The sequence below is a fragment of the Streptomyces sp. NPDC047515 genome (genome assembly GCF_040643055.1).
Classification (GTDB): domain Bacteria; phylum Actinomycetota; class Actinomycetes; order Streptomycetales; family Streptomycetaceae; genus Streptomyces.
In genome coordinates, this window is the sequence record NZ_JBEYTM010000026.1 from 56,988 (window position 1) to 104,403 (window position 47,416).

A 47,416-nucleotide genomic window follows, 5' to 3' on the forward strand; every position below is an offset into this window, starting at 1 on the left:
TGGGGGTGGTCTGGGCCGGGAGTTCCGTGTTCGGGGACGGTACGGCGAGGGGGATGCCCCGCCGTTTGTGGGCCTGGCGGGCGGCGTGGGCTGCCTACCGGTAGCCCACGGACGGCGCGGTGCTCTGCCACACGTTCACAGAATCCCGCCCCTGCGGGGGAGTTCGGTGACGGATTGCCGGGTCGGGCGGGGCAGGCCCAGTTGTTCCCGCGCGGCATGCACCGCGGCGACCTGATGGTCACCTTCCGGACCCCAGTCGAACAGCTCGCAGACCTGCTCCGGTGTGGCGAGGAGCCGAGCGTAGGTGTGTCCGGTCGCGGGGGCGGGCCGCCATGGCCCGAAGCCGGCCAGACGGCCGGCCATGCGCACGCGAGCGCACGGGCCGGGCTGCTGGGCGGCGTTGTCGTCGTACAGGTATCCGAGGTGGAGCAGCTGTTCACCGATGCGGGCGTTGGCTTCTTCCGCGGTTTCGCGGCGCAGGGTCGCAGACGGGCCCCCGTGGTCGCCCGGATCGACAGTGCCGCCGGGCAGGCACGCCGATCCGGTGTCGGTGCCGATCAGGACCAGGACGCGGCCATCGGGTGCGAAGAGCCAGCCCCAGCTCTGCTGGAGAGGCAGGCCGCTTGGGACCGTTGCGCTGTGCCAGGACCAGTGTTGGGGTTTCCGGGCGGTGGCCAGGACTCTGTGCCGGTCCAGTGGTGTCGGGTCCAGGGGGCGGCCGTCTTCGAGGAGGGTGGTGGTGCCGTTGATGCGTGCTCGGAGCGCGGAGAGGGTACGGCGTGCGTCTCCTGGTTCCATGATGTCCGGGAGCCTGGCGGGTTCGGCGAAGTCGATCGCGAGGATCTCGCGGTCGGGCAGGCGGACTGCGGCGATCTGCTCGGCATTCCAGGTGCCGCCGTCGTACACGAACAGGATTTCGCCGGGGAAGCGGGTCTCGGCCGGGTAGCCGGGGGTGTTGGAGGGGATCCAGTCGACGGCGAGGCCGCGGGTGTAGTGAGCTGTGACACCGAGTTCTTCCAGGGCTTCGCGCGCGGCGGCCCGGGAAGGCGATTCGTGGGCGTCGACGGCGCCGCCGGGCAGCAGGTGGACATCGCGGTAGTCGACCCTCTGGACGAGAACTCGTCCAGAGGTGTCTGTGATCAGTGCGGAAGCGCCCGTCCACAGGGTCGATCTGGAAGCGCCATACTCCGCGTCGGTCATGGCGGTTCCTGCGCGGGTGGTGTCGTCCGGGGGTACGAGCGTCATCGTTTCTCCAAGGGGAAGGCGGAGATCGGGTGGCTGGCAGATGCCCGTAGGCCACAGGCAGGGGGTGGTGCGCCGGCAGATGGGTGCAGGTGCGGCCTGACCGGCCGCACCGGGCAGTTCAAGCAGTCAGTTCCGTGTGGGCGGCTTCCTGGGGGACGAGGTCGTGGCGGATGTACCACTCGGTGCTCACGATCTCGCGCTGAACGGATACGGGGAGAGCGGCGATCCGGCCAGGTGCGACGCCTCGTTCCACCTCGCTCTGGTGAGCCAGGACCGCGGCCAAAGCGCCAACTGAGCTTCTCAAGTGCCAACTGCGCAGCGGCTCCGTCCCGTTCACGGGCCCCGGCAGCAGCCTGCGGGACTGAACACCGCGGACGACCGCAGTTCACGGCACGGCCCTCCTGCCAGCGGCCGGTCATGGGCGTTCCACCGGCCCGTACAGGGCTGCCTTCTGTCCCTTCATCGGCGCCCAGTACCTGTCGCCGAAGCTGAAATGCCGCCGTTCTGTGCCATGGTGCGGCTCGGTATGCCGCTGCGATCCGCTCACGTTGCGCCTTCGGGGCGCCCGGCGAGCCGGACCGTGAACACGGCGTGCTCCACCAGGGATTGATCAGGCGCGTGAGCGTAGAGCAGCGCGCGGGCGTCGGCCTCAAATGCGGCGTGACTCTCCCGAAGAGATCCTGACCCGCGAAGGGGGTGCCCACGCCTGTTCTCCGGGCAACGGCGCGAGGAGCGCGTAGACGTCGGCCGCGGCGTGGACGAGGGTCAGAGTGCAGCTGTCGAGTGCGGGAGCGAGCGCGTCCCGGGCCTGGTCCAGCATCCATCGGCTGACGTCGACCGCCTCGACATGCGCCAGGCCGGGAACGCCGGCCAGGAGCGCGAGCGGCACCTGCCCAGTACCTGTGCCGGCCGATGGCCTTTGCGGTGAGGCAGCTGCGGCATCACTGGCGTCCGCGTGGCGAGTACCTCGTACTCGATCAAGGCTTGCGGGCGACGGCGCACCACATGGGCAGGGTGTCGTCCGAGGTGGAGGACGGTCCGGGACGCCAGCGGGTCAGGGTGACAACGCCCGGTTCCAGGATCTGCAGGCCATCGCAGAATCGTTGCACCTCTTCGTGGGTGCGGGGGGTGGCGGAGGCGTGGCTGGCGGCGCGTTCGTTGTAGATCCGCATGGATTCGGCGACCTCTGGGGCGGTGACGTCGACGGCCGGATGGGACAGGACGAGGTGGCTGCCCGGTGCGAGGCCCTCCAGCAGCCGGCGAGTGACGTCCCACGGGTCCTCGGTGTCCTTGATGTACTGCAGGATCGCCACCAGCATGAGGCCGACCGGCTGGTCCAGATCCAGGGTGCGGGAGGCCGCGTCGAGAATCGTGTCCACGTCCCGGGCATCGGCCTGCACGTAGTCGGTCTGTCCCTCAGGGCCGCTGACCAGCAGCGCCCGCGCGTGGGAAAGGACGATCGGGTCGTTGTCGACGTAGACGACACGCGACTTGGGGGCGGCCCGCTGAGCCACCTCGTGGGTGTTCTCCGCGGCCGGTATACCCGTACCGACGTCGAGGAACTGACGGACCCCGGCCGCCGCGAGGTGACGTACGGCGCGGCCGAGGAAGGCCCGGTTGGCCCGGACCGACGGCACGATCGTCGGGTTCGCCCGGGCGGCGAGTTCGGCTGCCTCCTGATCCACCGGACAGTGGTCCTTGCCGCCCAGCCAGACGTTGTAAACGCGGGCGGGGTGCGCGCTCGTCGGATGCGGTGCGGACAGCGCGTCGTCGTTCATCGTTCGTCACCTCGTGCGGCACGGCCAGTCGGACTCAGGTTCGGTCACGGTACCTCTGTGATCCGCCCTTCACTGGCGATCAGCGGAAAACCCCTGGCGGGCGCTCTGCACCGGCGCGTACTTCGAAAACATGGTGAGGGACGCGATCAGGCACGATCAGGCGGTTCACTGCACGGCCTTCCTCGCCCACGTCCGCGACGTGCGGAAACGAGAAATCCGTACCTTCTTCTCGGTCGGATACGCCATCACCGAGCCGGTCCGCCGCGCTGTCCGTGCCATGCCCGACCGCCTCTGGCATTCCGCCCTGGGCCGCTACCGGCAGCTGCACGTCACGCCCCGCCTCACCCGCGGCGGCCGACGCCTGCGCTTGCGGACCTCGGCAACCTGGCCCTGGAGATACGAGCCGGCCATGGCCTTCCACCGCCTCGCCGCACTGCCCCGTCCCGCCGGCTGACCGGTGAACCCCTGCCCGTCCACGTCCCGAATTCACCTGACCGCCGGTCCACTTTCCGCCAGGCTGACCCGCCATGACCACATACGAACTTCTGCTCATCGGTGGTGGTGCGGGCGTCGGGAAGACCACCGTCGCCTGGGAAGTGTCCTCAGCGTTGCAGAGGGCAGGGACGGCGCACTGTTCGCCGAAGCAACCGTGAAGCAGCGGCTCGTTCAACGGGAAATCCGGTCAGAGCTCGACGCCCACATAGAGCGAAGCCTGTGGATGGGGCGACGTTTGGACGAAGAGGCTCCGGCATGCACCGTCCGCATCCCGACGGACGGCCGGTCCGTCCTGGACATTGCTGCACAAGTGATCCAAGCAGCCGCTTGGTAGGCCAGGGCCGCGAACCTGTGAAGGGCTCTGGCACAGCCGGATAGGAGAAAGCCGTCCCCAGGTCTTGGCGCGAGACGTCCTCAGCTTCACCCTTGACGAGGGCGTGGTCACCCGAGCCAGGTCCGGAACTGCACGGCATATCGACCTGACGACCTTGCCTACTACGAGGCACCCCCTACGTCCTGCCCGGCGCAGGCTGAACCGTTCCTGGGCCTCTGGTCGCACGTGCCCGGCCGCCGATCACCTGACTGGGAACGGACCATCGCTACTGCCGAGCACCTGTGCGCCCAGGTCACCGTCCGTGCACTCACATCCGCCGCCTTCCCGCCGTCATGCGTGCAGGACATCCAAGGAAGCGGTCGGATGCACTGAAAGGATGTGATCACGGACCTTGAGGTACTGCGCTCGTTCCGGGCCGTCGCGGACGGCGAGACGGTCACCGACGTCGCGGCCGAAGCCCGGATCACCCAGCCCGCCCTCTCCCGCGCCCTGAACCGCCTTGAGGAGGAAGTCGGCGCGCAACTCCTGCAGCGGGTCGGCCGCGTACTGCACCCCACGCCGGCCGGCCGGGTGTTCAAGGAACACGTCGACAGCCTGCTCGACAGCTACGACCGCGGACGGCGGGCCGTGGCCGAAGTCATCGACCCCGAGGCGGGCGTGGTCTCCCTGGCCTTCCTGCACACGCTGGGCACTTGGCTCGTACCACGACTGGTCACGAGCTTCCGGCAGACCAACTTCAGTGCCAGGTTCGAGCTGTACCAGGCGGACGAGAACGGGCTCACCCGGCGCCTTCCCGACGCCACCGCGGACCTCATCGTCACCGGCAAGGATCCCGGCCATCCTCACATCACCTGGCGTCGCCTGCTGATCGAACCCCTCTGGCTCGCCGTGCCTGCCCGTCATCGTCTCGCCCAGCGCCGGCGCGTCCGCCTCAGCGAAGTGGGCGGCGAGCAGTCCATCGTGCTCAAACCCGATTTCGGCCTGCGCAGCATCACCGTGGGTTCCCAGGAGCGTGGGCCAGCAGCGGTGCCCGCTGAGCGATGGGCGGCTGGGTAGGCTTCCGGTCATGAATACGGCCATCACCGGCAGCGGGGCCGCTGAGCCGGTCATCCTGGACGTGATGGAGCTGATGTCCGATCCCGACCTGCAGCGAGGTTCGCGGAGTCGGCACACCGGATCCTGGCGGACCTGGTCCTCGGGGGTGCCGCGCTCGGCTGGGTCGAACCACCCCCGCGTAGTGAGGTGGTGGATCTCTTCGGTCGCGTCATCAGTGCGGTGCAGGCCGGGGACGGAGCCCTGCGTGCCGCTCACGTCGACCGTCGGCTGGTCGGGCTGGGGTACTGGCTGCGCCACCCCCGGCCGACCCACCGGCCGCACGCCGATCTGGAGAAGTTCGCGGTGGACGTCACCGTCCATGGGCGTGGCGAGGCGTGGCGTCGGTCGGGCGCTGACGGCTGCCTTGATCGCTGACGCCCGGCGGGCGCGCATCGAGGTCCTCACCCTGGATGCCCGCGGCGACAACAGCAATGCCCTGCACCTCTACCGGTCGCTGGGCTTCACCGAATACGGTCGCCTGCCCGACTTCGTCGCCGTCGGCGAACGCCGCTATGACAAGGTTTTCTACATGGTGGACTTCCGCCGACAAGCCTGACACCGCGCGTGGAGGTGGCCCGCGGTGCTTCGTGATCCTTGGTCAGGGATGATCGCGATATGCGCGAGGGGGGCGGCGTGCGGATTGGGCGGCGAGGACTGCTCGGTCCAGCGGCTCTCGGGGCGCGGCCGGCGCCCGGACGGAGGGCGGCGTCCGGGCGTCTCAGTCCCTTCGTGAAGGAGCGTCGGGCATGCGGCAGGCGCCGATCCAGATGGTCGTGACCGCGCTGACGTAGCGGGCGCCGCAGCGGTCGGACGGGACGACGAGCTGGGCGCCGGCCGCGTCGAGGTCCTCGTCGTCCATGCATGTCGCAAGGAGCATGGGGGCGTTGCCGAAGTCGGCGTCGATCTCCGCCCAGGACAGGACGGTGTGGTGGCCGTCGCCACCGCTCACGGCGAGCAGGAAGCGGGAGCGCTCCTTGCGCCGGACCGGGTCGAAGTGCGGACGCGTCCGGCTCACGACCTCGCGCAGCAGCGGTCCTTCGAAGGTGTGATGCTGCGGCCCGGCGGTCGCGCAGTCGAAGACGACGTCCGCACGGTGCTGGGTCCAGCCCTGTCGCAGGTCGGCGACGGTCAGTGTCGTCGGTAGGGCTACCTCCCCCCAGAGTGCGAAGGTGCCGTTCCTGGCGGTGGTCGAATGCGGTGGAGTGCTGAGCCGGCTCATCGTCAATCCCCTTCGGGCGGTGGGTGCCGCGACTGCGCCCAGTGATACCCGACCGCCCGGGGCGGGAATCGTGATTGCTACCCAAATCACGCTTTTTCGCGTGTGGTTGTGAGCTTGCTACGAGTGAACCGATCGCATTCTCCAGGTTCATGTGCCAAGAGGCAGGTCTTCGGCGTCGGCGTGTGCGTCCCGGCCGAGCGCGAGCCAGACGCGATCCCGGGTGAGGGGGAGTTCGGTGAAACGGATCCCGGTCGCGTCGCGCAGCACGTTGGCGAAGGCGGGTGCGACGGGATTGAAGGGGCTCTCACTCATCGACTTGGCGCCGAGCGGGCCGATCGCGTCGGTGGTCTCCGTGAAGTGGACCTCGGTCCGGGGGACGTCGGCGTACTGGGGGAGCCGGTAGCGGCGGAACGCGGCCGTGGTGACCTCGCCGCGCTCGTCGAGTCGTACGTTCTCGAAGAGGGTCGCCCCGCAGCCGCTCCGCGAGCGACTGCGCGGCCAGCAGCACGGCCTTGCCCGCGACCACGGTGCCGGCGGAGCTGAAGGCGCCGGTGTCGTGGCGTACGACGTCGGTGTCGGACTGCCGGATCGTGATCCGGCCCTCGGTGGTGTTCAGGGCGCCGGCGGTGATCTGCTTGTGGACGGTGGTGGTGCCGTTGCCGAACTCGGCCGTGCCGACGGCGATGTCGTACGTGCCGTCGGGCAGGAGGGAGACACGGGCGTCGGCGTAGTGGCCGCCGGGCGGGCCGGTGGCGATCATGGCCATGCCGGTGCCCTGGCCGGTGAGCCACCCCTCGGGCACGTCCTGGTCGCTGGTGTCCTCGGCGATGGCCCGGCGGACCACGGACAGGCACTGGTCGAGTCCGTAGGAGGCGATGTGCAGGTCCTCCTCCTCGCCGATCGGGCTGTGCATCGGCTCGCCCGGACCGATGATGTTCCGCTCGCGCAGGACCAGCGGATCCATGCCGAGGCGGCGGGCGAGTTCGTCCATCGCGGACTCGACGGCGAAGGTGACCTGGCCCAGGCCGCACCCCCGGAAGGCGCCCGCGGGGACGGCGTTGGTGTAGACCGAGCAGGCGTCCACCTTCTTGTGCGGGGCGCGGTAGACGGCGAAGGACTCACCCACGCTGTGGAACATGACGGCCGGCCCGTGGTTGCCGTACGCGCCCGTGTTGGAGACCACCCGCATCTGTACGGCGGTCAGGGTGCCGTCCGCTCGGGCCCCGAGCTTGATGCCGATGGTGAAGGGATGCCGGGTGGTCGCTCCGTAGAACTGCTCGGCGCGGGTGTACTCCAGCTTCACCGGCCGACGCAGCTTCAGCGCGGCGAGCACCACGATGTCCTCGGTGAGCATCTCCTGCTTGCCGCCGAACCCGCCGCCGACGCGGCCCGCGACCACACGGACCTCGTCCTCCGGCAGGCCGTACAGCGCGCACAGGGCGCGCCTGGTCAGGAACGGCGTCTGGGTGGAGGAGCGCACGGTCAGGCGCTCGCCCGTCCCGTCCTCCTTCGGCTCGAAGTACGCCACGCAGCCGTGGGTTTCCAGGCTGGCGTGCTGAACGCGCTGGGTGCGGAAGGTCTCCTCGTACACGACATCGGCCTCGGCGAAGCCCTGCTCGACGTCGCCGATCTCGCCGTGCACCTCGCCCGCCACGTTGTCCGCGGCGCGGGCGATCCGCGACCGGGGCCCCTTGTCGCCGTGCAACGCCGGTGCGCCGGGCAGCATCGCGGCCTCCGGGTCGGTGACGTACGGCAGTTCCTCGTACGTCACCTCGATCCGGCGGCAGCCCTCCTCGGCCGCCTGCTCGCTGTCGGCGACGACGGCGGCGACCCGCTGCCCGACGTACCGGACGACACTGTCCAGGACACGGGTGTCGTCGGGGTCCTCCGTGGGGTGCTCGTGGCGGGCGCTGGAATACAGCGTGGCAGGGGCGTCCTCATGGGTGAGCACGGCGTGTACGCCGAGGACCCGGAGGGCGGCGCAGGTGCCGACGGCGACGATCCGGGCGTGCGGGTGGGGGGACCGCAACAGCCTCATGTGCAGCAGGCCGGGCACCTCGATGTCGAAGGTGTAGCGGGCGGTGCCGGTGACGATCCGGGGGCCGGCCGGCGCGCCGACGTTCCTGCCCACAGCCTTTCCCGCACAGGGGCGTTCGGTGTGCTTCACGCCCCGTACGGCGTCCTCGATGGCGCGGTAGCCGGTACAGCGGCAGATATTGCCCTTGAACGCGCGGGGCAGATCGTCGAGTTTGCCGTCGTCGTGCGCGGAGCCCTGTTCGGCTTCGAGCGCGGCGGTGGTCATCAGGAAGCCGGCCGTGCAGAAGCCGCACTGGTATCCCTGCGCGTCCAGGAACTTCTGCTGTACGGGATGGAGTTCGCCCTCGGACGAGGCGAGACCCTCGACGGTGGTCACGCCGCGGCCCGAGGTGCGTACCGCCGGATACAGGCAGCTGTGGACCGGCTCGTCGTCCACGTGGACGGTGCAGGCGCCGCAGTCCCCGGCGTCGCAGCCCTTCTTCACGCCGAACCAGCCGCGTTCGCGCAGGTAGGTGCGCAGACACTGGCCGGCGCGCGGTGCGTCCTCGAACGTCTGCTCGTTGATCCGGATGTGGAAGCTCATCGGGCCCCCTCCTGAGCGGGTCGGGTCAGTTCACGGCGGAACTCTTCGGCGAGGCGGAATCCCATGTGCCGCCGCCACGCGGGCAGTCCGTGGATGTCGTCGAACCAGTCGTTCTCGCCGATGGCCGACGCGATCGCGTCCCGAAGCCCCTCGGCGTCCGGCGGCAGCGGAAACCAGAACCGGAACGGGCGTACGGTCGCCGCGCTGATCGTCACCATCAGTGAGCCGTCCACCGGATCGAGTGTCCCGATCACCAGCGCGCCCGAGCGCCCCAGCCCGTACAGCGACGCCTGCCGGAACGCCGTACGGCACTGCATCGCCCGGCCGGTCAGCGTGACGGAGCGCAGCAGTTCGCCCTCCGCGAGGTCCTTGCGTCCCGCGCCGGTGATGAAGTCGACGACCTGCACGCGCCGCAGCGAGCCGTCCTGTGCCTGCAGGAGGCACTCCCCCGTCGAGCGCGGCGGTCAGCGAGATCATCGGCCCGGCGGGCAGGCCGTTGCACAGGTTCCCGCCGACGGTCGCCATGTTCCAGATCTTGAACGAGGGCAGGAAGGCCCGGCAGCGCTGCTCGAACAGCGGTCCTGCCGCCGTGCCCGGCGTCCGCGCGAAACGGGAGAGCCGAGCGATCGTGCAGGTCGCGGCGATCTCCAGCGACCCGTCCTGGTGGAGTACCAGCGGCTCCCAGCCCATGCGGCTGAGGTCGATCAGGCGCCGCAGGTGCGGCTGGGGCTCGGAGAAGAGATATGTCCCTCCTCCCAGCCAGGCGTCGCCCGGCCGCCACGGCTCGCGCAGACACGCGTCCCGTACGTCTGTGACCGTGTTCAGACCCATCTCCCCGCACGCCTCCCGACCGGTGTTTTCACGCCAGTGAAGCCCGGAGAGGGCCCGGGAGACGACTGGTTCGAAGCCCGGAAGACCTCCAGTCGGCACAGTCGCGTGCTGGAGGATCAACCAGGAGGCATTTTGCGCCTGGCTTCGGGCATCTACGATGTCCCGACTCGTATTGCCTCGTAAATGTGAGGTGCGGGCTTGCCCCGCGACCGCGCAAGGAGCCCGCATGCACGTCGAACATCTCCTCCGGCTCGACCGCCTCGATCTCGCCCTGGTCTGGGGCGAGAGGGCGCTGCTCGGCCAAGAGATCAGCGGGGTGACGGCCACAGATCTGGAGGACCCGGCCCGGTTTCTCCAGCCGGGGGAGATCGTCCTCAGCGGCCTCGTGTGGTGGAGCCCGGACGGCGGCCGGGAGAAGACCGACCGTTTCGTCTCCGCCCTGCGCGCCGCCGGAGCCGTGGCACTCCTCGCGGGCGAGGAGACCCATGGCGAGGTCCCCGGCGAGCTGGTCGACACCTGCCGCAGGCACCGGATCGCGCTGCTGGCCGTTCCGGCGCACACCAGCTTCCGGGCGATCACCGAAGCGGTCTACCTCCGCCAGTGGGGCGAGCTCAGCCGCCGCCCCACGGACCACTTCGCGCTTCCCGAGAACGTACGCGGGGAACTGGGCCGCGAACTGGAGCGCGGCGCGTCGGCGGCCGATCTGCTGGAGCGCGCGTTCGCCCATCTCGGCCCGCCCCCGTGTTACCTCCTGACCGGCAGCGGCCGTACGGTCGCCCGCACCGCCGCAGCACCGGAACTGCCCGCCCGGCAGGCGGCGGAGTGCCTGCGCGAAGCGCGCGGCACGACGCTGCGGATCGAGGCCGACGACTCCGTCTTCGACGCCTGGCACCTCCATCTGCCGGAAGAGGGGCAGGCGCCACCGCGCGTTCTGCAGGAGATAGCCGAGCTTCTCGGGCGGCATCGGCGCCGCGGCGACCGGCGAGGGGCCGCGGGCAGGGAGGCCGGCGGGCAGCTGATGGGACTCGTCGGTGCGGCATACCCCGACGTGAACGCCCTGCAGAATGCGCTGAGTTCGTGCGGACTGGCGGAGAAGGGGCCCTACACCGTCGTGGTCGCCTCGTCGGGGCCGACGGATGACGGCCCGGGAAGCCGTGACGCGCTCACGGAGGCGCTGAACCATCTCCCTTCACTCTCCTTCGCCGTCGCCGGGCGTCCCGGCGGCGAGGCGGTCGCGGTTGTCGCCGCTCGGGCGAAGGACGGGGAACGCGATGTCCGGGCAGGGCTGGGGGAGGTGTGGCCACTGCTGCACGCCTGCCGGCCGGACATCGCCCTGCACGCCGGGGTCAGTCGGCCCGTCACCGGCCCGGAGGAACTGGGCACGGCTCTCGCCCAGGCCCGCCACGCACTCGCCGCGGCCCGCACGACGGCCCCGCACACCGCGCGAGTGGCCGGCATCGATAACCTCGTCAGCCTGGAGACGCTGGTGGCGGGTGTGCCCCACGACGTGCGGGCCGTCTACCGCGACACGGTGCTCGGCCCGCTCCTGCACGCCGATCGAGCCTCGAACGCCACGCTGCTCGCGACGCTCGAAGTCTTCCTGGCGCACAACTGCTCCTGGGCCAGGACCGCCGAGACCCTGCATCTCCATGTGAACACGGTCCACTACCGCATCCAGCGGATCGAAAGCCTCACGGGCCGGGATCTCTCCCGCCTCGACCACAAGCTGGATCTGCGCGCGGCGCTGCTGTGCCGCTGACGACCGCGGGGTCAGGGCAGGTCGATGTGGACGTTCGTCGACTTCACCCGCGCGGTGACGGTGACGCCGACGGCCAGCCCGAGCTCCTCGACGGCCTCGCGCGTCACGAGCGACACCAGCCGGTGCGGCCCCGACTGGACCTCCACCTGCGCCGCCACGTCGTCGACCCGTAGAGCGGTCACGATCCCCATGAAGGAATTGCGCACGGACGTGGGCAGTTCATCCGGCACGGCATGCAGGCCGGCCCCCCGCTCCTTGGCGAAGACCGCCAGACCGGCCCCGTCGATCACCCGGTTGCCCGAGCCGTCCCGGTCCATGCGCAGCCTGCCGCCGTCCGCCCACCGGCGGACGGTCTCCGAGCTGACTCCGAGCAGCCGCGCTGCCTGCCCAATGCTGTACGACGGCACCACCGCACTCTAAGGCACGAATCCTGGGCCCCTGCACGCCGAACACCGCGAACGGCGCGCAGGGGCTTCCCGCGGACCCCGCCGACCAGGGGCGTGAGAGCTGTACGGTCCCCGGTCGGTGGGCGCCGTACGCAGTGAATCAGCGAGCGGTGTCCCGGGTCGACCGGTCGCGCACACGAACACGGGTGCCGAGTGCCGCACCGGGCCCGGTGAATCGACCAAGGCGGCTCGGTCATGCGGTCGGCACGGCTCGCGGTGCATGCGGCGGCCGTGCCGGCCCCGCCCGCGAACGGGCAGGGCCGACACGGTCACTACCGGGCCGGTGCCCCGGCGGATGACACCGTGCTCGGCACCGGGGCGTAGCCGGTGGCCCGGGTGGTGAACGTTCCCCGGCCCTGGGTACGGCTGCGCAGCCGGGTGGCGTAGCCGAACAGCTCCGCCAGCGGCACGGCAGCCGTGATCACCGAGGTACCCGCCCGCGCGGTCGAGCCCGACACCCGGCCGCGCCGCGCCGCCAGGTCGCCGAGCACCCCGCCCACGGCGTCGTCGGGCACGGTGACCGTGACCTCGACCAGCGGTTCCAGCAGCACCATCGCGCTGTTGCGCAGCGCCTCCCGCAGCGCGAGCCGGCCGGCCGTCCGGAACGCCATCTCCGAGGAGTCCTTGGAGTGGGTCGCCCCGTCGGTCAGCGTGACCCGCAGCCCGGTCACCGGGTGCCCGCCCAGGGGGCCTTCGGCCAGGGCATCCCGGCAGCCGGCAGCCATCGCGCGGACGAACTCCTGCGGCACCCGGCCACCGACGACGGTCGACCGGAACACGAAGTCCGTCGTGCCGCCGTCGTCGTCACCCGTGGCCTCCCACGGCTCCACGTCGAGGACGACATGAGCGAACTGGCCCGCGCCTCCGTCCTGCTTGACATGCCGGTACACCAGCCCGGACACGCCCCGCACCACCGTCTCCCGGTGTGCCACCTGCGGCCGGCCGACGCCGACATCGAGCCCGTGAGCGCGCCGGATCTTCTCCACCGCGACCTCCAGATGCAGTTCTCCCATACCCGACAGCACGGTCTGACCGGTCTCGGGATCAGTCCGGACCGCCAGCGACGGATCCTCCTCGACCAGCCGTGCCAGCGCCGACACCAACCGGTCGGTGTCGATGTTCCTGCGGGCCTCGACCGCCACGGAGACGACCGGATCGGCCACGGAAGGCGGTTCGAGGACCAAGGGCGTCGCGGGCGCGGACAGGGTCGCCCCGGCGCGGGCCGCTTTCAGTCCGATCACCGCGACGATGTCCCCGGCGACCGCCCGGTCCACGTCCGAGTGCCGTCCGGCCTGAACCCGCAGGATCCGGCCGATCCGCTCGGTGCGCCGCGCGCCCACGTCCAGCACGGTGTCCCCCTTTCGGATCGTTCCCGAGTAGACGCGCAGGTAGGTCAGCCGCCCGGTGGCGGTCGAGTTCACCTTGAACACCAGCGCGGCGAACGGCGCCGCCGGGTCGGCGGGCCGCTCCTGCACCGTGCCGTCCAGCGTGCCGCGTACCGCGGGCACGTCCAGGGGCGAGGGCAGGTAGGCCACGACGGCCTCCAGCAGCGGCTCGATGCCTCGGTTCCGGTAGGCCGACCCGCATACCACCACGACCGCCTCATGGGTACGGGTCAGATCGCGCAGCGCGGCGGCCAGGGTCGGTGCGGAGACCGTCGACTCCACGCAGAACTCCTCCAGCGCGTCCGGGTGCAGTTCCGCCACGGTCTCTTCGAGCAGCCCGCGCCGCCGGTGCGCCTCCTCGCGCAGGTCGTCGGGCACCTGCCCCTCCTGGACATCGGTGCCGTCGTCGGCCCAGACCAGCGACCGCATGCGCAGCAGATCCACCACTCCGGTGAATCCGTCCTCCTTCCCGATGGGCAGCTGCACGACCAGCGGAACCGTGTGCAGCCGCTCGCGTATCGACGCGACCGCCGTGTCGAGGTCGGCACCGGCGCGGTCGAGTTTGTTGACGAAGGCGATCCGCGGCACCCCGTGCCGGTCGGCCTGCCGCCACACCGACTCGCTCTGCGGCTCGACCCCCGCGACGGCGTCGAACACCGCGACAGCGCCGTCGAGCACCCGCAGTGAGCGCTCCACCTCGTCGGAGAAGTCGACATGGCCAGGGGTGTCGATCAGATTGATCCGGTGGCCGTCCCAGGTACAACTCACCGCGGCGGCGAAGATGGTGATCCCGCGATCGCGCTCCTGGGGATCGAAGTCGGTGATGGTGGTCCCGTCGTGGACCTCGCCCCGTTTGTGAGTGGTGCCGGTGAGGTAGAGGATCCGTTCGGTGACGGTGGTCTTGCCGGCGTCGACGTGGGCGAGGATGCCCAGATTACGAACGCCGGTCAGCGCACTGGTGGGATGACGGTGCAGGTCGGTACGCACGGTCGAGGGCCTTTCGGGGTGATCCGGATGAGGCGGCGCGATCGCCGGACGAACCGGCCCGCGGACAGGCCGCGCGGATGTCCCCCTGATGCGGCGCAGCGCACCGGTGCGGAGCCGTCGGAACGGCCCGACACGCCTCAGGAGGAGGTCAGTTGATCGTCACGGACATCCGATGCCGGCCGCGCAGCGGGCACCGGGCGGACGAAGACACCAGGATCACCTCGTACCGGGACCGGGGGACGACCACGGCGGTGCGCTGACGCATGGCCGGTCTCCCCTCGTTCGTCACGGTGCGCGCCGCGATGCGACGTGCGATTCATGGCGAGTGTAGTGAGACCGGCGCGGGCGGGGCACCGGATTTTTTCTCCGAGCCGCCGGAAGCGCAATCGGCCGCGGGGTCGCTCGTCGCGCCGCTGCCCGGTTTGTCATCTGCCGTGCCAGGGTTGCGCGTTGAAGGGCTTCCTGAACGATGAAACGATCCCGGGAGCCGTCCCGGGCGACGGAAGGAACCACATCGATGGACGACGACCACGGCCTCGCCGCCGCCAGGGTGTTCGACGCTCTGGGCGCGGAGTACGAGCGGGCGTTCGCCGGATCCGCCACCCATCACGCCTCACTGCGTCGGCTGTTGGAGCAGCTCGCACCGCACAGCCGGGTCCTGGACGTGGGCAGCGGAACGGGGCGGCCGACCGCACAGGCCCTGGCCGGGGCCGGTCATGACGTGCTGGGTGTCGATGTCTCGCCGGTCATGGTGGAACTGGCGGCCGCGCAGGTGCCCGATGCGTCCTTCGAATGCGCGGACATTCGCGAACTCCCCCTGGAAGAGGGAAGTTTCGACGCGGTCTGCGTGTACTTCTCGTTGCTGCAGATGTCCCGCGACGACCAGCTGCGACTGCTGCGGAAACTGGGGCGGCTGCTGGTCCCCGGCGGGCACCTGGTCGTCGCGACGGTGCCGGTGGACGCCGAGGACGTCGGCGCGGTCTTCATGGGGCAGGAGGTGCGGGCGACCAGCTTCGGCGCCGAGGAGTTCACCGAGTTGGTCGCCGGGGCCGGATTCGCGGTCCTGTGGGAGCAGGCCGGCCTGTTCACCCCGGCCCATGAAGCGGCGGTGGCCGAGCCCCAGCTGTTCCTGCACTGCCGACGGGCCTGATACGTCGGTCTCACTCAGCTGTGCCGGGCGCGTCGTTCCCCCGGCGCTCGCGCGGCGGTGCCCCGGGGCACCGCCGCGCGAGCGTGCACGGGTGCTTGTACGCGATCAGCGGGCGCTTCCACCTGCGCAGCGCATGCCCGCCGCATCGGCGCAACTGCGCGGGCGACATGGGTACGGGCTGCCCACCCCTGGTGACCAGCGCGTTGACCGGTGTCATGGGGTCCGTCGCCATGGACTTGGCCAGCAGTACGCCGATCACCAGCGGGGCCAAGGTCACGGCCAGGGCCGTGCCTGCCGTGGTGACATGCTGCAGGCGGGGGCGGTGCGGTACGTCAGGAGCCATGGCTGTCATTCGACCAGCCGCGGGCCACCGGCGAATCGGACGACGTACTCAGCCGGTTGCTCCTTCGTACTCACACCGACTGCGCCCGCCCGCTCGGTGTGATGGCGGTCGGCGTTCCTACGCGCCGGTGCCGGGGCCCGAGCCCGTTCCCGTGGCGGCCTTGATGCCCTTGGTGATGTCGTCCATGACGGACAGCGCCGGCGCCTGGGCGTTGATGTCGAAGCCGGAGCGCACGACGATCAGCATCTCCTTGGAGCGGGGGGACGGGAAGGCCAGCGACTGCACGTACCCGTCGTCGCCGCTCTTCGTCACCACCTTCCAGCGCACCAGGTAGCCCTGCTGGCCGGCCACGGTGACCGGCTCGGACTTGAGCTCCTGATGAGAGGTGATGCCCCCGTAGATCTTCTCGCCGTAGGAATCCGTGGCGTTGGCGGAGATGTCCTTCGTCGCCGTGGCCTTCGCCGTGGTGGTGTCGAGCTTCAGGGCCGTCGCCGGCATGGAGGACACCCCGCCCCGCACACACTGCTGGGACGTGTCGCCGGGGCAGGCGTACTCACCGGTGGACACGTCCGCTCCGGCGATTCCCGACGTGCCGGTCCAGCCGTCGGGCACGGGGAGACTGATGCCCCCGGCCAGGTCGGTGGCGTAGCCGTCCTCGGTCTGCGGCAGCTGCCGCTCGGGTGCCCGGCTCTCGCCGCCGCCCCCGCGCCCGCCGCCTCCGGGAGCGCCGGAAGGCGCGGTGGACGGAGCCGTGGCCGCGTTCTCCTTCGGGCCGCCGGAATGATCGGACAGAAAAAAGACGCCGGCCCCGATCGCGGCGAGCACCACCACACCTGCGGTGACGCCGACGCGTATCCGTCGACGCCGGATCGTGGCGGGCGGCAGGCGGAGATGGTCGGTCCACCGGTTGCCGTCCCACCAGCGTTCCTGAACGGGGCCAATTCCTGTATACCCGGGGTCTGGATGCCAGCCGGGCGGGCTCGTCTGGGTCACACGGCTCACGGTAGAACGGTTGCGTGAGAATCAGATGAATCCGGCCGTACCCCGCCGGAAGGCCGTCACCGTCCGGGGTCTTCGTTCGGACCGGGCCGGATGAGGGAGCGGCGTGACCCCTGTGGAGGGCGACGATGAGCGAGACACCTGCGGTAAGGATCGAACGCGACGGCCCCGTCCTCACGGTGGTCCTCAGCCGGCCCGAGGTCCGCAACGCCGTGGACGGCCCGACGGCGGCCCGACTGGCCGCCGCCTTCCGCGAGTTCGACGCCGACCCGGATGCGGCCGTCGCCGTGCTGTGGGGCGAGGGCGGTACGTTCTGTGCCGGTGCCGATCTGAAAAGCATCGGTACGGAACGCGGCAACGCGGTCCGGGCCGAGGGTGACGGGCCGATGGGCCCGACCCGTATGAGCCTGAGCAAGCCCGTCATCGCGGCGGTCTCGGGGCATGCCGTGGCCGGGGGACTTGAGCTGGCCGTCTGGTGCGATCTGCGCGTGGCGGAGGACGACGCGGTGTTCGGGGTGTTCTGCCGCCGCTGGGGAGTGCCACTGGTGGACGGCGGAACCGTACGGCTGCCGCGCCTCATCGGTGAGAGCCGGGCCATGGACATGATTCTCACCGGGCGCCCCGTTCCGGCGTCCGAGGCCTACGCCATGGGGCTCGTCAACCGGATCGTGCCGCCCGGCGAGGCCAGGCGCGCGGCGGAGCGGCTCGCCAGGGAGATCGCCGCGTTCCCCCAGCTGTGCCTGCGTCACGACCGGCTCTCGGTCCGGGAGCAGCACGGTCTGAGCGAGCCTGACGCCCTGGCGGGGGAGCACCGGCACGGCCTGGTGCCGCTCACGGCGGGGGAGACGCAGACCGGTGCGGACCGGTTCGGCGGCGGCGCCGGTCGGCACGGTTCCTTCGACGACTGAACGGCAGGCCGCACCACACGACGACATGGGGAACCGCACGGGCGGCGAACCTCGTACGGGGGCCCAGCCCGGCGCCCGCCCCGACACCGTGGTGGCGATTCTCGTCGTCGGCGGACCGCGCCCGAGCGTGACCGCCGGCGGGTACGTTCTGCCGCCGCCCGTTCTTTGGTCCGACCATACGTGATGTGTGACATAGTTGAAGATCGGCGGCAGACGAGACGACAACCGGACGATTCCGGCCGAGGCAGGGGGTGACGGGATGCCCGTCGAGTGGCAACCCGTACGGCAGTCCCGTACGCATGAACTCGTGCTCCGGAGCATCGAGGGGCGGGTGTTCGCCGGGGAACTCAGGGCCGGCGACCGGCTGCCGCCGGAGCGGGAGCTCGCGCCGGTGCTCGGGGTGAGCCGGTCCGCGCTGCGTGAGGCGCTGCGCGTGCTGGAGACCATCGGTGTGCTGGTCGCCCAGCCCGGCCGGGGGCCGGATGCCGGGGCGCGGATCGTGCGGAACCCGGACGATGCCCTCGGGCGGCTGCTGCGTCTGCACTTCGCTCTGGGGAGCTACAGCCTCCAGGACGTCCTGGAGGCGCGGGTCGTGCTGGAGAGGTCCAGCTTCGAGGCGGCCGCACGGCACGCCTCGAAGGAAGACCTGGACGAGGCGGAGACGCTGGTCGTGCGGATGGGAGAGCCGGACGTCGAGGTGCCCGAGTTCAATGACCTGGACACCCGCTTCCATGTGCATGTCGCGCGCAGTTCCGGCAACGCGCTGACCTCCACGCTCACCTCCGCCGTACGCGAGTCGGTGCGCCCGCTGATCCTGCGCGCCCTGGAGCAGGCCGAGGACTGGCCGGCCACGGCCGCCGCGCTCAACGCGGAACATGCCGAACTCCTGCGGCTGGTGCGCGCGGGCAAGGGTGCGAGCGCCGCCGACCTGGTCGAGCGGCACATCCGCAGCCTCCACGGCACGCTGGTCGACGAGAACGCCGAGCGTCTTTGAGGGTGAGGGTGCGTGCCGCCGAGTCGTGTTCGTCATGGCAGTTGTCATGCATATGACTGATACATGTGCGCCGCCCCGTGCATCGCATCCTTCACGTTTCGGACCGAGGCTAGTATGGTCGGACCATACAAATGGGAGAAAAGATCGGAGAGACCCATGCGCATCGGACTCTTCGCCACCTGTCTGGGAGACACGCTCTTCCCCGAGGCGGTGAAATCGACCGCGGTCCTGCTCGCCCGACTCGGCCATGATGTGGTGTTCCCGCCGGGGCAGACCTGCTGCGGTCAGATGCACGTCAACACCGGGTACCAACGCGAACCCGTCCCCCTGGTACGGAATTTCGCCGAGCAGTTCGGTGACACGTCGATCGACGCCGTCGTCATGCCGTCCGGATCGTGCGCGGGCTCGGTCCGGCATCAGCACGAGATCGTCGCCGAGCGGTACGGGGACGCCGCGCTGCGCTCGGGCGTCGCCACCGTCAAGGCCAAGACGTACGAGTTGTCGGAGCTGCTCGTCGACGTCCTGGATGTCACCGACGTCGGCGCCTACTTCCCGCACCGGGTGACGTACCACCCCACCTGCCACTCCCTGCGCATGCTCCGGGTCGGCGACAAGCCGCTGAGGCTGCTCCGCGCCGTCGACTCCATCGACCTCGTCGAGCTCCCCGAAGCCGACTCCTGCTGCGGATTCGGCGGCACCTTCGCGGTCAAGAACGCCGAGACGTCGACGGCCATGCTCCAGGACAAGATGCGCAACATCGCCACCACCGGGGCCGATGTCTGCACCGCGGGGGACTCGTCCTGCCTGATGCACATCGGCGGCGGGCTCTCCCGCATCGCCTCGGGCACCCGCACTCTGCACCTCGCGCAGATCCTCTCCGCCACCCGCACCTCGCCGTACGTCCCGACGGAGGCCGTCCGATGAGCAGCACCTTCCTCGGCATGCCCGCGACTCCGCCCCGTTCCCCGTACGGAACGGGCAATCTGCGCGGCGACCGGAAGTTCCCCGCCGCCGCCCACGACGAACTGCGCAACGAACAACTGCGCCGCAACCTCGGCCGGGCCACCCGCACGATCCGCGCCAAACGCCTCGACGTCACCGGCGAACTGCCCGACTGGGAAGAGCTGCGCGACGCCGGCTCCGCCATCAAGACCGACACCATGAACCGGCTCCCCGAACTCCTGGAACAACTGGAGCGCCAGGTCACCGGGCGTGGCGGCACCGTCCACTGGGCGCGGGACGGAGTCGAGGCCAACGAGATCGTCACCCGGCTGGTCAGGGCGACGGGCAGCCGCGACGTCATCAAGGTCAAGTCGATGGCCACCCAGGAGATCGGTCTCAATGAGCACCTCGAATCGGTCGGCATCACCCCGTACGAGACGGACCTCGCCGAACTGATCGTCCAGCTCGCGCACGACAAGCCGTCGCACATCCTGGTCCCCGCCATCCACCGCAACCGCGACGAGATCCGGCAGATCTTCCTCAAGGAGATCCCGGGCGTCGACCCGGGTCTCGACAACGTACCCGCGCATCTCGCCGCCGCGGCCCGCGCCTATCTGCGCGAGAAGTTCATGACGACCAAGGTGGCCGTCTCCGGTGCCAACTTCGGTATCGCCGAGACCGGAACCCTCTCCGTCGTGGAGTCCGAGGGCAACGGCCGTATGTGTCTGACCCTGCCCGACACCCTGATCACCGTCATGGGCATCGAGAAGGTGCTGCCGCGCTACCAGGACCTTGAAGTGTTCCTGCAGTTGCTGCCGCGCTCCTCCACCGGGGAGCGCATGAACCCGTACACCTCCATGTGGACGGGCGTGACACCCGGCGACGGACCGCAGGACTTCCACCTGGTCCTGCTCGACAACGGACGCACCGCGGCGCTCGCCGACCGGATCGGGCGGGAGGCGCTCAACTGCATCCGCTGCTCGGCCTGTCTCAACGTCTGCCCGGTGTACGAACGGGCCGGCGGCCATGCGTACGGTTCCACCTACCCCGGACCGATCGGCGCCGTCCTCACCCCGCAGCTCGCCGGCATGGACGCGGCCAAGAACGACCCGAACAGCTCGCTGCCGTACGCCTCCAGCCTCTGCGGCGCCTGCTTCGACGCCTGCCCGGTCAAGATCGACATCCCGTCGCTGCTGGTCGAGCTGCGCCACCAGCACACCGAGCAGGCCGGCACGACGGCGGAGAAACTGGCCATGAAGGCCGCGGCCGCCGTCATGAAGAGGCCGAAGCTGTTCACCACCGCGCAGAAGGGCGCGGGCCTCGGCCGGGTCGTCGCCGGGCGGGACGGGAAGATCTCCCATCTGCCACCGCCGTTCAACGGCTGGAGCGACAGCCGCGACACCGCGGCCCCGCCGAAGCAGACCTTCCGCTCCTGGCTGGCATCGGCGGAGGGCGCCGCGACGATGCGGGCCGCCGCCGACGAGCACGGGAAGAACCGGAAGAAGAACCAGAAGGAGGGGGAGAAATGACGACCGCTCGCGAAACGGTGCTCGGCAGGATCAAGGACGCCCTGGCCCTCGCCCCGACCCCGGACACCACCGTTCCCCGCGCCTACCGCACCGGCCGCACCCTCCCCGACGACGAGCGCCTGGCACTCTTCACCGACCGGCTCGTCGACTACAAGGCGCACGTACGCACCTGTACCGCCGACGGTACGGCGGTCGCCGTCGCCGAGGCGCTGCGGGAGCGCGGGGCCCGACGGACCGGTGTGCCGGCCGGACTCGACCCGGCATGGCTCGCTGCCTACGACGGCGAGGTCCAGCAGGACTCCGCCGACATCCCGGCGCCCCGGCTCGACGCGCTCGACGGGGTCGTCACCGCCTCGGCCGTCAGCTGCGCCGAGACGGGCACGATCTTCCTGGACGGCTCGCCCGACCAGGGACGGCGGGCGTTGTCCCTTGTCCCCGACCTGCATGTGTGCGTCGTCGATCTGTCGACCGTGGAGGTCGGCGTGCCGGAGGCGGTGGCCCGACTGGTGCCGGAGCGGCCGACGACGCTGATCAGCGGCCCCTCGGCCACGTCCGACATCGAGCTGGAGCGGGTCGAGGGCGTGCACGGACCGCGCACGCTGGTGGTGGTGATCCGGACCGATGTGTAGAGGCCAAGGGGTTGCGCGGCCCAGTGGGCGCGCGACCCCTCCGCTCAGCCGTGCGTGACGCTCAGCGGCTCGAAACCGATCCGGGTCGTCGTCTCGTCACCGGCCCAGCGGACCTCCACCGTGTCCCCGTCCACCCGCACCCCGCCGATCACCGTGTCCAGCGGCCCGGGGTCGCGCTCCGCGGTCAGCGAGGCGAGCGCGACCAGCACCACCGTGCCCTCCGCGTCCGCGGACAGCCGGGGCACCACCGCCCAGCGTGTGTAGGCCGTGCCCTGCGGGGCCCGTACCCCGTCCTGGGGCCCCCAGCCGTGCAGTCCGTGCAGCGCGGAGGTCAGTGTGTCGTCGGGGCCGGTCGCCCAGCCCGTCTGCTCCACCCGGGCCCCGGCGGGCGCGCCGAGCACCCGGTGCACCCGCAGCTCGTAGCGGCCGCGGACCACGGTGACGCTCTCCACCCGCATTCCCGGCACCATCGGCGCACCGGAGGAGAACACCGGGCGGTGCCAGGAGGCGGCCCAGCCCCAGCCGTCGCCACCGCCGGCGCCCAGCGGACGGATGGCGCGACGGCTGCTGCGCGTTTTGGCGACGACCACGGCCAGGTGGTTGTCCGCCGGGTTGGCCTGCGCCGTGGGGCCCGTCACCGTGGAGTACGACTGACGGCTGTACAGCGGGTCGTCCGCCACCCCCGACTCCCCCTCGTGCGGGCGGACATGGTCGCTGCCGTGGTTGTGCAGCCGTACGATCCCGTCCGCCCGGGTGGACTGGACGAGCAGTCCGGGCGCGGGCAGCGCGAGCACCCGGTCGGGGCCCTCGCTCGGGGCGGGTTCCTCGGTCGCGGTCCACAGCGGATGGCCGTCCGGGGCGAGCAGGGAGACGAAGGCCTTGGACGCCCAGTACGGCGAGGCGGGCGCCGAGTAGTTCTGCAGCGTCGCCTCGTGCGGGCCGTGCCAGCCCAGGCTCAGCAGCCCGTCCGTACCGGTGGCGCCGCGGTCCAGGAAGTAGCGCAGCGATCCGTTGATCAACCGCCGCGAGACGCCGGGCGCGAGTGGTGTGTGCCCGGTGATCGCGCCGAGCGCGACCGACGAGGCGGCCGCGAACCGGTAGGTCAGCGACCGGCCGAAGTGGATCGGCGCACCGTCGCCGCCGAACAGCAGGGAGAAGCCCTCAAGGTGTTCGCACAGCCGGGAACCGTAGTGCGCGGACAGTTCGGAGTCGCCCGACAGATGTGCGTCGAGTACGGGGTAGAGGTGCAGCGCCCAGCCGTTGTAGTGGTCGAAGGCGCGGCCGTCGCCGTCCGCGTACCAGCCGTCGCCGCGGTACCAGCCCTCCAGCAGGTCGAGGGCGCGCTCCTTCGCACGGGCCGTCTCCGCGTCACCACGGCCCACGGATTCCAGGAACGCGGCCACGGAGTAGGGGAACAGGTACCAGTTGTTGGGCGAGGGGGTGTGGCGCAGCGCGCCGCGCAGCCACTCCTCGGCACGGTCCCGCACCCCGGACTCCAGCCGGTCCCAGAGCCATGGCCGGGTCAGCCGCAGACCGATCGCGACCGAGGCCGACTCGACCATGGGCTGGCCGAAGACGGTGTGGTCACGGATCAGCGGCCAGGACTCGGCGTCGTCGCGGCCGGGAGTGAGGGTTCCGGCCGCGAGTCCGTCGGCGTACCGGCCGAGCCAGCCGTGCGGGTCCTTGCCGTCCGCACCCGCCACCCGGAAGGCGGCGGCGAGGAACGTGCGCGCGTACCCCTCCAGACCGTCGGAGCGCACCCCGGAGGCGGACGGCCGGCCCGGCAGGTCCAGCAGCGCGCCGCCCGGTGTGGCCCACTGCCAGGCCGCCTTGAGCAGTCCGTCCGCCGCGGCCTCCCAGTGCGCGCGGGTGTAGCCGGTGTGCGGGCTCGACACCCGGTCTTCGGCGGGTAGTTCGAGGAGGGAAACCGGATGGGGTGCGGTCATGCGAGGAATGCCAGCCTTTCGCGTCGTACGGGATGGGCGAATCCGTCGCCCGCGGCCCAGCGGCCGGTCTCACCGACCGCCAGATCGACCAGTCGCCGCCACTCGTTGCCCTGTGAGCCTGCGAGGTGCGGGGTGATGGTGACGTTGTCGCACTCCCAGAGGGGGTGTGCGGCGGGCAGGGTGTCGGGCACCGTGACATCGAGAACGGCCCGGATCCGGTCCTGCCGGAGCACGTCGGTGAGGGCCTCCTGGTCGACGACGGCGCCCCGGGACGTGTTGATGAGCACGCCGTCCGGGCGCATCGAGGTGAGCAGTTCACGACTGACGAGCCCGTGGGTCGCCGGCAGCAGCGGAGTGTGGACGCTCACCACGTCGCTGCGCGCGAACAGTTCACCGAGGCCGACGGGCCGGACGCCGAGCGCGGCGGCCTCGGCGTCGGAGACGTAGGGGTCGTGCAGCAGCACCGTCAGGTCGTACGGCCGCAGCAGTTCGATGACGCGCCGGCCGATCAGCGAGGCGGACAGAATGCCCACGGTGCGGCCGTAGTTCCCGACTTCGGCGGAAGTGGCGAGCCAGTTGTCGCGGCGGCGCTCCGTCCGGTAGTCGCGGGCCCGTTCCAGGACCCGTTTGCCGGAGAGCAGGATCATCGCGACGGTGTACTCCGCCACCGGCAGGGCGTTGGCGGCGGCGGCCGACGACACCTCGATGCCGCGTTCCCAGCACGCTTCGGTGATGTGCCCGCGGATGCTGCCCGCGGTGTGGACGACGGCGCGCAGACGCGGTGCCGCGCCCAGGGCCGCTGCGTCGAGCGGCGGACAGCCCCAGCCGGTGACCAGGATCTCGGTGTCCGCCAGTACGGCGCGGGCCCGGCCGGTGGTGAAGTCGTCGAGCACGGGCAGCGGAGCGAGGTCGCACACATCGCCGAGCGCGGCGAGGGATCGGGCATCGAGGAGCGCGGCCGCGGCGTCCGGTTTCATGGCCGCGGCGGCGCGCGGCCGGTTGCGGGTGACGGGGACGGAGGAGGGGGTGCTGGGCATCTTTCTCCTGGTACGGGGTGGGGGTCCGGCTACTTGACGGCGCCCGCGGTGAGTCCCGACTTCCAGAACCGCTGGAGCAGGGCGAAGGCGAGGATCAACGGCCGGACCGCGAGCAGCGAACCCGTGATCACGACGGGGTGGTACTCGCGGGAGAAGGTGGCGGAGCTGTTCCAGGTGCAGAGCCCGAGCCTGACCGGGTACAGGTGCTGGTCGCAGAGCATCACCATGGGCAGGAAGAAGTTGTTCCAGATCGCGGTGAGCTGGAAGAGGAAGACGGTGACCGGGCCCGGTCCCAGCATCCGCAGGGAGACCCGGACGTACGTGGTCAGCTCGCCGGCACTGTCCACCCGCGCCGCCTCCAGCACCTTGTTCGGTACGTACCCCTGGGGGCATCGCGTCGACCACCGACGCCTCGATGACCTCGCGCGGTACGGCCTGCAGGGCGGCGTAGAAGGCGACCATGTTGTAGCCGAGGTTGCTCCACAGGACGATGTTCACGATCGACGGGACGACGGTGTGCACACCGAGGAAGTCGATGGTGATGTCGGCCTCGGTGGCAGGCACGGATCGACGGCTCTGTCGACCGGGCATGTCTGCCTCCCGCGGCTCCTGATTCGGGTCACGGGGAATCCTGATCGACTGATCGGTACTGGTCAATAGATCGCTCAGAAGAAATCAAAGCGGTCAAACGCTCATTCCGCGCAAGGGATCCTCTCCTGCGCGGATCCACGCACCTTGAGCGTGGGCAGCAACTCCGTCCGGTGCACGGGACCACTCGCGTCGACAGCCCCGGACAGCCGGTGGAGCAGCAGCTCCGCGGCGGCGCGTCCGATCGCCGTCGTCGGTGGTGCCACCGCGGTCAGGGGTGTGCTGCCGAGGGCCGCCACCACATCGTCGTACGCCACCACGGAGCAGTCGCGCGGTACCTCGATGCCGCCCTCCGCCAGCCGCTGCACCAGCATCAACGCATCGACGTCGCCGTGCAGCACGGCCGCCGTGGCACCTCGCTCCCGCAACAGTGCCGCGAGGTCGAGGCCGGTACGGGCGTCGGCCCCGGGGTCCGGCGGCGCGAGGGCTCCCGAGGTGTCGGGGTCGGGACCGGGGCCGGGCACCGCCCCCGGGGAACTCAGCACCACCGACCAGTCCTCCACCTCCGCACGGGCCGCGGCGATCTCGGCGAACGCCGCACGGATGCTGCGTGCCGTCGGGCTGTCGTCGCGGGCGGCCAGCACGATGCGGCGATGCCCCAGCGACACCAGGTGCTCGATGGCGAGGTGCGTCCCGTACCAGTGGTCGGAACAGACGGAGTCGAGGGCGTGCAGCGCGCTGCCCGGCCGGGGCCGCCGCTCCATCAGCACGGTTGGCACCCCCACGCCCGCGAGCCAGCCGTAGTCCAGCTCCTCCGAGCGCGCGTTGCGCCAGCGCGGCGCGATCAGCAGCCCGCGCGCCCCGTCCGCCAGTGCCCGCTCCACCAGCGGTCGTTCGGCGCCGGCCGACTGGGGTGCGATGTGCAGGGCGATCCGCATACCGGACTCCTCCAGAACGCTCCGGGCACCGTGCAGGGTCTCGTACAGGTACGAATGCCGTTCCGGCACGACCAGGGCGACCGCCCCGCCGTCCCCGGCAGGCTCCTCGCCCCGCGACGCGGGCACGGCGGCGGGCGGCTGCGCCTCCCCGACCGGCCGGGCCACCCCGTGCCCGCGCCGTAGCCGTCCGACCCGGGCGAGCTCCTCGACGTCTCGCCGGATCGTGACCACCGAGACATCCAGCTCGGCCGCGAGCACGCTGACCTTGACGGCGCCCCGTGACTCCACCACCGACAGGATTCGTTGTCGCCTGAGTTCGACCGGCTCCCGCATGCTGTTGGCCCCCTCGCCGTACCGCCGCGCGTTGTTCGTTTGAGCGATTTCTGTGAGCGTTCGCGTCGCAGCATAGCGATCGCCCCCGCGCTGTCCACGCGCGTGGATCGTCCCGTGCGCCTCACCTGTCTCAGGGCACTCTTGCGGGCCTTGTTCAGCGGCACCTAGGGTCCTTCGTTCGGGTCAGGCCGGATCGGCGATGCTCGCCGTTCTCATCTACCGGCGGCACGCCCACTGGGCGACCCTGCTGCGGCTCTTCCCCGCCGTGGCCGTCGGCGTGGTGGCGGGAACGGCCTTCATGATGTGGGCCGACGACGCGGCCGTACGGACGTCGATCGGCGCGATCCTGCTCTTCATGGCAGGTGTCACCATCTGGCGGCGCAGGCCCGCGGCTGCCGGCCGGGAGGCCACGGAGGAGTCGGGCGAACCGCCGATGCGAGGCAGTGGCAGGCTCAAGGCCCGCTCGTACGGGGTGCTGGGCGGATTCACCACCATGGTCGCCAACGTGGGCGGCCCCGTCATGTCGCTCCAGCTGCTCTCCGCCGGCTTCCGGAAGCTCGGCTTCCTGGGAACGTCGGCGTGGATTTTTCTCATCGTCAACACGTGCAAGGTGCCGTTCAGCGTGGGCCTGGGCCTCATCGGCGCACGGTCGCTGCTGCTGGACGCCTGCATGCTGCTGTTCGTGCTCCCCGGCGCGTACATCGGCCGCAGGTGCGTGGACCGTATCAACCAGCAGCTCTTCGAGCAGCTGGTCATCGGCGCGACCGTCATCGGCGGACTCCAGCTGCTCCTGCGCTGAGCGCATTTGGCGTTCCGTACCGCCGTCGCACACACGCCTCAGCCCTCCCCGACAGCTGCTCGCTGCGACCGGGGAGGGCTGAGAACAAGGCGTGGGCGGGGCCGGGTCAGACGATGCCTTCCTCGATCTCCGCCTGCTCGCGCGCGTTCCCGTACGCGGACGGCGTGCTGTACGAACGACGCGCGACGAACCACCAGACGGTGGCCAGAACCAGCACGGCGACCAGAGCGATCGACGCGTAGTTCATCGAGTCGACCGTCACCGGGGACGACTGGGGGAGCAGGAACAGCACGGTCACGATGGCGACCCACACCACGGCGATCCAGCCGATCGGCTTGCTCCAACGGCCCAGGTGCCACGGCCCGCGCTCGAACCGGCCACCGGAGCGCAGCTTCAGGAAGATCGGGATCGCGTAGGCGGGCGTGATGCCGATGACGTTGATCGCGGTCACCGCACCGTACGCCGTGGCGGAGTACAGCGACGGCAGCGCCAGCACGCCGGCGACGACGACCGACAGCCACACGGCGTTGACGGGGGTCTGGGTGCTCGCGCTCACCTTGCGCCACAGCGCCGAGCCCGGCAGGGCGTTGTCCCGGCTGAACGCGAACACCATCCGGCTGGCGGCGGCGACCTCGGCGTTGCCGCAGAACAGCTGGGCCGCGATCACGATCAGCAGCAGGGCCGTGGCTCCGGAGGTGCCCAGCGCGTCGATCAGGATCTGGGCCGGGGGCACCCCGGTCGCGCTGTTCTGGGTGCCCGCGTAGTCCTGGATCGCGAAGGTCAGCCCGGCGAGCAGCACGAAACCGGCGACCCAGGAGACCCAGATCGCGCGGACGATGCCCTTGGCGGCCGTCACCGACGCGTTCGAGGTCTCCTCCGACAGATGGGCGGACGCGTCGTAGCCGCAGAAGGTGTACTGGGCGAGGAGCAGACCGATCGCCGCCACGTACAACGGATTGTGCCAGCCCGTGTCGTTGACGAACTCGGTGAAGACGAACGAGGGCGACTGGTGGTGCGACGGCACGACCGCCAGCACGACGACGATCACCGCGACACCGGCGAGATGCCACCACACGCTGATGGAGTTGAGCACACTGACGAGACGGACACCGAAGAGGTTCAGTACGGCGTGCAGCAGCAGGATGCAGAGGAAGATGATCATTGTCTTGCCCGGTGTGGGGGTGAATCCCCACTGCAGATTCATCAGCGCGCCGGTGAACAGCGCGGCACCGTAGTCGATACCGGCGATCGCACCCAGCAGACCGAGCAGATTCAGCCAGCCGGTGTACCAGCCCCACTTGCGGCCGCCGAGCCGGTCGGCCATGTAGTACAGCGCTCCCGAGGTCGGGTAGGCGCTGGTGACCTCGGCGAGTGCCATGCCGACACAGAGTACGAAGAGGCCGACACCGGCCCAGCCCCAGAGCATCACCGCCGGGCCACCGGTGGACATGCCGAAGCCGTACAGGGTCATGCAGCCGGACAGGATGGAGATGACGGAGAAGCTGATGGCGAAGTTGCCGAAGCCGCCCATGCGTCGGGCGAGCACGGGCTGATAGCCGAGTTCACGCAGCCGCTCCTCCTCGTCCTTCGGCGGGGTGGCCTCCGCACCCGACTGGGCCGGGCTGGATATGGACATGGGAAAACCTCCATGAGGAGTGATGGGGACGGGAAGGAAAGTGGTCGGTCCGAGGCGGGGAGGCGGCTCGGCGCGCGGCGCCATGGCTCAGCCGTGCGGCCCCCGTCCGGGGTCGCGGGACACTGCGAGGCAGCGGCTGCGGGCGCGCAGGAAGACTTCCTCGGCGGCACCCGGGGCCTTGGGATCCCGAGTGCGATATACCCAGGGAACGGACGTGAAATAGGGCCCTAGTTCCTCGAACACCGGTGCGGCGTCGGCGAATTGGAGGGCACCCCACAGGGCGTGGGCCAGATGGTTCAGGTCGAGCAGGGAATGGGAGATCGGGGGCGTGCGACGGAACCAGAGCTCCAGCGCCCGAGCCGCGTCCCGCTCCGCGTCCTCGGTGACCCAGTGGAGATCCAGGGCCTTCTCGTGCCCGTGCTCGCGCCGGTAGCGCTCGACCCGTACGTACAGGGGCAGCGTGTGCAGCGCGGATCCGTCGGGAGCGGAAGAGGCCGCCCACTGAACGAAGTTGACCGCCTCCGAGAGCGATCCGCCGGCCTTGCGCGCATACACGAACTGGAGCATCCGGTGGTAGGCCTCGCGGTTGTACGGATCCCGTTTGTCGGCCTCCGCCAGCAGCCCCCACGGGCCGGGGAAGAGCATCGGCCCCGGCGGGTGCAGCCGGTGCTCCTCTAGTTGCTGGTGCTCGTCCAGCTGCGACAGGGCCAGCAGGCACACCCAGGGCACCGGGTCGGCGGGGGAGGTGTGTGCGGCCGTCCGGCAGGCCCCCCAGGCTTCCTGCCACAGCTCCTGCGCACGGTGATGGCCTTCGCGATGGGCCCGCACGGCCCGCTCCACGACGACCCGCGCGTGCATCACGGCGGCGGCGACACTCCGCGGCTCCTCGGCCAGCCAGGCCTGCACCGCGTCCGAACCGGCGGCGACGGCCCCGAGCACCTGGGTGCGTTGCGTCCACAGGGTCCAGTCCGGCGTACGCTCCAGCAGGTCGCGCATGGAAAGCCAGCGCCCGGTACGCAGATCCTGTAACGCGACGCGCAATTCGTTGTCATGGCCGGCCGGGTGATAGACCGGCCGGAATTCACTGTTGGCCATGGACACGCCCTGCCCATGTGCGGCCGGACGGGGTGCGACGGATGGGGGATCTCCTCAGCACGTCACGCAGCCCGGCGGTGGCATGGAATGGAACCCGTGCAGAAGCAGAAGGCCCGGGATTCGAGGTCTCGGAACTCGGGAGGGAGTGTCGGTGTCATCAATCCTCAAGGACGTGGGGGGCGAAGCAGCTGTTGAAAGTCGAACTGCTCGAAAGCGTCCGGTTGTTGCTCGGCGGTGAGTGTAAGGCCAGTTGCGCCGAACTCCGGACTGATTCGCGGATCTTACTCAAGTCGACTCACCGGTAAGGACGTTGATCAGTATCCGGCTGTTCCGACGTGCACCCGGACAGCCCTTGACGTACGCGGTGGTCTGCACCACTCTGGGCCGCGGAGACCAATGATCACGATTCCGTTCAAGCCGTAGGGCTTTCGCGCGACTGGAGTGTCGATGACAGGCCCGGTACTCGCGGTGGACCAGGGCACGTCGGGAACGAAGGCTCTGGTGGTCTGTCCGGAGCGCGGCGTGATCGGTTCCGGTTCGGCGCCCGTGCGGCCGCGTCATGGCGCCGGAGGGGCGGTCGAGGTCGACCCGGCCGAACTGCTCGGCTCGGTCGTCGAGGCCGGGCGTCGGGCGCTGTGCGAAGCGGGCGAGCCGGTGGCCGCCGTCGGCCTGGCCAACCAGGGAGAGACGGTGCTCGCCTGGGATCCGGACACCGGGCGCCCGCTCACCGAAGCGATCGTCTGGCAGGACCGGCGCTCCGCGCCTCTGTGCGCCGAACTCGCCGCGCACGAGGAAGAGTTGGCCCGCCTCACCGGACTGCCGCTCGATCCGTACTTCGCCGCGCCCAAGATGGCCTGGATCCGGCGCGAGCTGACCCGTGAGGGCGTGGTCACCACCAGCGACTCCTGGCTCGTCCATCAGCTGACCGGCGCGTTCGTCACGGACGCGGCGACCGCGGGACGCACCCAGCTGCTCGACCTCGACCGGGTCCGCTGGTCACCCGAGGCCCTGGACGTCTTCGGCCTCGGCGACGAACGCCTCCCGGCCGTTGTCGACTCCGACGGCGTCGTCGGTACCACGACCGCCTTCGGCGGTGAACTCCCGCTCACCGGACTCCTCGTCGACCAGCAGGCGGCCCTGCTCGCCCAGAACGCAGTCGACCCCGGCAATGCCAAGTGCACCTACGGAACCGGCGCCTTCCTGCTCGCCCAGACCGGTCCGGCCCCCCGCCGCGGGTCCACCGGACTGGTCAGCTGCGTCGCCTGGCGGCTCGGCGGCCGCACCAGCTACTGCCTCGACGGACAGGTCTACACCGCCGCGTCCGCCGTCGACTGGCTCACCGGCCTGGGGGTGATCTCGGGTGCGGCGGACCTCGACCCGGTCGGCGCCGGCGTCCCCGGATCCGGCGGCGTCACGTTCGTACCGGCGCTCGCCGGTCTCGCCGCCCCCTGGTGGCGCGCCGACCTGCGCGGATCGGTGACCGGCCTCGGCCTCGACACCACCGCGGGCCATCTGGTGCGCGCCCTGTGCGAAGGCATCGCCGCCCAGGTCGTCGAACTCGCCGAGGCGGTCGCGACCGACCTGGGCTCCCCGCTGACCTCGCTCCGCGTCGACGGAGGCCTGACCCGCTCCGCACTGCTCATGCAGACCCAGGCCGACCTGCTGCAACGCCCCGTCGAGGTGTCCGCGCTGCCCGATGTCACCGCACTCGGCGTCGGAGCCGTCGCCCGCCTCGGCCTCGACCCCCGGCTCCCGCTCCGGCAGGCCGTACCCGAATGGGAGCCCTCCGCCGTGTACGAACCCCGGATCAGCGCCGACGAGGCGGCCGAACGCCTCGCCGGATTCCGCGCGGCCGTGCAGACCCTGCTGGACCATGCCTGATACGTACGAGAGTCACACGATGAAGCGCACGATCACCACCGCCGGAGCCCTGCCCGCCGACCTGCCCGGGATCCCGTCGGCGGACCCGGCCGATCCACCCGCCTACGACGTGACCGTCGTCGGCGCGGGCGTCGTCGGCACCGCCATCGCCCGCGAGCTGGCGCGCTACCGGCTGCGCATCGCCCTGGTCGAAGCCTCGGACGACGTCGGCAACGGCACGTCGAAGGCCAACACGGCCATCCTGCACACCGGTTTCGACGCCGTACCTGGCTCGCTGGAAGCCCGGCTCGTACGCGAGGGGCAGCACAGGCTCCGCGCGTACGCGGCCGAGACCGGTATCCCGGTCGAACGCGTCGGCGCTCTCCTCGTCGCCTGGGACCGGGAACAACTGGCCGCTCTCCCCTCCCTGTTGGCGAAGGCCGAACGCAACGACCACCACGCGGGCCGTCTCCTGGACGCCGAGGAGCTGCGGGCCCGCGAACCCCATCTCGGGCCGGGCGCCCTCGGCGCGCTCGAAATCCCCGACGAGAGCATCATCTGCCCCTGGACGACGCCACTCGCCTACGCCACGCAGGCCGTGCGGGCCGGAGTCCATCTGCACCTCAACTGCCGGGTGCGGCAGATCGACAGCGGCGACGACATCCACATCCTCACCACCTCACGAGGGCCGCTGCGCACCCGCCATCTGATCAACGCCGCCGGACTGCACGCCGACGAACTCGACCGGGAACTCGGTCACGACGCCTTCACCGTCACCCCGCGCCGTGGCCAGCTCATCGTCTTCGACAAGCTTGCCCGCGACCTCGTCGACCACATCCTCCTGCCCGTGCCCACCGCGGCCGGCAAGGGCGTCCTGGTCGCACCGACCGTCTTCGGCAATGTGCTGCTCGGCCCCACCTCCGAGGAACTCGACGACAAGACCGCCACCGGATCGACCGCGGACGGCATCGCGCTGCTGCGCGAGAAGGGCCGCCGCATCCTGCCCGCGCTGCTCGACGAGGAGGTCACGGCCGTCTACGCCGGACTGCGCGCCGCCACCGGCCAGGAGGACTACCGCATCCAGGACCACCCGGACCGGCGCTACATCGCCGTCGGCGGCATCCGCTCCACCGGACTCACCGCCTCCATGGCCATCGCCGCGCACGTCGTCGAACTGCTCGGCGCATCGGGTCTCGACCTCGGTACGCCGTCCGAACTGCCGACCGTCACCATGCCCAACCTCGGCGAAGCATTCCCACGCCCCTACCAGGACGCCGGACTGATCGCCGGGGACTGCGCCTACGGCACGATGGTCTGCCACTGCGAACGGGTCACCGCGGGCGAGATCAGGGACGCCCTCGGCGCGACGATCCCGCCGCACTCCCAGGACGGCCTGAGCCGCAGGACCAGAGCGGGCAACGGGCGTTGCCAGGGGTTCTACTGCGGGGCCACGGTCCGCGCACTGTTCGAGGAGGCCCGGCCATGACCCGGCGCGAGCGCACGGTCGACGTTCTGGTCGTCGGGGGCGGTCCGGCCGGTCTCGGCGCCGGGGCCGAAATCGCCGCGTCCGGCGCGGGCCGGGTCGAGATCCTGGAGCGGGAACAGACCGCGGGCGGCGTCCCGCGCCACTGCCGCCACGGCGGATTCGGCGGCCGGACCGCCCGGGGAGGGCTGACCGGACCCGCGTACGCCCAGGAGTGCGTGGCCGCGGCCGAACGGGCCGGAGCCGTCCTGCGCACCGGCGTGACCGTCACCGGCTGGGCCGGGCCGCTGACCGTCGACACCACCGCACCGACCGGCCTGGAACGCATCACCGCCCGCGCCGTCGTCCTCGCCACCGGCGCCCGTGAACGTCCCCGCAGCGCCCGCCTCGTGCCCGGCACCCGTCCGCCCGGCGTCTACACCACCGGCGAACTCCAGCGGGCCGTCCATCTCCACCGACAGCGCATCGGCACCCGCGCGGTCGTCATCGGTGACGAGCCCGTCAGCCGTGCCGCGGCGGACACCCTGCGCGTCGCCGGCCTGGACGTCGTCGCCATGGTCACCGACCGGCCGCCGTCCGGTCTCACCGCACCGGCCCGGCTCCGGGACCGCACCCCGCTCCTCACCCTCGCCACCGTGACCGGTCTGACCGGCCGGGAACGGCTCACCGGAGTCGCGCTGCGACACCACGACGGCCGGACCACGACGCTGCGCTGCGACACCGTCGTCTTCACGGGAGACTGGATCCCCGACCACGAACTGGCCAGGCGCGGCGCGGTCACGCTGGACCCCGGCACCCGCGGCCCCGCCCACGACGCCTCGTACCGCACGACCACGACAGGCGTCTTCGCCGTCGGCAATCTGCTGCACGGTGTGGAGCGCGCCGGTGTTGCGGCAGCCGAGGGCCGGGCCGTCGCCGTCCCCGTGCTGCGTCACCTGGCCGCGCAGGCCTGGCCCTCGGACCGGCCTTCGCTGGCGGTCGACGCCCCGTTGCAGTGGATCGCACCCAATCTCGTCGGCCCCGGTGGCGACACTCCGCTCCGTGGCCGGTTCACCCTGCGTACCGCCCGAAGACTGCTCTCGCCACTGCTCGTCGTCCGACAGGGTGGTCGCGAGCTCCACCGCCAACGGCTGCTGCTGCCCGCCGTGCCGGGCCACCCGTTCCATCTGCGTGCCGACTGGCTCGACCGGGTCGATCCGCACGGCGCGACCGTGCGGATCGTGGCCTTCTGACCGAGCGTCAGGGAATGAGCAGCCAATCCGAACCGATTGCCGCCAGCAGCCCGACGGCCAGCAGCCAACTGCCCAACCGGGTACGGCCGTTCCTGCTGAGCTCGATCACAATCCCGCACAGGATCAGCGCGAGCCCGTAGACCCCGACCACCAGCACGGAGGACCGGCTGGCGATCCGCAGCGCGAGAACGACCGCCATCGCCGCCATGCCGATCGACGAGAGGACGATGCGCAGCCGTCTCGCCTGACGTGGTGTCAGTCGACGTTCCCCCGACTCGGGAGCGGCCTCCGGCTCAGCCGCGGGAGCCGCCTGCGGAGCGGTCTCCGCGGAGGCCTCGGGAACCGGGCGCGCACGCGTCTGCGAAGCAGATTCCGGCACCGTCTCGGGAGCTCTCGCGGGAACGGCCTCCGGAACAGTCTCGGGAGCCGTCTTCGACGCGGCCTCCGGATCGGCTATCGGGGTGTCCACGGCCTGGTCCTGGTCAGAAGTGCTCATGACGCCGGATCGTAATGGCTGCGGGCCGCCCTGTTCACCGCTCCGGGCGGCGGACGGAGAAAGTGACGTAGGTTCGGTGCATGCCCGGCCACATCCTCATCCTCGGCGGTACGACCGAAGCCCGGCAGCTCGCCGCCGAGCTGACCGGGCCCGGCGGCGCGGCGACCGCGCGCGTCACCACCTCGCTGGCCGGCCGGGTCGCCCGGCCACGGATGCCCGCGGGCGACGTACGCATCGGCGGCTTCGGCGGCCCCCGGGGCCTCGCCGACTGGTTGCGCACCCACGCCGTGGACACCGTCGTCGACGCCACCCATCCGTTCGCCGGCATCATCAGTACCAACGCCGCCGAAGCCGCGAAGGCCACCGGCACCGCACTGTTCGCCCTGCGCCGCCCCGGCTGGACGGCGGGCCCCGACGACCACTGGCACCAGGCCGACGACCTCGCGCACGCCGCCGCCCGACTGCTCGCTCTGGGCCGTCGGATCTTCCTCACCACCGGCCGTCTCGGCCTGGCCGCCTTCGCCACCGCCCCCGGTGCGGACCGGCTCCACTTCCTCGTACGGTCTGTGGACCCGCCCGAGCCACCGCTGCCCCGCCACACCGCGGTGCTCCTCGACCGCGGTCCGTACACCGTCGAGGGCGAGACGGCGCTGCTGCGCGACCACGGCATCGACGTCCTCGTCACCAAGGACAGCGGCGGCCCCGCCACCGCGGCGAAGCTGACGGCCGCGAGGAACCTCGGACTGCCCGTGGTCGTGGTCCGCCGACCGCCGCCGCCCGACGGCGTGCGCGTCGTGCACGATGTCGCCGCGGCGCTCCGACTGCTGTGCCAGGAAGGCGGATTCAGCCGCGACGCAGCAGATAGGTGTCCATGATCCAGCCCTTTCGGGCCCGCGCCTCGGCTCGCAGTTCCTCGATCCGGTCCGACACCTCGGCGAGGCGTCCGGAGACCAGGATCTCGTCGGCGGTCCCCACGTAAGCGCCCCAGTAGATATGGAGATCCTGATCCAGGTGGCGGGTGAACGCCTGACGCGCGTCGAGCATCACCACCACGTCGTCCACCCCCTCGGGCCAGCCCTCGGCCAGCCGTCGGCCCGTCGTGATCTGCACCGGACGCGCCACCCGGTTCAGCCCCGTGCGGTGCTTGGCGAGCAGCGCGGAGACACTGCTGATCCCGGGGATCACTTCATGGTCGAAGGCGACCGCACCCCGGTCGAGGATCTCTTCGAGGATGCCGAGCGTGGAGTCGTACAGCGCGGGATCGCCCCACACCAGGAACGCCCCGCACTCGTCCTCGCCGAGTTCTTCCGCGATGAACCGCTCGTACAGATCCGCGCGGCGCCTGCGCCAGTCGTCCACCGCGGGTGAGTAGTCCGACGTCCTGCGGTCCCGCTCCGGATCCCGCGCCTCGATCAGCCGGTACGCGCCCTTCACCTGCACGTCGAGGATGTCCCGCCGCAGCGCGGTCAGATCGGACTTCTCCTCGCCCTTGTCGAGGATGAAGAACGCATCCGCCCTGTTCAGCGCCTTGACGGCCTGCAGGGTCAGCTGGTCGGGGTCGCCCGCGCCGATACCGATGACATAGATCTTTCTCACCGCACCGAGTCTGCCCCATGCCCCACTGCCCCCGCCGTCCGGGCCACCTGCCCGTGCGCCACCGCCGCCGTCGTCCGGGCTACGGCTCCAGGGGCCGCAGACGGGGCGCCTCGACGGCCGCGTCCACGGGTCCGGCATCCGGCCCCTGCCGGTCGGCCGCGCCGCCGCCCGGCTCCACCCGCCCCGACAGCTCCCCGGCCCAGCCGATCAGCGCGTCGACCCCGATCCCGTGGGGCCGGGTGGCCCTGTACTCCGCGAGCGCCGCCGCGCCGCGCCGCAACAGCCGGGCCCCGCCGGTCGTGTTGCCCCGCGCCGCGTGCGTCAGCCCCACGGCCAGCTGTGCGAGCCCGCGCCACAACTCCCGCTCCGTCACCGGCCGGGACTTCCACGCGTCCTCGAACACCTCGTGCGCATGGAACGGCATCCCCGCGTCCAGCAGCCGCTGTGCCTCACACAGGGTCTCCTCGGGCGTACGGACGACCCCCTCCGGCTGCCGCTCCACTCCCGGAGTGCCGTACGGCAGCGGTCGTCCCAGCCCGTCACGGGGGCGCGCATTGCGCGCCCGGCCCTCGGCGTCGCGGTCGCGGTGAGTCTCATCCACCTCTCGATTGTGCCCCGCACCTGCGGCGAACTCTCCGAACCACTGTCCGTGGACCCCCGCGCACGACTAGTGTCGACAGTCATCCGCACCACTTTGGGGAGGGTAGGGATGAAGCAGTCCCGGCCGCTGTACGAGCGCGAACCGGAACTCGCCGCTGCCGCACAAGCCGTGGATGCCCTGTGCGGCGCCCAGGCAGCCGGCGGGCTGCTGATCTTCAGCGGTGAGGCAGGCATCGGCAAGACAGCACTGCTCACCGAGATCCAGGCAATGGCCGTCGACCGCTGCACGGTCTGGTCCGCACGCGGCGGTGAAACGGTCACCTCGGTGCCGTTCCACGTCGTACGCCAACTGCTGCAGCCCGCCCTCGACCCGTTCCCGCCCGACGAGGTGCGGACCCTGTTCGGGGCCTGGTACGAGATCGCCGCGCCCGCACTCGGGCTCGCTCAGCCGACCGGTCCGCAGGCGGATCCGCAAGGGGTGCGGGACGGCCTCGATTTCGTCGTCTCCCGCCTCGCGTCCCGGCTCAGGGACCGTCCGCTGCTGCTGGTCATCGACGACGCGCACTGGGCGGACGGCGAGTCCCTCGCCTGGCTGGCCTCGTTCACCGCCCGCCTCGCTGAACTGCCCGTCCTGGTCGTCCAGGCCCACCGGCCGGAGGAGCTGGCGGCGCGGCAGAAGGAGAGCGGAGTGGGCAGCTCCCATCCTTCCCAGGTCAGGGTGGCGCTGCGCGCCCTCACTCCGGACGCCACCGCGGAACTGGTCCGTGCGGCCCTCGGGGAACACGCCGACGATCCGTTCTGCCGCGAGGTGTGGGCCGTCACCGGCGGCAACCCCTACGAGGCGGTCGAACTCGTCGCCAAGGTCCAGGACCGCGAACTGGCGCCGCTGGACGAATCGGCCGGGCTGCTGCGCGAACTCGGGGCATCGGCCCGCGGCAGCGGTCTCGTTGCCCGGCTCGAACGGCTCGGCACCAACGCGAACCGGTTCGCCTGGGCCGCGGCGGTCCTCGGCACGGACATCTCGCAGGATCTCGCCGCCACCCTCGCCGGAATGAGTCCCGCCGAGGCGGCCGACTGCACGGCGCGGCTGCGCGAGGCCCGTATCGTCACCGGCTTCGACCCGCTGGAGTTCGTCCACCCGCTGATCGCCACCGCGGTCTACCGCTCGATCCCGCCGGCCACCCGCACCGCCATGCACGGCCGGGCGGCCTGGGCGATCACCCGGGCAGGCCTCGGCGCCGCGGCGGCCTCCCGGCACCTCCTCGAAGTCCATCCGGACGACGACCAGGAACTGGTCGAACAGCTCCGCGACGCAGCCAAACAGCATCTCGCGGTCGGCGCCCCGGAGGCCGCCCGCCGCTGCCTCGAACGCGCCCTGGAGGAACCGCCGCGCCAACGCGTGCAGGCAACCCTGCTGTACGAACTGGGCTGCGCCACGCTGCTCAGCTCCCCGGCCACCACCGTCCGGCATCTGCGGGCCGCCCTCGACATGCCGGGACTCGACGACGACCGGCGCGTCGACGCCACCTACCGGCTGGCGGCCGCGCATTCCCACAACAACCAGCTGAAGGAGGCGGCCACCGCCCTCGCCGCGGAGGCCGCGCGCACCGCGCCCGGCCCCGGCCTGATGCGACTTCAGGCCGCCCACTTCCTCTGGGAGGGCATGCAGGCCACCGAGGACGACGGACCCGCCCGATCCAGCAGGCTCGCCCGGAACGCCGACCATCTCTCCGGCAGAGACAACGCCGAGCGCGCCCTGCTCACGCTCCGCGCCTTCGACGCCATGATGCGCGGCGAGAACTCCCAGCTCATCGTCGACCTCTGCGAACGTGCCCTGGTCGACGGTCACCCCGCGCGCGGGCTCGGCTGGACCGACACGGAATGGGGCTTCGAGCTCCCCACCCTCGTCGGCATCACCTACGCCTTCACCGACCAGCTCGACCGTGCCGAGGAACTCTTCGGCGAGGCCGTCCGTGCCTTCGAGATCTCCGGCTGGAGCGGTGCCCACCTCGCGTTCGCGCACACCCTGCTCGGTCTGGTCCACCGCCGCCGCGGCCGACTCGCCGAGGCGGAGGGCTTCCTGCGTGAAGGGCTGCGCCTCGCCGACCGTGTCGGCAGTGGACTCCCCGTCCACTGGGACGCTGCCTGTCTCCTGATCGACACGCTGATCGCCCGTGGCCGTGTCACGGAGGCCCGAGAGATCGCCGACCGCTACGACTTCGGCCCGCCCTATCCCAGCGCGATGGTGCTGCCCGACGCCCCGTGTCTGCGCGGTCGGCTGCTGCTGGCCGAAGGCCGTACGGAGGAGGCGGTCACCGAACTCGAAACGGCCGGCCGCGCCCTCGAAGCACGAGGCAGGTTCAACGGCGTATGGGCTCCCTGGGCCGGCGATCTCGCCCGCGCCCTGGCCGAGGAGGACCCGGGCCGCGCCGCCCAGATCGCCACCTCTGCCCGGGTGCACGCCGAGCGCTTCGGTACGGACACCGCGATCGGTGAGGCCCTGCGCTGTGTCGCGCTCTTCGCACGTCCCGAGGACGCCGTCCATCTGCTGGCCGAGTCGGTCCGCCATCTGGAGGCGTCCCCGTCCGCGTACGAACATGCCTTGGCTCTCGTCGACTACGGCATCGCGACCCGCTCCCCGCGCGAACTCGCAAGGGCCCACAAACTGGCCACGGCGTGCGGCGCCGAATCCCTGGCCGACCGCGCCCACCAGGCACGGGCGTCGATCCGGTCCTCGGAGTGAGGTAATGTTTGTCCTGCGCAGCCGCCCGGGAAAACCGGGGGGAATCGCATCGGGACGTGGCGCAGCTTGGTAGCGCACTTGACTGGGGGTCAAGGGGTCGCAGGTTCAAATCCTGTCGTCCCGACTGGAGACAGTCGCGGGTCAGAGTCGGTTTCGGAGACATCCGGAACCGGCTCTTGGTCGTTCTTGGGGACCAGTTGGGGACCGGCGTCGTTGACCGGCGTCAGCGGGTCATGACGATCGGGCTCGACAGGGAGCGCGGTGCGCGGAGAGTGCTGCGCCGGTTTGGCCTCCACCAGCGCGCGTAGAGCGGGCCGTTGGGCGAGCTTGGCCTGCTTGGGCCGGCGCCCACACGCCCCGAGTGCCCGCCCGATCAAGCTGAAGAACTGCCCCTCGCGCCGGCGTCTCGACATCTCATCCTGCTGAGCCGGCCGAAAAACCGTAGTCAGGCCCCTCCCGCGAGGACTCACCGCCCGCAGCATCACCGGCACCGGACGGAACCGCACCCGGACCACCCTCACCCGCAGCAACTACCCGCCCATCACCCTCAAGGTCAAGGCCTCCTGCCACGCAAAACGCCACGTCACCAACACCGCCCACGACTCGTGAACTCGATGTGCCGCCGACGAGATCCTGGGCTCCCACGCCCACTACCTCACCGAGATCAACCCACCGAGCAGGTAGCAACTTACCCGCGTGAGGTGCGGCGCAGGATACTAGACGGCCTCTTCACCGGCGTCCGGCAGATACCAGTGGTGTGGTGCGATCAGGTCGCTGACGGCAGGTTCGGGACCCCATGAGCCGGGGGCGTACGGATGGAGTGACGGTGGGTTCTCGAGGAGGAGGGCCGATGCCTCCCAGATGTGCTCGATTCCGTCGGCCCGGGTGAACAGCGACTGGTCGCCCAGCATGGCGTCCAGAATCAACCGTTCGTAGCCTTCGAGTCCGTATTCCCGGCAGAAGGAGTCGGTGTAGCGGAACGTCATGGTCGCCGGTGCGAGGCGCATGGTGGGGCCTGGCTCCTTCGCGAGGAAGCGGGCGGCAATCCACCCGGGGTCGCCGAAGTCGATCACGATCTTGTTGCTCCGGTTCCATTCCCGTCGGTGGAGATCCGTACGGAACATCCTCAGGGGCGGCTCACGCAGACCGAGGGTGATCACCTCGCGGTGCTGTGCGAGGTTCTTGCCGGACCGCAGGTAGAACGGGATTCCGGCCCACCGCCAGTTGTCCACCTCCAGCCGCAGCGCGATGAACGTCTCGGTCTCGGAGTCGGGCGCGACACCTGGTTCCTCTCGGTAGCCGTCGTACTGGCCGCGTACGACGTGCTCGGGTTCGATGGGGCGCAACGCCTCGAAGACCTTGGCCTTCTCGTCGCGCAACGGCTGGGCGGCGAGCGAGACGGGGGGTTCCATCGCCACGATGCCGAGCACCTGGATCAGGTGTGTGACGATCATGTCCCGAAAGGCTCCGGTGCCTTCGTAGAAGCGGGCTCGGCCCTCGAGGCCCAGCGTCTCGGGCACGTCGATCTGTACATGGCTGATGTGGTCCCGGTTCCAAATGGGTTCGAGCAGGCCGTTGGCGAAGCGGAGGGCGAGGATGTTGTCCACCGACTCCTTGCCGAGAAAGTGGTCGATGCGGAAGACCCGAGATTCGTCGAAGACGGCGTGGATCGTCTCGTCGAGCGTTCGCGCGGACGCGAGATCGGTACCGAAGGGCTTTTCCACGATCACTTTCGCGTTCTCCGCCAGACCGCTGTCGCCGAGCATGCCGATGACGGAACGGAAGGCGGAGGGCGGAACGGCCAGATGGAAAAGTCTGCGTGGCCGACCTCCGAGGGAGTCCTCGGCCGCTCGTACAGCCGCGAGCAGTGGGCCGGGATCCTGGGGGTCGGCCGCGGCGAAGGACAGTGAGTGCTCGAAAGTCTGCCACGCCAGCCCGGACGGCTCGGAGGATCCGTAGGCGGCGACCGCGTCGTGCGTGTGTTCGCGGAACGCGGCGTCGTCCAGTGTGTGCCGAGCCGGAGCCGAGCCCACGATGCGGTAGCCGTCCGGGAGGAGGCCCGCACCGGCGAGGTGGAACAGTCCAGGGAGCAGTTTGCGCTTGGCAAGGTCGCCGGTGGCGCCGAAGAGCACGATCACGTGGTCGTCCGGTCGAGTCATGGTCAGCTCCCCTTTTCGTCGTGCCCGTTGAACTCGCCGCGCATGGCGGGCAGGATCCTGTCGGCGAACTCGCCCGGGCCCCGGGACTGGAATCCGTCGGTGAGCGCCGTGGTGATCACGGCGGCGGGTACGCCCTCGTCGACCGCCACCAGCACCGACCATCGCCCTTCGACGGAGTCCGAGACGCGTTTGGTGAATTCCTCCAGCTTCGGTGACCGGGCCGGTGCGTCGGCGGTGAGGCGGCGTACGAGGTTCGCGCGCATCCGGCCGATTCCGATCATGCCGAGTTGGCCAAGGGTGTCAGTGGCCATGGCTCTTCTCCTATGGGACGGGCCCTGGTGACTCAGGGCGCGGCAACGACGGCTGAGGGGTTGATCGACGGTGCCGGCAGTCGGCGGCCGTTTGTGCGGGCTCCAGGATCGTCGTCTGGAGGCGTTGGACGACGTCGATGTGGTCCGCTGTCCAGATCGTTCTGACCGCCGTCGAGTTTTTGTGGCCGTCTGCCGCGGTGAGGTCGCGGCGTACTGCCTCGATAAGGCGTTCGGCTGTGTGTCGGTTGTCGAGTGGCTTGGGGAACGCGCCTCTTCCCGCAAGCGCTCGCGCGGTCGTCTCGTACCACTCCAGCAGCCGCCCTCCGGCGTCGAGGATTTCCCTGCTTGCCGCGGGGTGGTCTGCTGCGGGCGCGCGATCGGCGCCCTTCCAGAGCCGGAGGACGGCGTCGGCGGTGAATCGGAGAACCACCGCCGCGTTGATCAATGCGGCCACGCCTGGCAGCGGGACCTGCTTCGTTCCGCGTTCGGCGAGGAAGCTGCGGAAGGCGTCGTCGAGGCGGTCCGCCGCCGAGGCCGCCTGCCGGGCGTCGTCGTGCGGAGCGGGAGCCGGCGGGACGAGCCCGTCCCACCGGGTGATGCCGAAGGCGATCGCGCTGTTCAGGTATCGGGCGCTGCCGTAGAGGGCCTCGGCCAGTGCCTGGCGGAGTGCCGAGCTCGCTCCGCGTGGCCAGAACAGAGTCCCGACCAGGAGGCTCACCACACAGCCGATGGCCACGTCCTCGATACGGACGAGCCCGATTTCCCAGCCTGCTGGGCTGATGAGGTTGTACAAGATCAGCAGCGCTGTGGTGAAACCGGCTTGGCCGACGGTGAACGAAACGGAATCGGGCGCCAGCCCGGCACAGGCCACGGCAACCGGGAGCAACAGCCAGTAGGCGGTGGTGTTGGTGCCGAGAGCGAAGACGAGCCCGCCACCGACCAGGAAGCCGATGCCTGATCCCAACAGGCCACGCACGGCGTTCTGGCCGGTGTTCAACGCGGTGGAGCGCAGCACGGCCAGGGCGCCGAGGACAACCCAGAAGGAATGCTGCACACCGGTCAGTTCCGCGACCAGCACGGCCAGTCCCAAGGCGGTGGCCCCACGCACACTGTTGTGAAGCCACACCGAATGCCGCTCGGCATGTGAGCCGAGCTCGTCCCGCGCGCAGGAGAGCGGGGACCTCGTGCGATCGGGGCGGCGTCCCAGAAGTTGTCGCCACCAGCTGCGCTGCCGGGCGGCGCCGACGAGTCCGATGTGGCCGGCGATGGCCGAGACCGCACAGGTCATCTCCTGCGCGCGAAAGCCCGGCTCGAGCGAACTCACCAACTCCGTCATCTCCTTGTCGGACATCCCTTGCGGCGGTACCCGGGCGAGGTGCGCCGGAAGCGCCGAGGTAACCGTGCGTTCCAGGCACTCGCGTGCTTGCAGCAGACGTCTCAGATCGGAGTCCAGCAGGCGGGGATCGCCGTCGGCCGATTCCAGCAGCGCCCCGCCGTGTTCGAGCAGCGTGGCGGCTTCCGTCTTGACGGCACAGACCAAGGACGCGACCGGCCTCGGCTGCGGCTCCACGGGCGTTCGCCCCAGGATCGCGTCCAGCCACACCAGTTGGTCGATCAGGCGGATGAGGGCGCGCGCGGCCGTGGTCAGCCCGGACGGTCGGTAGGACGTGCCGAAGAAGGACGTACGCATCGTCGTCACAGCCGTGGTGGCGGCTTCAGCCGACCTACGATGGGCTGCCGCGCTCACCGATACGAAGCCGGTGCGCACGCAGTCGACCTCTGCGCGCAGTCGCCGGGCCTGGAGTGCGCAGGCACGGGCCGCCGACAGCCGCAGTGGTTCGCGAACCGGCGCAGGCCACAGAAACGTGATCGCCGGCAGTGACGCCGCGCCGGCCAGCAGCCAGCCCCCGAGCCGGTCGGGGAGGGAACTCACCGAGCCGGGCAGCGTGACCGCCAGGACGAAGCTCACCAGCAGCCCAGTGCTCGCATGTGCCAGCGCAGAGCTGACGACGCCTGTGAACAGCACGACGAAGGTGATGACGAAGGTGGCGACCGTAGCGGTCCAGACGGTCTGGGACGCAAGGGTTCCCAGACAGATCAGGACAGCTCCAGCCAGCACCAGGCCGAACTGCGCCGAGAGCCGTGTGCGCATGGGACCGGAGAATTCGACGAACAGCAGTGTCACGAATCCGCCGAACGCGGTGAAGAGAGCGAGATCCGGGTTCCCCATGAGCTTCAGGGCGATGGCGAAGACGGCGGGCACGACGATGCCTGCCCGGCCCGCTCGCCGCAGCGCCGAGTACCCGTCGTTGTGATCGCGGAGCCGCTCGAGGACTCGCGCCTGCGCGGTGCTCCGACGTCTCCCGTGCCGCACGCTCGCGGGCTGCACTTCGGCGGCCTCGTCACGTGTCGGCTCGGACGATGGTGGCGAGGACGTCATTGAAGGCCTCGGTGGAGGTGTACGCCCACGGTGTGCGGGTCCGTGAACGCGGCCGTGCCAGTGATCACCGCGACGGTGTCCATGCTGTTCAGCCCGTCGTAATTGTCGCCACGGAACAGCTTGGTCAGCGCCTGTACCTTGCCGACAGAGCGCTCGTACCACTCCTGCGGAACGTCCTTCAGTCGGCGCTTACGGGATTGGTGGACAAGGGCCTTGGTCGGCACACAGCCCACGTTCGGACAGGTGCCGCCGTACATCCTCTCCGACTGCTCGACCAGCACCACGTGCTCGCCGAGCCGTCCCATGGTCGTGGCCACTGTCTTCCCGCCTTTGCCGAACCCGATCACGAGTACATCGGCATGAACGCTTCGGTCCGCGGTGCCCATATTCGCTCCCACTTCCCCACGTCGGAGTAGTTGAGGATGAACTGGACGAATGGATCTCAGACAAGCGATTCCGTCGCACAAGGTTCAACCGTGCGGGTCTGCACCCCGTAGTCCCCACAGCACCATCAACACCGGCGCCTCGCAACTGGCGACGAGCGCGGAGCGATCGCAGCGCCCTGCGAGAGACGAGAGGCGGCCCATCGCGCAATCTGGAAGTGAGAACGTGCGAACGCAGGCGATCGTTGCCCCGTTCCACGGTGCTGGAGTCACCGGTGCCGACCGGGAGGAGTACGAGTCATGGAGCGGCCGGTAGCAGTGCTGTTCGATATCGATGAGACCCTGGTCCACACCGGAGACTCGGGACGGCGCAGTTGGTCCTGGGCGTTCGACCAGTTGCACGGAGTAGCCGCCGATATCGGAAAGCACACCTCGGCCGGGGAAACGGATCCGCAGGTCGGCCGGGAAACGTTCAGCGCTGTGCTCGGCCGCGAACCCGGTTGCGACGAGCTGGCTCGCCTGTACGCCGCATACTTGTGGCACCTGTCGGAGGACATCTGGACCTCGAAGGGGTATCGCGTTCTGGACGGCGTCGAAGAGACCTTGCGACGGATCGCGGATGCCGGGGTCATTCTCGGGCTGCTGTCCGGCGCGATGGAGGGCGCGGCCAGGATCAAAATGGAACCGGGCAAGCTCGGTCGTTACTTCGTCTTCGGTGCTTACGGCTCGGACTCCCCGGACAGGGCGGAGATCACCCGCTTGGCGATGGCCAAGGCCGCTCGCCTGCACGGCCGTGAACTGACCCGCGACGAGGTCTACGTGGTCGGAGACACTCCTCGCGACATCCAGGCCGCGCACGCGGCACAGGCGACCGCGGTCGGCGTCGCCAGCGGCCACTACACCGTCGAGGAGCTGCGCGCCGCCGGGGCCGACCACGTGCTCACGTCTTTGGCCGGACCCTTTCCGGGCATCTGACAGCCGACCGCCGCGGACTTCGGTCGACGCCGGCGCCGCCGTCGACGCGCCGCGATCCTGCCCACCCGCGGCTTCCGCGAAGCGGCGATCGCATGGGCACGACGATTCGAGCACGTCGAAACAGCGGCGCTCCTCGCCGCGACCGCATCGCACTCACCTGGGCCACTTCACCCGGATTGGACCGTGACTGGTGAGACGCGTCTTTCCAGCGTGGGGACACAAGCAGCCAGCCGTCATGAGCATGATGGTGTCCACGGGGCTGCGCTACCTGATCGTGCCCGTGCGCGGGCACCTGCCGCCGGCTGCGTCGGGGCCTTCCTCGCCAAGCACCGGGTCGTGCCCGTCGGCGAGGAGTTCGTGCTGCGGCAGGGGCGGTTCACCGGCCGTCCGAGCCGGCTGAGCGTCCTTCCACAGGGGCGTCCCGACGGTCTGCGGAACGTCCAGGTCGGCGGCGAGGTCGCCATGGTGGCACGGGGAGCTCTCGACGCTCCTCCCCACTGAAAGAACACCCTCCGCCTCTCTGTACCGCCTTCCGGATCCGCGAGCGCGCTGCGAGCAGCGGGGCAGTCGGGGACCGCCTGCGGTGGTGTTCCAGCCGTCTCCGGCTCCGGATCGTGCCCCGGTGTCTCGGTAGAGTGCGTCGCGTGAGCGACGCGTATGAGTTGGTGGTCACGGTCGACCTGCGGGACGAGATCTCCGAACAGGAACTCGCCGAGCTGCGCTGGCATCTGGGAATCGATCAACAACCCGAGCGCCTGTCCATCGTGACCGAGTTCCCCTGCGTGGTCATGGACGACTCGGGGGACCCGGTGGTCGTGGACGAGCCTCATCCGCTGCTGGCGGCGAGCGGCGCCGCCTCACTGGTGGGCGGCGTGCTCTGCTCGGCGCCGGGCAGTCGCGCGGACCTGCCCCGGAAGGGCTGGTCATTGACCTCTCGGCAGGAGATTCACCCCGACGATTTCGACATCGTCGGCGAACTGCTCAGCTAAGGGCTGTCCCGTAATCCCTGGCGGGCGTGCGACGACAGCTACGGCACCTCGCCGCGTTGTCGGAACGCCCGAATACATCCAGTATTCGG

39 protein-coding genes, 1 tRNA gene and 5 pseudogenes are annotated in these 47,416 nt (G+C 70.5%); 22 read left to right on the top strand and 23 right to left on the bottom strand.

Annotation, left to right across the window (positions count from 1 at the left end):
- Positions 1-135: 135 nt before the first annotated feature.
- The gene (locus ABZ826_RS21770; RefSeq protein ID WP_361450597.1) at positions 136-1,245 is read right to left on the bottom strand and encodes an NUDIX domain-containing protein; all 1,110 of its coding nucleotides are present in this window, start codon (positions 1,243-1,245) and stop codon (positions 136-138) included.
- A gap of 163 nt (positions 1,246-1,408) precedes the next feature.
- Here ABZ826_RS21770 and ABZ826_RS21775 point away from each other — a divergent pair, with 163 nt between their 5' ends.
- Positions 1,409-1,540, top strand: coding sequence for a hypothetical protein (locus ABZ826_RS21775; protein WP_361450600.1), 132 nt, complete (start codon positions 1,409-1,411; stop codon positions 1,538-1,540).
- A 354-nt stretch (positions 1,541-1,894) separates the two neighbouring features.
- On the opposite strand, the gene ABZ826_RS21780 is transcribed toward ABZ826_RS21775, so the two are convergent.
- The gene (locus tag ABZ826_RS21780; protein ID WP_361450603.1) at positions 1,895-2,134 is read right to left on the bottom strand and encodes a hypothetical protein; all 240 of its coding nucleotides are present in this window, start codon (positions 2,132-2,134) and stop codon (positions 1,895-1,897) included.
- Between the two features lie 88 nt (positions 2,135-2,222).
- Positions 2,223-3,023, bottom strand: a complete 801-nt coding sequence (locus tag ABZ826_RS21785; protein ID WP_361450606.1) for an SAM-dependent methyltransferase — start codon at positions 3,021-3,023, stop codon at positions 2,223-2,225.
- A gap of 130 nt (positions 3,024-3,153) precedes the next feature.
- Between ABZ826_RS21785 and ABZ826_RS21790 the strand changes: the two genes are divergently transcribed.
- The 4 genes and pseudogenes from ABZ826_RS21790 to ABZ826_RS21805 all read left to right on the top strand — a co-directional run bounded on the left by ABZ826_RS21790 (position 3,154) and on the right by ABZ826_RS21805 (position 5,503).
- A complete protein-coding gene (locus tag ABZ826_RS21790) occupies positions 3,154-3,477 on the top strand; it encodes a hypothetical protein (RefSeq protein ID WP_361450609.1) in 324 nt (107 codons plus the stop codon).
- A gap of 73 nt (positions 3,478-3,550) precedes the next feature.
- Positions 3,551-3,852, top strand: a pseudogene (locus ABZ826_RS21795) (hypothetical protein).
- Positions 3,853-4,230: 378 nt separating this feature from the next.
- The gene (locus ABZ826_RS21800) at positions 4,231-4,908 is read left to right on the top strand and encodes a LysR substrate-binding domain-containing protein (RefSeq protein ID WP_361450612.1); all 678 of its coding nucleotides are present in this window, start codon (positions 4,231-4,233) and stop codon (positions 4,906-4,908) included.
- 10 nt (positions 4,909-4,918) lie between these two features.
- Positions 4,919-5,503 (top strand): annotated as a pseudogene (locus ABZ826_RS21805) (GNAT family N-acetyltransferase).
- Between the two features lie 162 nt (positions 5,504-5,665).
- Here ABZ826_RS21805 and ABZ826_RS21810 read toward each other — a convergent pair.
- The 3 genes and pseudogenes from ABZ826_RS21810 to ABZ826_RS21820 all read right to left on the bottom strand — a co-directional run bounded on the left by ABZ826_RS21810 (position 5,666) and on the right by ABZ826_RS21820 (position 9,617).
- Positions 5,666-6,166, bottom strand: coding sequence for a molybdopterin-dependent oxidoreductase (locus tag ABZ826_RS21810; RefSeq protein WP_361450615.1), 501 nt, complete (start codon positions 6,164-6,166; stop codon positions 5,666-5,668).
- A gap of 147 nt (positions 6,167-6,313) precedes the next feature.
- A pseudogene (locus tag ABZ826_RS21815) lies at positions 6,314-8,786 on the bottom strand (molybdopterin-dependent oxidoreductase).
- A pseudogene (locus ABZ826_RS21820) lies at positions 8,783-9,617 on the bottom strand (FAD binding domain-containing protein). Before ABZ826_RS21820 ends, ABZ826_RS21815 begins: the two co-directional pseudogenes overlap by 4 nt.
- Before the next feature lie 226 nt (positions 9,618-9,843).
- Here ABZ826_RS21820 and ABZ826_RS21825 point away from each other — a divergent pair.
- Positions 9,844-11,376: a helix-turn-helix domain-containing protein gene (locus tag ABZ826_RS21825; protein ID WP_361450618.1), complete on the top strand. Its 1,533-nt coding sequence runs from the start codon at positions 9,844-9,846 to the stop codon at positions 11,374-11,376.
- An 11-nt stretch (positions 11,377-11,387) separates the two neighbouring features.
- Here ABZ826_RS21825 and ABZ826_RS21830 read toward each other — a convergent pair whose 3' ends face one another.
- Together ABZ826_RS21830 and fusA are read right to left on the bottom strand one after the other, a co-directional pair.
- Entirely contained in the window at positions 11,388-11,783 is a 396-nt protein-coding gene (locus ABZ826_RS21830) for a helix-turn-helix transcriptional regulator (protein ID WP_361450621.1), read from the bottom strand.
- A gap of 311 nt (positions 11,784-12,094) precedes the next feature.
- Positions 12,095-14,194, bottom strand: a complete 2,100-nt coding sequence (gene fusA / locus ABZ826_RS21835) for an elongation factor G (RefSeq protein WP_361450624.1) — start codon at positions 14,192-14,194, stop codon at positions 12,095-12,097.
- A gap of 517 nt (positions 14,195-14,711) precedes the next feature.
- On the opposite strand from fusA, the gene ABZ826_RS21840 reads away from it, so the two are divergent.
- The gene (locus ABZ826_RS21840; RefSeq protein ID WP_361450627.1) at positions 14,712-15,344 is read left to right on the top strand and encodes a class I SAM-dependent methyltransferase; all 633 of its coding nucleotides are present in this window, start codon (positions 14,712-14,714) and stop codon (positions 15,342-15,344) included.
- A gap of 10 nt (positions 15,345-15,354) precedes the next feature.
- Here the strand turns inward: ABZ826_RS21840 and ABZ826_RS21845 are convergent, their stop codons facing one another.
- Positions 15,355-15,687 carry a hypothetical protein gene (locus ABZ826_RS21845; RefSeq protein WP_361450630.1) on the bottom strand — a complete coding sequence of 111 codons (333 nt, stop codon included), beginning with the start codon at positions 15,685-15,687 and terminating at the stop codon, positions 15,355-15,357.
- A gap of 117 nt (positions 15,688-15,804) precedes the next feature.
- Positions 15,805-16,680 (bottom strand): DUF2510 domain-containing protein, encoded by an 876-nt coding sequence (locus tag ABZ826_RS21850; RefSeq protein WP_361450633.1) that lies wholly within the window; start codon positions 16,678-16,680, stop codon positions 15,805-15,807.
- A gap of 134 nt (positions 16,681-16,814) precedes the next feature.
- On the opposite strand from ABZ826_RS21850, the gene ABZ826_RS21855 reads away from it, so the two are divergent.
- From ABZ826_RS21855 to ABZ826_RS21875, 5 genes are all read left to right on the top strand, one after another.
- A complete protein-coding gene (locus ABZ826_RS21855) occupies positions 16,815-17,594 on the top strand; it encodes a crotonase/enoyl-CoA hydratase family protein (protein WP_361450636.1) in 780 nt (259 codons plus the stop codon).
- A gap of 259 nt (positions 17,595-17,853) precedes the next feature.
- Positions 17,854-18,588, top strand: coding sequence for an FCD domain-containing protein (locus ABZ826_RS21860; protein WP_361450639.1), 735 nt, complete (start codon positions 17,854-17,856; stop codon positions 18,586-18,588).
- Between the two features lie 156 nt (positions 18,589-18,744).
- Positions 18,745-19,512: a (Fe-S)-binding protein gene (locus ABZ826_RS21865; protein ID WP_361450642.1), complete on the top strand. Its 768-nt coding sequence runs from the start codon at positions 18,745-18,747 to the stop codon at positions 19,510-19,512.
- Positions 19,509-21,059 (top strand): lactate utilization protein B, encoded by a 1,551-nt coding sequence (locus ABZ826_RS21870; RefSeq protein WP_361450645.1) that lies wholly within the window; start codon positions 19,509-19,511, stop codon positions 21,057-21,059. Before ABZ826_RS21865 ends, ABZ826_RS21870 begins: the two co-directional genes overlap by 4 nt.
- Complete coding sequence (locus ABZ826_RS21875; protein WP_361450648.1) at positions 21,056-21,688, top strand: LUD domain-containing protein; 633 nt, start codon at positions 21,056-21,058, stop codon at positions 21,686-21,688. The genes ABZ826_RS21870 and ABZ826_RS21875 overlap by 4 nt, the downstream gene beginning before the upstream one ends.
- Positions 21,689-21,732: 44 nt before the next feature.
- Here ABZ826_RS21875 and ABZ826_RS21880 read toward each other — a convergent pair whose 3' ends face one another.
- The 4 genes and pseudogenes from ABZ826_RS21880 to ABZ826_RS21895 form a co-directional block, all read right to left on the bottom strand.
- Positions 21,733-23,634, bottom strand: coding sequence for a DUF2264 domain-containing protein (locus tag ABZ826_RS21880; protein ID WP_361450651.1), 1,902 nt, complete (start codon positions 23,632-23,634; stop codon positions 21,733-21,735).
- Positions 23,631-24,671 (bottom strand): hydroxyacid dehydrogenase, encoded by a 1,041-nt coding sequence (locus ABZ826_RS21885; protein WP_361450654.1) that lies wholly within the window; start codon positions 24,669-24,671, stop codon positions 23,631-23,633. The genes ABZ826_RS21880 and ABZ826_RS21885 overlap by 4 nt, the downstream gene beginning before the upstream one ends.
- Before the next feature lie 29 nt (positions 24,672-24,700).
- Positions 24,701-25,054: pseudogene (locus ABZ826_RS21890) on the bottom strand (carbohydrate ABC transporter permease); the annotation flags it as partial.
- A 309-nt stretch (positions 25,055-25,363) separates the two neighbouring features.
- Positions 25,364-26,530, bottom strand: a complete 1,167-nt coding sequence (locus tag ABZ826_RS21895; RefSeq protein ID WP_361450657.1) for a substrate-binding domain-containing protein — start codon at positions 26,528-26,530, stop codon at positions 25,364-25,366.
- 106 nt (positions 26,531-26,636) lie between these two features.
- Between ABZ826_RS21895 and ABZ826_RS21900 the strand changes: the two genes are divergently transcribed.
- Positions 26,637-27,329, top strand: a complete 693-nt coding sequence (locus tag ABZ826_RS21900) for a sulfite exporter TauE/SafE family protein (RefSeq protein ID WP_361450726.1) — start codon at positions 26,637-26,639, stop codon at positions 27,327-27,329.
- A gap of 106 nt (positions 27,330-27,435) precedes the next feature.
- On the opposite strand, the gene ABZ826_RS21905 is transcribed toward ABZ826_RS21900, so the two are convergent.
- Both ABZ826_RS21905 and ABZ826_RS21910 read right to left on the bottom strand, forming a co-directional pair.
- Entirely contained in the window at positions 27,436-28,965 is a 1,530-nt protein-coding gene (locus tag ABZ826_RS21905; RefSeq protein ID WP_361450660.1) for an amino acid permease, read from the bottom strand.
- Between the two features lie 87 nt (positions 28,966-29,052).
- Positions 29,053-30,060 carry a hypothetical protein gene (locus tag ABZ826_RS21910; protein WP_361450663.1) on the bottom strand — a complete coding sequence of 336 codons (1,008 nt, stop codon included), beginning with the start codon at positions 30,058-30,060 and terminating at the stop codon, positions 29,053-29,055.
- Positions 30,061-30,507: 447 nt separating this feature from the next.
- On the opposite strand from ABZ826_RS21910, the gene ABZ826_RS21915 reads away from it, so the two are divergent.
- From ABZ826_RS21915 to ABZ826_RS21925, 3 genes are read left to right on the top strand one after another with little or no spacing between them, the layout of a single operon-like run.
- Positions 30,508-31,941 carry an FGGY family carbohydrate kinase gene (locus ABZ826_RS21915; protein ID WP_361450666.1) on the top strand — a complete coding sequence of 478 codons (1,434 nt, stop codon included), beginning with the start codon at positions 30,508-30,510 and terminating at the stop codon, positions 31,939-31,941.
- A gap of 19 nt (positions 31,942-31,960) precedes the next feature.
- A complete protein-coding gene (locus ABZ826_RS21920) occupies positions 31,961-33,406 on the top strand; it encodes an NAD(P)/FAD-dependent oxidoreductase (protein ID WP_361450669.1) in 1,446 nt (481 codons plus the stop codon).
- On the top strand, positions 33,403-34,635 hold the full coding sequence (locus tag ABZ826_RS21925) for an FAD-dependent oxidoreductase (RefSeq protein WP_361450672.1): 1,233 nt from the start codon (positions 33,403-33,405) through the stop codon (positions 34,633-34,635). Before ABZ826_RS21920 ends, ABZ826_RS21925 begins: the two co-directional genes overlap by 4 nt.
- Before the next feature lie 7 nt (positions 34,636-34,642).
- Here the strand turns inward: ABZ826_RS21925 and ABZ826_RS21930 are convergent, their stop codons facing one another.
- Entirely contained in the window at positions 34,643-35,131 is a 489-nt protein-coding gene (locus ABZ826_RS21930; protein WP_361450675.1) for a hypothetical protein, read from the bottom strand.
- 80 nt (positions 35,132-35,211) lie between these two features.
- Here ABZ826_RS21930 and ABZ826_RS21935 point away from each other — a divergent pair, with 80 nt between their 5' ends.
- Positions 35,212-36,006 (top strand): cobalt-precorrin-6A reductase, encoded by a 795-nt coding sequence (locus ABZ826_RS21935; RefSeq protein ID WP_361450678.1) that lies wholly within the window; start codon positions 35,212-35,214, stop codon positions 36,004-36,006.
- Here ABZ826_RS21935 and cobF read toward each other — a convergent pair.
- Positions 35,975-36,727: a precorrin-6A synthase (deacetylating) gene (gene cobF / locus ABZ826_RS21940; RefSeq protein WP_361450681.1), complete on the bottom strand. Its 753-nt coding sequence runs from the start codon at positions 36,725-36,727 to the stop codon at positions 35,975-35,977. The two genes, ABZ826_RS21935 and cobF, sit on opposite strands and share 32 nt — an antisense overlap.
- Positions 36,728-36,806: 79 nt before the next feature.
- Positions 36,807-37,328, bottom strand: coding sequence for a DUF309 domain-containing protein (locus tag ABZ826_RS21945; RefSeq protein WP_361450684.1), 522 nt, complete (start codon positions 37,326-37,328; stop codon positions 36,807-36,809).
- Positions 37,329-37,436: 108 nt separating this feature from the next.
- Between ABZ826_RS21945 and ABZ826_RS21950 the strand changes: the two genes are divergently transcribed.
- A complete protein-coding gene (locus ABZ826_RS21950) occupies positions 37,437-40,070 on the top strand; it encodes an AAA family ATPase (protein ID WP_361450687.1) in 2,634 nt (877 codons plus the stop codon).
- A 50-nt stretch (positions 40,071-40,120) separates the two neighbouring features.
- A tRNA-Pro gene (locus tag ABZ826_RS21955) sits at positions 40,121-40,194 on the top strand.
- A 592-nt stretch (positions 40,195-40,786) separates the two neighbouring features.
- Here ABZ826_RS21955 and zwf read toward each other — a convergent pair.
- From zwf to ABZ826_RS21975, 4 genes are all read right to left on the bottom strand, one after another.
- The gene (zwf, locus tag ABZ826_RS21960; RefSeq protein WP_361450690.1) at positions 40,787-42,229 is read right to left on the bottom strand and encodes a glucose-6-phosphate dehydrogenase; all 1,443 of its coding nucleotides are present in this window, start codon (positions 42,227-42,229) and stop codon (positions 40,787-40,789) included.
- Positions 42,230-42,231: 2 nt separating this feature from the next.
- Positions 42,232-42,540, bottom strand: coding sequence for a hypothetical protein (locus tag ABZ826_RS21965; RefSeq protein WP_361450693.1), 309 nt, complete (start codon positions 42,538-42,540; stop codon positions 42,232-42,234).
- 10 nt (positions 42,541-42,550) lie between these two features.
- Entirely contained in the window at positions 42,551-44,914 is a 2,364-nt protein-coding gene (locus ABZ826_RS21970; RefSeq protein WP_361450696.1) for an FUSC family protein, read from the bottom strand.
- 62 nt (positions 44,915-44,976) lie between these two features.
- Positions 44,977-45,366: an FAD-dependent oxidoreductase gene (locus ABZ826_RS21975; RefSeq protein ID WP_361450699.1), complete on the bottom strand. Its 390-nt coding sequence runs from the start codon at positions 45,364-45,366 to the stop codon at positions 44,977-44,979.
- A 297-nt stretch (positions 45,367-45,663) separates the two neighbouring features.
- Here ABZ826_RS21975 and ABZ826_RS21980 point away from each other — a divergent pair, with 297 nt between their 5' ends.
- The 3 genes from ABZ826_RS21980 to ABZ826_RS21990 all read left to right on the top strand — a co-directional run bounded on the left by ABZ826_RS21980 (position 45,664) and on the right by ABZ826_RS21990 (position 47,327).
- Positions 45,664-46,338, top strand: a complete 675-nt coding sequence (locus ABZ826_RS21980) for an HAD family hydrolase (protein WP_361450702.1) — start codon at positions 45,664-45,666, stop codon at positions 46,336-46,338.
- Positions 46,339-46,674: 336 nt separating this feature from the next.
- Complete coding sequence (locus ABZ826_RS21985; protein ID WP_361450705.1) at positions 46,675-46,839, top strand: hypothetical protein; 165 nt, start codon at positions 46,675-46,677, stop codon at positions 46,837-46,839.
- A 143-nt stretch (positions 46,840-46,982) separates the two neighbouring features.
- Complete coding sequence (locus tag ABZ826_RS21990) at positions 46,983-47,327, top strand: hypothetical protein (protein WP_361450708.1); 345 nt, start codon at positions 46,983-46,985, stop codon at positions 47,325-47,327.
- Positions 47,328-47,416: the final 89 nt, after the last annotated feature.

Excerpts from the sequence above, each read along its gene's own strand:
- ABZ826_RS21770 (WP_361450597.1), bottom strand. The coding sequence starts at position 1,245 with ATGACGCTCGTACCCCCGGACGACACCACCCGCGCAGGAACCGCCATG.
- ABZ826_RS21785 (WP_361450606.1), bottom strand. The coding sequence starts at position 3,023 with ATGAACGACGACGCGCTGTCCGCACCGCATCCGACGAGCGCGCACCCC.
- ABZ826_RS21790 (WP_361450609.1), top strand. The coding sequence starts at position 3,154 with ATGGTGAGGGACGCGATCAGGCACGATCAGGCGGTTCACTGCACGGCC.
- ABZ826_RS21810 (WP_361450615.1), bottom strand. The coding sequence starts at position 6,166 with ATGAGCCGGCTCAGCACTCCACCGCATTCGACCACCGCCAGGAACGGC.
- ABZ826_RS21825 (WP_361450618.1), top strand. The coding sequence starts at position 9,844 with ATGCACGTCGAACATCTCCTCCGGCTCGACCGCCTCGATCTCGCCCTG.
- ABZ826_RS21840 (WP_361450627.1), top strand. The coding sequence starts at position 14,712 with ATGGACGACGACCACGGCCTCGCCGCCGCCAGGGTGTTCGACGCTCTG.
- ABZ826_RS21845 (WP_361450630.1), bottom strand. The coding sequence starts at position 15,687 with ATGGCTCCTGACGTACCGCACCGCCCCCGCCTGCAGCATGTCACCACG.
- ABZ826_RS21855 (WP_361450636.1), top strand. The coding sequence starts at position 16,815 with ATGAGCGAGACACCTGCGGTAAGGATCGAACGCGACGGCCCCGTCCTC.
- ABZ826_RS21860 (WP_361450639.1), top strand. The coding sequence starts at position 17,854 with ATGCCCGTCGAGTGGCAACCCGTACGGCAGTCCCGTACGCATGAACTC.
- ABZ826_RS21865 (WP_361450642.1), top strand. The coding sequence starts at position 18,745 with ATGCGCATCGGACTCTTCGCCACCTGTCTGGGAGACACGCTCTTCCCC.
- ABZ826_RS21870 (WP_361450645.1), top strand. The coding sequence starts at position 19,509 with ATGAGCAGCACCTTCCTCGGCATGCCCGCGACTCCGCCCCGTTCCCCG.
- ABZ826_RS21875 (WP_361450648.1), top strand. The coding sequence starts at position 21,056 with ATGACGACCGCTCGCGAAACGGTGCTCGGCAGGATCAAGGACGCCCTG.
- ABZ826_RS21880 (WP_361450651.1), bottom strand. The coding sequence starts at position 23,634 with ATGACCGCACCCCATCCGGTTTCCCTCCTCGAACTACCCGCCGAAGAC.
- ABZ826_RS21885 (WP_361450654.1), bottom strand. The coding sequence starts at position 24,671 with ATGCCCAGCACCCCCTCCTCCGTCCCCGTCACCCGCAACCGGCCGCGC.
- ABZ826_RS21895 (WP_361450657.1), bottom strand. The coding sequence starts at position 26,530 with ATGCGGGAGCCGGTCGAACTCAGGCGACAACGAATCCTGTCGGTGGTG.
- ABZ826_RS21905 (WP_361450660.1), bottom strand. The coding sequence starts at position 28,965 with ATGTCCATATCCAGCCCGGCCCAGTCGGGTGCGGAGGCCACCCCGCCG.
- ABZ826_RS21910 (WP_361450663.1), bottom strand. The coding sequence starts at position 30,060 with ATGGCCAACAGTGAATTCCGGCCGGTCTATCACCCGGCCGGCCATGAC.
- ABZ826_RS21915 (WP_361450666.1), top strand. The coding sequence starts at position 30,508 with ATGACAGGCCCGGTACTCGCGGTGGACCAGGGCACGTCGGGAACGAAG.
- ABZ826_RS21920 (WP_361450669.1), top strand. The coding sequence starts at position 31,961 with ATGAAGCGCACGATCACCACCGCCGGAGCCCTGCCCGCCGACCTGCCC.
- ABZ826_RS21925 (WP_361450672.1), top strand. The coding sequence starts at position 33,403 with ATGACCCGGCGCGAGCGCACGGTCGACGTTCTGGTCGTCGGGGGCGGT.
- ABZ826_RS21930 (WP_361450675.1), bottom strand. The coding sequence starts at position 35,131 with ATGAGCACTTCTGACCAGGACCAGGCCGTGGACACCCCGATAGCCGAT.
- ABZ826_RS21935 (WP_361450678.1), top strand. The coding sequence starts at position 35,212 with ATGCCCGGCCACATCCTCATCCTCGGCGGTACGACCGAAGCCCGGCAG.
- ABZ826_RS21950 (WP_361450687.1), top strand. The coding sequence starts at position 37,437 with ATGAAGCAGTCCCGGCCGCTGTACGAGCGCGAACCGGAACTCGCCGCT.
- zwf (WP_361450690.1), bottom strand. The coding sequence starts at position 42,229 with ATGACTCGACCGGACGACCACGTGATCGTGCTCTTCGGCGCCACCGGC.
- ABZ826_RS21965 (WP_361450693.1), bottom strand. The coding sequence starts at position 42,540 with ATGGCCACTGACACCCTTGGCCAACTCGGCATGATCGGAATCGGCCGG.
- ABZ826_RS21975 (WP_361450699.1), bottom strand. The coding sequence starts at position 45,366 with ATGGGCACCGCGGACCGAAGCGTTCATGCCGATGTACTCGTGATCGGG.
- ABZ826_RS21980 (WP_361450702.1), top strand. The coding sequence starts at position 45,664 with ATGGAGCGGCCGGTAGCAGTGCTGTTCGATATCGATGAGACCCTGGTC.